This window comes from Sphingomonas sp. OK281 (genome assembly GCF_900115295.1).
Lineage (GTDB): Bacteria > Pseudomonadota > Alphaproteobacteria > Sphingomonadales > Sphingomonadaceae > Sphingomonas.
The window spans coordinates 1-57,671 of the sequence record NZ_FOVZ01000010.1; the positions used below are offsets into that span (position 1 = coordinate 1).

Consider the following 57,671-nt stretch of genomic DNA (forward strand, 5'->3'; position numbering starts at 1 on the left):
ACGACCATCAGCGGGTCATAGAGCACCGCAACGTCGAGGCCCGCTGCACGAAACAGGAAATCCGTATCCTCCGCGGACACGAAGGGCGCGCCGGCTCCGAACCGTTCGTCGAAGAATCCCGTCAACCGCAGGACATCAGCAGTGAACGCCAGATTTGCCCCCATGATGAACCCGCCAGGAAACCCGTGCGACGGTGCGACCATGGGAAAGTCTTCGAGCTTAATCGTGACGGGGAGATCGGCCGGGTTGCCGAGCAGGATGCGACCGCCGACGATAGCCGGCTCGCTGGCCCGTTCGAACGCGGCACGGACGGCGGCGAAATAGTCTTGATGCAGGACACAATCGTCGTCCGTCATCGCGATGATCCGCCCAGTGCAGTGCACAAGCCCGGTGTTGCGCGCGCGGGCAAGCCCGGGCTGCGGATCGTGGACGAGGTGGACCGGGAAAGTTTGCTGCGCGCGCCATTCCTCCAGTTGCTGCGGCGTGCTGTCGACCGAGCCATTGTCGACTAGGACGATTTCCACGGTAGTGTTCTCGACATACGCTGCCGCCCGCTCCACGGACTCTAGCGTTGCCGCCAGCGAGCTAGCGCGATTGCGCGTGCAGACGAGCAGGCTGACGTCGATGGTGGCAGTCACCGCGAGCCGACGCGCTGTTTGGCAAGAACCATGGCGCGTTCGATCGTCGAGGCTCTCGTCACGATCGCGTCCGGGGCGGGCCTAGCGTCGAGATATGCGGCGATCTTGCCGTAGTCGTTGTCGAGAACGACGTGCGGAATACGGAGCAGGTCGGCGAGGATGTGGCCGTGGAGCCGGTCCGTCACGACAACCCGGCCTTGTGCGAGCAACCGCAGCCCACGGTCGACGCGGGCGACGGCTTGAGCTTCGCGTGCCGTGGCGTCGACCCCGGTCGGTAGGTCGGCGTCATCCTCAAGCCAATCGACGACGGTCGCCAGATCGGCCGACGGAAGCGCATAGCCTTGCCGTTCGTCGTCGGTGCGCATCAGCATCAGTACGTCGCACTGGGCCGCGTCGCGCGACTGCTCGCCGAGCGCATACGCCGAGTCCGGGGCGAGGTGCGACGGGCAGGCCAGATGCTCGCGTGCGAAGTCGAGACTGCGGGTATCGCGAACGTACAGGACGAAGTCCGGATGGTCGGCGACGAGCGCGGCGAACCGATCGACCTCCGACGGTTCGCGAAAAAGGATCGACTGCGGTAGCTGCACGACCGGTCGATCGCGGACGCTTGCCAGGATGTCCTCGCGAAACCGCTGGTGATGTGGCCAGATGTCGCCAAGGTTTCCGCCGCCATGCAGAAACAGGATCCCGTCTGGGCAGGCGTCGCGAAACGCATCGAGATCGAAATCGTGCCAGGTCGAAACGTAACACGGATCGCGCCCCGTTATCTCCCGCAGCATGGCGAGTTCGCCGAGCCAGATCGCGCTGTCGCCGACGTTCGCATGATCCGGAAAGTCGACCAGCGCATAGCGCGAACCAGACGCGACATGCGTCCGGTATAATGCGGTAAGCAGTGCGCGTTGCTCTCCCAGATGGTCGCTGGTCATTATGCGCGCTGTCCTTGTTGGCAACCGACCACGTCACGGTAAAGGCCCTCGCACCGATCGAGCCATCGATCACGGGTGAAGGCCGTCTCGACTCGATCGCGTTGCGCGGCGCGGGGGCGTCGGATTGCTGCCGTGATCGCGTCGGCGAGTGCCGGAACATCTCCGGGCGGTGCGAAACACCCTGTCTCGCCGATGACTTCTCGCAGCGCGCCGCGGTCGAACGCCGCCACTGGCAGGCCGCACGCCATCGCCTCGACCGCGACCAAGCCGAAGGGTTCGTCCCAGCACGGCGTGAACACGAATACCGAAGCCCGGCCCATTTCCGATGCCAGCGCCGATGCGTTCAGATGCCCGCCATATCGAATGCTGCCGTTCAGCAGCGGCGCCACGTCGATGTCCCAATAGTCGCGATCCTCGATCGGTCCAAACAGCGTGAGCGGGACACCGGCCATCCGCGCCGCCTGCGCTGCGAGATGGGGTGCCTTGTCCGGCGTCATCCTTCCACACCAGACCGCGCTGCCATTGCCCTGGGCGACGAACGGCCATGCGACGAGATCGATGCCGTTGGGGAGGACCGAGGCTTCGCGTGGCGGGCCATCCGGCCACCACGCGGCAAGTTGGTGTGCCGAGGTGGCCGTCAGGCGGTGGGTCGGCGCGACACTGGCGTGTACGAACCAGCGCAGCGCGTCATAGGGCGGGACGTGCAGCGACGTGACGGTCGGGACCGCAGCGGTCCGCGCCGGCTCAAGCGGGAAGCGGTGCAGGCTGTTATTGTGCACCACGTCGAAGCCCCCGGCGGCGATCCGGTCGCAGGCAGCGACATAGCCGTCGTCGAGATGCGCGATCAGCGGCGCGAAGCCGCGGTGCTCGGCGCCTGGGAAGGTGCGTTCGTAATGCTCCGTGATCACGGCATCGATCGTGAACCGCGGATCGCTGTCCCCCGAGGCGAAGAGCACGACGTCGTGGCCGCGCGCCTGGAAACCCGCTGCCAGATGCCAGCATTGCGATTCCATCCCGCCAGCAAAGGGTTGGGCGATCGGCTGGCGGACATGGCAGAGGACCGCGATCCTCATTCGGCCGCCGCGGCTCTCTCGCTTTCGGCCAGCCGGTCTTCGAGCAGGCGAATGACGGTTGCGGTATTGGCATAGGGCTGATGGCTCTGCTGCCCGGTCAGAGCGAGATCGGCGGCGTCAGGGCGGCGCAGGATGCGGATCGGCCGACCCGGGGTGGGGTCGATCAGGCCCATCAGGCGAAAGGCCTGAAGCCAATGGCCCATCGTCCGATAGCCCCATTTGGTCTCGAACAGCTCGGCATTGCGCACGACGCTGTCCAAGTGATGCACCGGCGGCATGTGGTGCGGATGATATTGGTGATAGGCGAGACCGCCCTTGATCCAAGCGATCTGCACGCCGGCCTCGTCGAGCGCCTTGCCGAAATCGGTATCCTCGCCGCCATAGCCGACATAGCGCTCGTCGAAGCCGCCGAGATCAAGGAAAGTTGTCCTTCGCAACGCGAAGTTCAGCGACCAGAAACAGCGATAATCTGTGCAGATCTCGATACCCCGGGGCGGCGGACCGCGACGGTCCGAGTGCTTCACCGCGATCTCGGCGAACCGGTCATACTGCCAGTCGCCATCGGTCGCGCCGCCCGGCAGGTACAGGACCTCGCCCATCAGTAGCCCGTCGAACGTGTCGAGAAACCCGGCATAGTCGGCGACCAGCGTGGGCGTCGGGATACAGTCCATGTCGAGAAATACGACTACGTCGCCGGTCGCCGCGCGGGCCGCGACGTTACGTGCGGAGGCGAGCGGAAGGGCGTCGGCGACGACCTGCATCTGGCGGATGGGGAACGGCGCCTCGGGAAGGTCGTACAGGTCGTCCTGCATCACCGCGATGATCAGTTCGCTCGGCATCAGCGTCTGGCGCATCAGCCCACGGACGACATTGACGAGATGGTCTGGACGTCCCTTGCCCAGGGTGACGACAGAAACTTCGGTCATGGTGATGGCTCTGCTTAGGTTGGGAGATGCGAGGCCGCGGTGGCAGGTCGATCAGAGCGCGTGAAGCGGGTAGAATCGTTCCTCGGTGATCCGTTCGGTTCGTTCAATCTTGCCTCGGCACTGCCAAACTGGAAAACGAGTTGCGACTCATATTCCGCGGATGCAGCAATCCGCCGTGCCCGCATTTCGGGAGTAAGGTGTTCAACGACCGCGGGCGTCGTGGCCACGAGGTCTTTGCGATCGGCATAAGGCCAGTCTTCCCAGAGCAATACGGTATGATCAGCAGAGGACCACCGGATCGCCACCAGAACGACGTGAAGGTCGACATGGTTGCGCGAGGCACAGTGGCCCGAAGAAAATATCCGGCTGTTACGCCATGAGAAGCTCGGTTAGCGCTGCCGCAACATCGTCGACGATCCGTTCGTCGGGCAGACGTGCCGCAAACGACATTTTCGCTGATGTGTCGCCACGGTGCGACGCTTCCAGGAACGGCAAATGAGTCGGGCGCGCACCAATAAAATTTGTAGCAGAAAATCTGTCACGTCGAGATGATGAACGGGCGCCCGAAGTTAGGGAGCGGGAAAGGGCGCGCCAACGTCTGGCTGTGGGTCCTTGCCGTGGCGGCCATCGTCGAACTTCGGGCATCGTGGCATCTTTTAGCGAACGTCTGCTGCTGCCTACCGGGGAAGGCGATCAATCATTGCCGCCGGAGTTTTCCGGCGAGTGTGGATCGTGGCCGGTTCGGTATCGTTACCAGTCTGTGGCGAGCGTTCTCTCGCGCTAACTGAAAGGCCCGACGCCGATGAACGCTGCCGAAGTCTTTGCGACGCTCGATGTTGAACTGAAACCCGATCCGTCGCGCACCGTGATCAGGCCGTTCAGCTTCGGCTATCCTCAGGCTTTCGAGGCGGCCCACCCGCCACGCAGCCAGGTGGTCGTAGACCGCATTCTGGCGCTGGACGACACGATGCGGGCGAGCATGCTCGACTTGTTGCTGACGCCGATGCGCGAGCGTCATCGCAACGTCGAGCAGGTGCTGTTGCGGCGCTTCGACGAGATGCGACAGGATTTGGGCGATCGTGATTTCACCAACGGCGAGCGCCTCCTGATTGGCGCGTATTTCAGTCAGGAATATGCGTTCGAGTCCGCAGCGTTGTTCAATCCCAGCATCGTCTCTCTGACGGACGAAGAGCCGAGCGTGCCCGGTGCTGTCCGCTTCGTCATGTCGTTGCGCGGGATCGGCGAGGGGCATATCTCGTCGATCACGTTTCGCACCGGTGAATGGGGGCCGGGCGACCGCCTCGTGATCGATCCGCCAAGCGCCCACGGCGTGCCGCCGCGCATCGAACGCCAGGATGATGGTTGGGTCCGGCTGCTATGCGAGGACAGCCAGGACGCGTCCGAAACCGTCATCTTCCCCGTGCTGCCTAGCCAGCGCCAAGGCATCGAGGATCTTCGCCTCGTCAACTTCACCGATCATGACGGCGTTCGCAGCATCATCGGCACGTACACCGCGTTCGACGGCAAAGACGCGTGCCAGGAGATTTTGCGTGGGGTCGACCTGCGCCGTGTCGAGATGAGGCCGCTCACCGGAGCCATGACGGGCTATAAGGGTATGGCGCTCTTCCCGCGGCGGATCGGTAATCAGTTCGTGATGCTGGGGCGGCAGGACAGCGAGAACATCTGGTTGCTGCGATCGGACGATCTCTACACGTGGGAAACCGGAGCGCCGATCATGGCGCCGAAATATCCGTGGGAGTTCGTGCAACTGGGCAATTGCGGCTCGCCGATCGAGATAGACGAGGGTTGGCTCGTCTTTACGCACGGTGTCGGTATGGTGCGGGGATATTGCGTCGGCGCCTGCCTGCTCGACAAGGAGGATCCGTCAAAGGTGCTGGCACGCACCGCGTCGCCGTTGCTGTTCCCGAGCGCGGAGCAACGCGGGGGCTATGTGCCGAACGTGACCTATAGCCGCGGTGCGCTGATCCAGGACCGTCGCATCCTGCTTCCCTATGCGATCGGCGACGAGTTCTCCGCGTTCGCCGTCGGAGACGTGGATGACCTGCTGTCGGTCATGACCGCCTGTTGATTCGCCGTGTCGATGGCAGCGTTTTGCGGCGCTGCCATCGGCTGAGAGCCGGGCTGCCCAAGGAACCGAGACTAACTTGTCGGCATGACCGAGTGAAACACGCCCACGACCAGCAGAACGAAGACGAGGGATACGGCGCTAGACAGCGCGACGAGGATCGCGGCCGCCTTGCGGTTCGTGTCAAGGAGGGTCGCGAACAGGGTCACGTTGCTCGCGATCGGGAACAGCGCGACGAGCCCGACGATCACACGGTCGCGAGGGCTTAGCACGCCGACGAATGCCGCTTCGAGTGCCAGCGCCGCGCCGAGCAGTATCATCCCGGCGACCTGCCTGACCGCGAGGATGCGCGTCATCAGCTTTGGCCGCCAGTCCTCACGGCCGGTTTCGGCAAGGTTGAGGCCGATCACCGCCATGCCCAGGACCGACACCAGCGTGCCAGCGATCGAAACGATCGGCGCGGCCGCTTCGGGCATCCTCACACCGCTCCATTTCGCCAGGATCGAGCCGATGACGACATAGACGAGCGGCACCCGCAACGCCTTGGTTGCGGCGGTGCGCGTACCCTCCTTGGTACGGGCAATGAGGAAATACCCGATCGTGTTGCCGTACAGCGCGCTGCCGATATACGCGCAGATCACCGTCGATACGCCGACCTCGCCGAACAACGCCTGGCCGACGGGCACGCCGAAGAACGCAACGTTGAAGAACGAGAAGGACGCCGACAGCAGTTTGGGGTCGAAGTCGTCGCCGAGCCGCTTGGCCAACCGGTATGCGGGGATGCTCATCAGGGCCGAGACGACGAACATCAGCGGCGGGATCACCCACAGCTGTCGTGGTTCCGCGCCGAGCACCTTGTCGATGACGAGCAAGGGGATGAGGCCGAAGACGAGCACCTTTGAACACAGCTTCGCTGCCCAGGGCACGCGTGAGCCGATGGCCCAAGCCAGCAGGATCACGCCGTAGAGCGGCAGCAGCGCCGCGGCAATATTACCGAGCGCGCTCATTGCTGGCGCAGGATATCGTCGACCGCACGACCGGCGCATTCGACGTTGAACCAGACCGCGTTGGTGTCGCGCAACTCGCCGTTCAGCAATTGGCCGAGCGCGTACAACCGAGGTGCGTCGCGCGTGGCCGATATGATCCGACATGTCGCCCGGTGCGCGATGGCCCCGCCGACCGGATGCGGTTGCAGCCAGTCCTTCGCGAGCAGGTCCTTGATCAGCGTCTCATTCATCTCATCCAGCGCGGTGGCCTGGCCCGTGGCGTTGACGACGATCGGTGTGTCGAGCGTGTCGCCATTCTCGAACCGGACAGTGAAGCCCGTACCGCTCTCGTAGGCAACGGTCTCGTCGATCCGCCCGCGTACGTTGAGCAGTCCGCGCGTCATCGCATCCGCCAATCGCCGTGCGTTCGCCATCGGCGTGACGAAGCGCGCCGCGGCGAAATGCGGCGCCAGCCAGCGCCCGAATCGTTTCTGGTCGGCCGGTCGCAACAGATTCCAGATCGCCGTTGAATCATGCCGCGCGGCGGTGAGGATGCGCTGGAACGGTTCGTCTGCGGCTTCCGCTGCGGCAATGTCGTGCAGCAAGGCGGCCTCGGCGTCACCGTCGTAGCGGTCCTCCGCCTGCCAGTCGATCGCGCGTCCGGCAGCAGTCTCGGCGTCAAGACGAAAGAGGCGGAACAGGTCGACCACCGAGAAGGCGCTGCCCCGCTCGCGGATCAGCCGATGGACGTTTCCGAGTGTAAGGTGCTGACGGTCATAGCCTGTCTCGGGCGCCGGGATTTCGACGCGCGGAAGCATCCCCTCCTTCGATATCAGGTGGATGTGTCCGCGATGCCCATCGTCGAGCAGTGTCATCACTGCGTCGATCGCGCTGAGGCCGCTGCCGAGGATGACGACGGACTGATCTCGCTCGATCCCTTCGGTCATGCGGTGGGCGGGATAGGGCGAGTCGAAATAGCCGGACATACCGTTTAGATCGCCGAACCGATCCGGATCGGGCGTGCCGATCGTCAACAGGACGACGTCCGTCCCGATCGTCGACCCGTTGGCGAGCCGAACCGTCGCCGCGGCATGATCGCCCTCGATGGCGATAGCTTCTTCGCGGTGGACGTGGACATCGATCCCGGTGGTCCGTGCCTGAACAAGCGCACGGTCGAGAACCTCTTGCATGTAGACGCGGTATTCGCGGCGCTGCGGGTATTCGACGCAATCGGGATCGATCGGGGAGCCGGATGCCGCGCGCCGCGCTTCCAGCCAGGTTCGGAAATCGCCCGGCTCGCGGTCGTAGAGCCCCATGAGGCGGGATTCCGTGTTCAGGAGATGCCCGGGTTGCTCCGTGCCGAACGCCAATCCCCGCGCAAGCTCTTCGTCACGTTCGATCAGGTGGATCATCCAACCTTCGCCCGGATCGTAGCTAAGCCGCGTTACAGCTTCGGCGAATGCGGCAACACCGCAGGCGCCCATGCCGATAATAGTGAGTGTTTTCGGCATGATATCCCGTTCGCAGAGGAACGGCGACAACGCGCGGCAGCCTTTTCGTGCCACGGTAAACGTGAAGCTTTTGTCATTTTTATGTGCTTCAAGCAGTTCCCCGGCCATGGGACGTTGCGCCGAAGGCCGGTCGCTCGGTGCCTAATTAATTCGCTTGGTCGTCCGCCTCACGGATATCCTTGACTGTCAGGGGGTTACTTTATCGATCATAATCCGGGAGACATTATGAAAACGATTCTCGCAGCCGTCAGCCTTTTAAGCCTGACAAGCGGTGCCGTCGCACAGCAAACACCGGCAGTGGTAGGCCTGAAGGCGCAAGCAGAGCCTTATGCGACTGCGTCCGTGGTCAACCATCCCAAGACGATCGGCTGGCCCGAGGGACGTAAGCCAAAGGCGCCGCAAGGTTTTGAGGTCGTCAAATTCGCGGGCGGACTAGACTATCCTCGCCAGGCGCTGCTGCTACCCAATGGCGACGTGCTTGTCGCAGAGGCTCGTACGAAGCCGAAGCTGGACGCCGAGCCGGACGTTCAGCGGGGCCAAGCCCTGTCAAAAACGACGGGCTTAAGCGCCAACCGTATCACTTTGCTACGCGACGCGAACCGGAACGGCGTTGCCGAACAGCGTTTCGTACTGATGGAGGGGCTCAACCAGCCGTTCGGCATGCAGTACGCCAACGGTCGCCTGTATGTCGCCAATACCGACGGCGTCGTCAGCGTCCCGTTCACGCCCGGCCAGACGCGCGTAACCGCAACGTCGCAGCCGCTCGTGTCGCTGCCCGCGGGTGGCTACAATAACCACTGGACGCGCAACCTGTTGCTCAGTCCGGACGGGCGAACGTTGTACGTGTCGGTTGGCTCGGCGTCCAATGTCGGTGAGCATGGCATGGGCGAGGAAACACGCAGGGCGGCAATTCTCGCGGTCGATCTTCGTACCGGACGGGAGCGTCTTTATGCATCCGGGCTTCGCAACCCGGTCGGTATGGCGTGGGCGCCGGGATCGAACGTGCTGTGGGCGGCCGTCAACGAACGCGATCAGCTCGGCGACGATATTGCGCCGGATTATCTCGTCGGTGTGCGCGATGGTGGTTTCTACGGATGGCCCTACAGCTATTACGGCAAGCAGGATCCGCGTCATGCAAACGACAAACGCGAACTGCTGGCGACGACGTTGATGCCTGATGTTGCCGTTGGTCCCCATGCCGCGGCGCTGGGCGTGGCGTTCGCACAGGGAACTCCGGCCGCGCAACAGATTGCGTATGTCGCGAGGCATGGCTCGTGGAACAGGTCTGCGTTCATCGGGTATGACGTGCTCGCGGTACCATTTGCAAACGGAAGGCCGACGGCCGCGCCGCAGCCGTTTCTGACCGGGTTCGTTGCAGACGAGAAGACTAATGAAGTCTATGGTCGACCGGTGAGCGTGCAGACGCGCGACGACGGCGCGATCTTCGTTGTCGACGATGCCGGGGATACGGTGTGGATGGTGCGACGCACCTCGTGACCATACCAGCCTTGGCGTTTGTCGCAGCGACGTTCGCGTGCATCGCTGCCTCACTTGCGTCGGCGCAGACCGTGCCGTTCATCAACACCGAGGATGCGACGTTATCTGAGGTCGATGTCGGCGGTGGTAGCGTTCATCCGATCGTCTCGTTCGACGTCCGCAACGGCGATTACGCACGAGGTGCGTATGACGACGATGACGCCGGTCTCGACCGAGTTCCGGTCCATGTCTCAGTTGGTGGCGCTGCAATGCTGAAGCGCAGTGCGGACGGGCAGGGAACGCTGTTCTTGGTAGGGCAAAGCTCAAACGGCTTTCACGCGCCCCGCCCCGATGAAAGATCCCGACCGCGCGGTTGGTACGAAAGCAACACGATCGTCGGTCTGGCATGGCGACCGGTCGATGGGCTGTCGGCCGCCGCAGCCTATGCCATCAAGGCAAGTCCCAACGGCGTGGCGAGCACGACCCATGAAGCCAGCCTGACGTTCCTGTACACCGGCAAAGATGTAGTGGGATTCCTTGCGCCCCGCTTTGCCGCGACGACGCGGACGAAGGGGCAGGGGGGCTTCTACACGATCGTCGGTATAGCCCCCGCATTTCCGCTCACGCGCGCGGAGGACGGCCCGACGCTCACGGTACCGGTTTCGGTCGGTGCCGGTTGGCGCAGCTTCTATGCAGCGGATAGCGGAGACAGGGTTTATGGCAGCGGCGGGGTGAGCGTTGCCCAGCCGTTCACGATCGCTGGCGCGAAGGCGTCGTTGCAGGGCGAAATCCTTGCTCTCTTTCGTGACCGTCAGCTTAGACGGCTCGACGCTCCCGGCGGCACGACTGCGTCTATCGTGCCGTTGGCAACGATATCGATTGCAATGGCTTGGTAACGTAAAGCCTTGGCGAGAGGGGCAGGCTTTGTGGCAAGTTTGCGAAATGCTCGAAGAAAACGGTGGAGCAGCTGTACGTCTGCAGAGGTATTTTGCGTAACTGCGCACACATTAACGAACGTCCACAAGTGGGGGATGTGCAAAGTCGGCTAAGTGTCCGCAACTGGGCCGCCAGTACTAATTTGAGGAATATCAGCCCGCGTCAGCGTTCCAGACATTAAGTTTCCTCGTTCGATCGTCTCTTCTGCCAAGGCCAACGCCCGTCGATCTCGACTTCAAGGGAAAAGCTCAGGAAAGTCCTGATGAGGACGATGCCGGCGAGCACCAGAAGGCTCTCGATCGTTGGCTCGACCGCCACCGTGTTGATGATGTCAGCGGCCACCAGGAATTCCAGGCCAAGTAGGATCGACCGGCCGAGACCCGACCGGAAGTCGGCAACCAGCGTAGTCCGGTCTGCCGTGCCTTTAACCATCCCGATTAGGAAGGATCCCAGCGTTCCGAACGCCCCCACGACGATGATGGCCGTGCCTACGACCTCGACGGCGCTCGTCGCCATATGAATCCAGTAGGCTTCGTTCACGATCATGCGGCCTCATGGCTCGGGGGGAGCAAAGGGGCAAACTTGCTTACGAGTAGTTCGGCCAGTCGGACTGGTCGGAAGTCCCTGGCATCGACGCCCACGTCATACTGGCGGAGCATGGGTTTCAGCTTGCCGTGACTGTGGCCGTGCAGGTTGATCGTGCGGCGATTCTGGCCATTCCAGCTCCTGAACGGATAATGGCAGAGGATCAGTAAATGTTCGCCCTCCGTCAGTTCGGCATAATCGCCGACGCTGGCCCAACCTTCCGCCTCGCCGGTCGCAATGGGATCGTTGTTGCCACGGATCAGGTGCTTGGTGCCGTTGAGGCGAGAGAGCAATGCCGCCACGTCGCTCGGTCGCCGTGCTACGTCTCCTAGATGCCACACGACGTCTTCGGAGCCGATGACCGCGTTCCAACTCGTGACGAGCGCCTCGTCCATCTCGCCGACCGTTGCGAAAGGGCGGCGATGAATGTTGAGCGTCCGGTGATCGCCGAAATGGGTGTCGGCGGTGAAGAACAGGGCCATGTCGGTCACAGCATCTCGAGTGGGCGGCGGCTCCGCGGGGCGGGGAAGGCGGCGTCGAGCGCGGCGGTGTCGTCGTCGGACAGTATAAGGTCGACAGCAGCACGGTTTTCGCGGACGTGTGCGACGCTGCCCGCCTTGGGTATGGCAATCACGTTGCCCCGCCGTAGCGTCCAGGCGAGAGCGACCTGTGCGGGCGTAGCGCCGACCGTCTCAGCGATCCTACGAAGGGTCTGGTCGCCGAGAAGGCGGCCCTGTTCCACCGGGCTATACGCCATGGCCGGAATGCCGCGAGTTTCCAGCCACGGCAGCAGATCATGCTCGGGCCCGCGGCGGGAAAGATTATAGAGGATCTGGTTGGTCGCGCAGCCGTCACCGCCAGCCGCGAGCAGTTCCTCCATGTCGCTCGTATCGAGATTGCTGACGCCCCATTGCGGATCTTGCCGGCCGTTCGCAGCGCCTCCATCGCCTCGACCGTTTCGCCGAGCGGCACCGATCCGCGCCAGTGAAGCAGGTAGAGATCGAGCCTGTCGGTGCCGAGCCGCTTCAAGCTTGCCTCGCAGGCGGCATGCAGGCGAGCATGGGACGCGTTTTGGGGATAGGCCTTGCTGACGAGGAAGAGCTTGTCGCGAACGTCCCTCAACGCTTCGCCGACCAGCTCCTCCGCAGCGCCGTCACCATACATCTCTGCCGTGTCGATCAACGTCATGCCGAGATCGACGCCCAGACACAGCGCAGCGATCTCGTCCGACCGGCGATCGGATCGCTCCCCCATCATCCAAGTGCCTTGACCCAGTGAAGGTATTTGTTCGCCGCCCGGTAACGATACTGTTCGCATGCTTTGCCTCGGCTAACCCGTGAGACCCAACAAACGAACGAAGGTAAGGTCAGGTGCATGCTGGTCGGCTGATAAGGAGGTCGCTCGAACGATGAACAGGGGGCGACCCAAAGCCGGGCGGAACGACAGGCTGCCTTATCTAGTCACACAGTCGCGGATCATCGGCGATTGACGATGAACACGCGTCTGAAGTCGGAAAGCGGGGATCCGGGTACGAGTGGCCATGTATGGATTGCTAACGCCGGGTTGAGGCTCGCTCCGGTCGGCCTACAGTCAGGCCGAGGTGGTCTCGCTCCCCGCAGCAGGCGTACGCCGTGACAGTTTCCACTTTGGCCGGACGAAGTGACACGTGTATCCCTTGGGTCTGCGCTCGAGATAGTCCTGATGTTCCGGCTCGGCTTCCCAGAAGTCGCCTGCTGGGGACAGCTCGGTCACGACCTTGCCCGGCCAGAGCCCCGAGGCTTCGACGTCCGCGATAGTATCCTCAGCGACGGACTTCTGGACGTCGTCGGAGTAGAAGATCGCCGAGCGGTAGCTCGCGCCGCGGTCGTTGCCCTGCCGGTTCACCGTCGTCGGGTCGTGGATCTGAAAGAAGAATTCGAGCAGCGCGCGGAAGTCCGTGCGGGCGGGGTCGAAGACAATCTCGATCGCCTCCGCGTGGTTGCCGTGGTTGCGGTACGTTGGGTTCGGCAACTCGCCGCCCGAATAGCCAACGCGCGTCGAGACGACGCCCGGCAGCTTGCGGATCAGGTCCTGCATGCCCCAGAAGCAGCCGCCGGCCAGGACTGCACGCTGTATAGTCGCGGGTGGCTCCTCAACCTGCTCGAGATAGCCGCCATAGCCCTGAGCGGCCATGTCGGGACGTGCCACGAAGCGAAGCGCGGCCGAGTTGATGCAGTAGCGCAAGCCACCGCGGTCTCGCGGACCATCCTTGAAGACGTGGCCGAGATGGCTGTCGCCCCGCGCGGAGCGCACTTCCGTGCGCGGTAAGAGCATCGACCAGTCGCGCTTGGTGTTTACGCTGTCGGCATCGATGGGCTTGGTAAAGCTCGGCCATCCGCAGCCGGACTCATACTTATCGGTGCTGGCGAACAGCGGCTCGCCCGAAACGATGTCGACATAGATGCCCGCCTGCTTGTTCTTCAGCAGCGGGCCCGTGCCGGGACGCTCGGTTCCATTCTGTTGAGTGACGCGGAACTGCTCGGGTGTGAGGGCGGCGACGGCCTCGTCGGTCTTGGCATAGCTGGTCATGATCGACCGGATGTGGTGCGCCGTCCCTGTAGTGTCGAGGTGCCGGACGGCCGCAGCCTCGCGTCGACGCTAAGCAAGAAGTTGCAGGAGCTCGCGCTCAGCCGATCGCCCAATCTTAACACCATGCTCGTTCTTCGGGATGTTCGGCCGATACCTTCCGATCCTGAAACATGAACAACTAGCCGGTTTCAGCGAGGTGAAAGGATGCCCTAAGCATCGCCTTTTGCGTCGTGGGGGCAATAGGGCAGGGCGGCCCCCTTTGACCAAACCCGATGATGCCCGAAGCAGGATCCGTGTCGAGAAGGAATCTAGTTCAACGTTCCCGATAGGGAAGGTCAGAATTCAGGGTTTGGCATCCGTTTCTCGCGCGAACGGCCAGTCGAAAGATCCCATAACGAGCCGCCCAGTGGCCTTAGGCTCACCGCCATTCATACGCAGCACCAAGTCGGTTGAAAGGACGAAGTAGCTGTCCGGTGCCGAGGCATAGAGAGGTTCACTGACACCCTCCTTGAGTGAGATAGCCAAGCCCGTTCCGTTCGCGGTGATCGAAAAGGAGCCTAGATCGGAGACGGTGTAGGTTCCGATCAGACGAGCGCGGATGTCGGCCGGGATCGGCACGCTCGCGCGCTCGATGCTGTGGTAGCTCGGCCAGCCGTAGGCGGCGGCCACGCTGCGGGTAATTTCCGATCCAATCTCGCCTCCCCGGGCACCGTTAGTCATGACCGCCACCCCGTCGCCCGACCCCGTATAGGCGACCACGAAGTTCTCATATCCCTCGTTGCTGCCGCCATGCGCGAAGGCGCGATCGGAAGGGGTCGGGTGGACTTCAAGGCCGAGGCCCCACTCCCCCTTGCCGGGCGTCAGCATTGCTATTGCTAGCGATTGATCGAGAATGCTGCCCTTCTCACCGCGCGCACTGTCTCGCACGGCGATAGTGAAACGCAGCAAATCACTTGGCGTGCTCCACAGACCAGCGGCGGCCAATTCCGGATAAGTGTGTGGGCCGCGGGGTACGGGCTTGCCCGACCCGTCATGCGGCCATGCGGCGGTCGCCAGTGAAGCGGCGTCGAGCGGCTGGGCGAAGCTGCTCCGAGTCATGCCGGCGGCCTGAAGCACCTCGTCTTGGAGAACCTCGGCGAATGGTCTGCCCGTCACATCGCCGATCAGTTTTTGAATAACCGTGTAGCCACCGCCGGAGTAGCGCCACATCGTCCCGGGTTTTGTATCCACGATAACCGGTTTTGTGTTTGCGGGGGCATGGCCGGCAAGCACGTCGTCGACGCTCGGCACCGGGACCCCGGCAGCGTAGCCGGGGAAGCCATGCACCGTGGTTCCCGCCGTATGCGACAGCAATTCGCGCAGCGTGACCTGTTCACCGGGCCGCGTCGGCAGCTTCCATCCCTTGAGGTGCGCGTTCACATCTTCGTCCAGCGTCAAGCGGTGTTGCTGGACGAGGCGCAACGCAGCGAGCGCCGTGATCGGTTTGCTGATCGAGCCAGCCTGGAACAGCGTAGATGGCGTTACGGCTGAGCCACCTGCTCGCGTGATCCCGTATCCCTTAGACCATTCGACGGCGCCGCCATGCAGAACGGCAACGCTGACCCCAGGCACATTCAGACGTCGCATCTCCGCTTCGATCGTGCGGCGCGGTGCCGGTGCACCCGCCAGCACAACAGCCGACGTCAGCCCTTGCTCGACGACAGCGATTTTAGATGGCGTGGGAGCAGCCTCTTTGGCTGCTACGGGAATGGGCAGCAGGGCCATCATGTATGCCACTCGAACAAACTTGCTCATAGCCTCACCACCAAGTGTACTACATTGGCAATACACATGATGCTGTCCCGTAGCAATCGTCCGTCGAGTGTTTTGGTTTCTTTCGAATGGTTTCCTGCGCAGAGATTCATTCTGCCATACTCTTTGAGAAGGCTGGCATGGCAGTAGGCAGGGCCGACGCTTAGTACCTCCTACGCAGCCAACATGAATGAATGGCAGAAGGTCGTGGGCCGACAAGAGGCCGCGAATGACCGGGTTTGGGTCATTGAATCACGCCTAAACCTCGGTGCGTTCCGCAAGCTCCAAGGCGTCTTCGACGTCGACACCGAGATATCGAACGGTGCTCTCGATCTTCGCATGACCAAGCAGGATTTGGACGGCTCGCAGATTGCCCGTTGCCTTGTAAATGATCGAGGCTTTGGTGCGCCGGAGCGAATGCGTTCCGTATTCCTGAGGTTGAAGGCCGATGCCAGCGACCCATTCGTGGACCAACCGAGCATACTGCCGCGTGCTCATATGGCCGGTATAATCGTTACAGCTTGGAAAGACGTAGTCGTTGATTGATCCACCGCGGCGTTCCAGCCATGCACGCATCGTCTTCCTGGCAGCTTCCATCAGTTCAAACTGAACAGGTCGCTTAGTTTTTTGCTGAACGATGATCGCTCGATCCCGGATGCGCCCGCCAGATACTATGTCACCAATTCGAACCTTGACCACGTCGCAGCCACGCAACTTGCTATCGATCGCGAAGTCGAAGAGCGCGCGGTCACGCAACCGCTTATGTTGATCTAACCAGAAGCGAATGGCCCACACCTGTTGCTGCTTGAGCGCGCGTTTGGCGCCTAACAGGCGGCCCTCGTTCCAAGGCCGGCGTTCTTGGAAGGCAGGGTCAATTGAAGAGTGGCCCATGCTCACCTCCATTGAGTTGGCCGATTTACCGTGGGGATTACCAGAACAAAGTTGATCATTCGTTAGCGGCAAAGCACTTGTCGTGATTCGAAAGTGGTTGCCCTAAAGGCTTTCGTGCAAATCTTGCCATGTCAGATCGAACCTCTGAAGGTATTTCCTTAGCCTGTCGGCATCGTTGGAGGAGGTCCGCTTTGCCAGCGACGCGGCGAATAGCATCCGTCCTGCTTCCGACAGCGAGCGGCTGCGGCGGCAGGTATTGACGACATGAGCCAACTGCACACGATCGAAGGGATCAAGTTCGGCCATTCGCCCCGTCGGCACGATGCTCCCAAGCCCGTCGTCAACAGCGATATGGATCGACCATAGCCGTTTCAACCGGACGACTTCCGCCTCCACGCACGAGGCGTCTATCCGCCCGCTGGGGCTGAACGTCGCCATCCGGGTCACGCTGGACGCGAGATCGCGGAAGTTGCCGGTCCAGCGCGCGTCTGGGTGGATTGCGAACGCGAGGTAACGATCGCGCGCCTCCTTGTTGAAAGTAACCCGCGTTCCTTCGCGTTCGGCGAAACGGTCCAGTTCGTAGTCGAGGTTGGGCGCGATGTCTTCGCGCCGGTCGGCGAGGCCGGGTAGCGCGAACGTCCACAGGTTCAGCCGCGCGTACAGGTCGTCGCGAAAGCGTCCTTCGGCGACGGCTTGGCCCAGATCGCGGTTGGTGCCGGCGAGCAGTTGGAAATCGGATGCGGCCTCGCTGTCTGCTCCGACTGGCAGGAAGCGCTTGTCCTCGATCGCGCGCAGGATCATCGCCTGCTCGTCGAGACCTAATTCACCGATCTCGTCGAGGAACAGCATGCCCTTGTCGGCGGTACGCAGTAGCCCGGCGCGATCGGCTGCTGCCCCGGTAAAGGACCCTTTCTTGTGGCCGAACAATGCCGACATCGCGCTGTCGCCTTTCAGCGTGGCGCAGTTCACTTCGACGAACGCGCCCTTCACCTGATGCTTCAGTCGTTTGAGGTCGTAAATACGCCGTCCCAGTTGGCTTTTGCCCGCGCCGGTCGGACCCATTAGCAGCACTGGCGCGCGCGAGCGGGTCGCCACCTGCTCGATCTCGTCGATCATCGCGTTGAAGGTGGGGTTTCGCGTCTCGATCCCCGACTTCAGGAACGATGTGCTTTCCGCGCTCGCGACGCTGAAGCGGGTGGCGATGCTGTCGTAGCGCGACAGGTCGAGGTCGATCGCGTTCCAGATACCGACGGGTTCGGCCGTGCCTCGCCGCGGCTGCGTCTGGAGCAGGCGACCCGGAAGGTAACGCGCCTCTGTCAGCAGAAACAGGCAGATCTGCGCCACGTGCGTGCCGGTGGTGATATGAACGAGATAGTCCTCCGCCTCCGGATCGAACGACGACGCACGGACGAAATCGAGGAGCTTGCCGTAAACCTCCTCAAAGTCCCAGGCATCCGCGAAGTCGATCAAATAGGGCTCAACCCGTGTTTCGGGCGACACGGACCGGATGTCCTCCGCGACGAACTCCGCCAGGCGGCGGTGCGGCGTACCATGCAGGAGCACGAAGCGATCGACCCGCAGGTCCTCGTGCATCACGAGGCTCACGGAAGGGCGCCACTTGTTCCAGCGGGACGCATCCAGCTTGCTGCCGTCCAGCGTCGACCCAAGAAATCCGATTACGACCAAAGGTTTCATGATTATCTCATAAGATAAGAACCGATCCTAGTCGATCGGATATCGACGGCTGTTCGCAGAAGGGCAAAAAGAAGACAAAAGAGAATGCTGAAATATATCAGCGGGATAGGTGGATATCTCGAAGCGGGAGCGCAGTTGGCACGGGGTCTGCTACGTGATTGGTGTCGGGTCGACTGGTATCGAACAGCCCGACGAAGCGGCCGGGGTGGCGGGAATAGGCCAGCCACCCCAATCCGCGACGTAATAGAGTCCCGGAGGCGACCATGACCACCAACTATGACTTACAAACCGTTGAGGGCGGCGTACCGATCAAGATGTGGACGCGCGGCGTGCCGGTCGACGACAAGGCGCGAGCTCAGCTGGCCAGCGCCGCGCGGATGCCGTTCGTCTTCAAGCACGTTGCAGTAATGCCGGACGTGCATGTCGGTATCGGCGCCACCATCGGCTCGGTCATTGCGACCAAGGGCGCGGTGATCCCCGCAGCGGTTGGCGTCGATATCGGCTGCGGCATGATGGCGGCGCGGACATCGCTGACCGCCAGCGACCTGCCCGACAATCTGGAGGGGGTCCGCGCCGCGATCGAACGCGCGGTGCCGGTCGGCCGCGACGTCAAGATGGGCAAGCGTGATCCGGGATCGTGGGGGGATCCGCCTGCCGCGATCGTCGAGGCGTGGGCGACGCTTGCCGGGCGTTTCGGGCAGATCGTCGCCAAGTATCCGAAGCTGGGCAAGGCCAACAATTTGGTCCACCTTGGTACGCTCGGCACCGGCAACCACTTCATCGAAGTCTGCCTGGATACCGAACAGCGGGTTTGGGTGATGCTTCACTCGGGCTCGCGCGGCGTTGGCAATGCGATCGGCACGTTCTTCATCGAGCTGGCGAAGCAGGACATGCGCAAGTGGTTCCTGAACCTGCCTGACGAGGATCTGGCCTACTTTCCCGAGGGCACCGACCATTTCGACGATTATGTCGAGGCGGTCGGCTGGGCGCAGGACTATGCAGCGCTCAATCGGCGGATGATGATGACGAATGTGATCCGGGCGATGCGCGGCGTCATCGCCAAACCGTTCGATGCGGAGCTGGAAGCGATCAACTGCCATCACAACTATGTCGGGCGGGAGAACCATTTCGGCCAGAACGTGCTCGTGACCCGCAAGGGTGCGGTGCGCGCTGCGACCGGCGTCATGGGGATCATCCCCGGCTCGATGGGCGCCAAGTCGTTCATCGTTCGCGGGCTTGGCAACAAGGAGTCGTTCGACAGCTGCTCGCATGGCGCCGGGCGAGTGATGAGCCGAACCCAGGCCAAACGCGAGGTGACGGTGGCGGAGCACGTCGCCGCGACCGAGGGCGTCGCATGCCGCAAGGATGAGGGCGTGATCGACGAAAGCCCGCGCGCGTACAAGCCGATCGAGGCGGTGATGGCGGCGCAGGCCGATCTCGTCGAGATCGTGCATACGCTCAAGCAGGTAGTGTGCGTCAAAGGCTGACGCGCACCACCGTCCGAACTGGAAAGAACGACCATGATCGAGATCGACGGCTCCGAAGGCGAGGGCGGGGGGCAGGTGGTGCGCAACGCCTGCGCACTGTCGCTCGTCACCGGCACGCCTTTCCGGATTACTAACGTGCGCGGCGGACGAGAGAAGCCCGGGTTGATGCGCCAGCACGTCACCGCGATCGAGGCTGCCTGCACCGTCGGCAGTGCGACGTGCGACGGACTGACCGTAGGATCGTCCGAGATCATTTTTCGTCCCGGGCAAGTCGTTGCGGGGGAATATAACTTCTCCGTTGGCACTGCGGGATCGACCGGTCTGGTGTTGCAGACGGTATTGATGCCGCTCGTTTTCGCGGACCGGCCATCGCGGCTCGTGCTGGAGGGCGGTACGCACAACATGCTCGCGCCACCGTTCGACTTCATTGCAAAGAGCTTCCTGCCCATCATCGATCGGATGGGGCCGACCGTCACCGCGCGACTTGTAAGGCCTGGCTTCTATCCGCGTGGCGGCGGCCGGATCGAGGTGGACATCACCCCCGCGCCGCTCCGTGCGATCGACTGCCTGGAGCGGGGCGCTTTGGTCGATCGTTCGGCGTTGGCCATGTTCGCGGGGATCCCGCCGGCGGTCGCCGACCGCGAAATCGTCACCGCTCGCAAGCTGCTCGACTGGCCGGACGAAGCGTTCGCCGTCAGGGAACTCCCCGAGAGTCAGGGACCGGGCAATATCCTACTCCTGGAAGCGGCGTTCGAGCATGTGACCGAGGTGGTCAGCGGCTTCGGCAAGCTGGGCGTGTCGGCGGAAAGGGTGGCGCAGACCGCCGTGAGCCGCATGGCTGGCTACCTCGCGTCGGACGCGTTCGCTGGCCCATATCTAGCTGACCAGCTGCTCCTGCCATTTGCGTTGGCGGGCGGTGGCACGTTCACGACCGTGAAGCCGAGCCAGCACAGCTATACGGCTGCAGCAGTAATCGAACGCTTCCTTGATCGCCGATGCGGTTTCACTCAGCTGCCCTCTGGAGCCCACCGTCTGGACGTGAGGTAAGCGCGAACTGCTGCGCAAGCGACCCTGGTCAGCAGCTGTCGTGGTGTCGACTGCGGCAGCGGTCTCGGTTACCTGCATCGGCATGCTTGCGAGATCCGATCGACCCGCCGATTTTAACCTCGACCGGGACGGGGCAGAACTCTTCGCGCAGGCGCTGGACGAACCTGCGCTTGTTCGCCTCGAGGCTGCTTTGACCGCGCTTCCGATCGACACGCCCGGCGTGCGGATCGGGGAGGAGCCGTTGCTCAAGCCGTTGCTTGAGATTTCCGGACCAATCGGTGCCATAGCTGCGACCGCGATCGGGTCCGATGCTCGCCCGGTGCGTGCGATCCTGTTCGACAAGACGGCGGGGCGGAACTGGGCGCTCGGCTGGCATCAGGACCGCACGATCGTCGTCAGGGAGCGGATCGAAGCCCCCGGTTTCGGACCGTGGACGGTCAAGTCAGGGCTCGTCCAGGTCGAGCCGCCGTTCGAGATCCTCGAACGGATGGTGACAGTGCGCGTGCACCTAGACCAAGTGGACGCGAGTAACGCACCGTTGCGTATCGTGGCCGGCTCACACCGGCTCGGACGCTTGCCTGAGGGTGAAGTTCGGCGCGTGGCGGCGATTTCTGGTGAGCAGCTCTGCTTGGCCGAGCGCGGCGACGTGTGGCTCTATGCTACGTCGATCGTCCACGCATCGCTCCCTGCCCACCCGCCGCGGCGACGCCGGGTCCTCCAGGTCGACTATTCCGCTGACGTCGCGCCATACCCACTCGCCTGGCGCGGTTTATAGGTGCCGGATTGAGTCGCCTACGCCTCCGAACGGTCCTGTTCGTGTGTAGCCAAAACAAGCTGCGAAGCCCAACGGCCGAGCAGGTGTTTTCGTGGCGAGAAGACCTAGAGGTAGACTCTGCCGGGACGAACCATGATGCAGAAAACCCACTCACGGCTGAACTGGTCAAATGGGCCGATCTGATTTTCGTCATGGAGAAGGCGCATCGGAGCAAGCTGCAGCGACGCTTCCGAGAGGCTCTGGCAGGCACGCGCGTGATCTGCCTCGACATACCGGATGATTATGCTTTCCTGCAGCCAGAACTGGTTAGCCTTCTCGAGATCAAGGTGAGCAGGCACCTGCCCGCGCCCCTTACGGCAGCGCCGAAGAGGCGAGCTTGAGCGCGAGATCGGAACATGAATGAACGTCTGCTTCCGGGAAGGCCCTAAGCGGGTGTAAGCGTCCGACTATGGGTCTCTTGTGTCGCGCCAGAAAAGCACGGTCGAATGGAGAGCCGCCGTCCGCTTTGGGCTCTCCAACGGCATAAGTCGCCGTTTGTTCATGTTCCGCGAAAGGCAGATACGCGCCCCAATCTCCGCTGTTCGACGGGCTGAAAGCTAACTCAAAGCCGTTCGTTCGTGGTGTCGTGCGCAACGAACCTGCGATGACGAGGGACCTAGCCCTATGTCGCCGACCTGAAAAACCTACACCTTAGAAAAGCGCGTCGCTACTGGCCATACATCGCTGACGAAGGCCCTGACGCCACGCGGAGGGATAAGGGAGATCACAGATGCAAAGCGATCGCGCCAAAACCGATGTTCCCAGCGAAGTGCGGACCAACGTCCCGGTCGAGACGGCCAAAAGCGCCATATGGCGGCCGGGATCGGCCGTGGTGGCGTTTCTCTCAACGGTCGGGACGGCCACACTGATCAGCCTGCTCCTCGGACTCTTCTACTATTACACCCATCATTACCGCGAGGCATATCTTGGCCGCCTCGGCTTGGATCCCGAGGCTTTACCAATCACGACGCAGGAGGCGATCGTCGAGGGGTTCGACGGTATCGTGACAACGATCCTCTGGAAACTCGCGTTGGTGACCCTCTTCATCCCGGTCTACCTCGCCATCGTCTGGATTGGCGGCGTCCTTTTGGAGGGGTTCGCCACCAGGTTCGGCATCACTTCCGGAAGGCGAACGCCTCACCCGCTGCTGATTGCACTAGGCCGTAGCGCGGGTTTTAGGGCGTCGGTCATAGTGTCTGCCATTGCGATCGGGGTGACCATCTTCAGCAGTCTTGTCGTCATCCTGATCGGAATCCCGGCCCAGGACGCTGGCGTCGCAGCAGCAAATGATCTGCTGAGTCGGGTTCAATCGACCACCCCAGAATGTGCACGTTATGAGATGAAGGGCGGGAGCGGGATCGTTGGCTGGCCGGTCGGCAGTACACCCGACCGTCAATTCGTTTTGGGCAATGATCATGCCGCGCACGTAGTCAATTTCGACGATCTACAGCGATTGAAGGAAACGGGCGTCACGTGTCGGACGCCTTCGGCCGGCACCCCTTCGAGACACCCCGAGCGGGATCGCTCGAAGTAAGGCAGGCTCGCCTAGGCGAATGTCCGATCAAACCCAATGTTGATCCCGATCAAGCAGCCTAGCAGTCCGCCTAAAGGTCTAGAACAAAACGATGAACGAGCGACTGAACTTGGGAGGAGGGAAGGGTGCCCTGAGCGTCTGCTTGTGGGTCATGCAGGCGCCGCCGTAACGTGTGCTGCGAGAAAACGGTAAAGGCGCGCAGTAGCGCTTTGAACTGAGCGTTCCGGTCACCGCCGCTGAGCATGTCACCCTGTATGCTCGTCATCGGCTTCGATATCCCACCAGATCGAGCGTTTGCAAATTCTCTGGCTAGCCGGGGTCAAACAGCTGCCGTTTTTACCCAAGATCGACCCGGCCATCGCCAGGACTGAGCATGGATCTTCATAACCTCAAAGTGCGATAAAGCGCGGCGCTCCTATCGTTAAAGGTCGGCGGCCAGGCGATCCGTTATGCCGGGCATCAGGGCACCTCCCTGATAGAGCCTGTGAATACGGTTGCCGAGTATATCGCCGGGTCCCTGCGCGTAACGCATGGCGCCAAAGCGCGCGACCACCTCTGCCTGCGCCGCAAGGGCGGATCGGTCCTGCTTCACCACCGGCATAAGGAAAGCCTTGAGGCCCCATTGTTTGACGACGGCTGGGAGGATGCCGCGGGGAGTGGTGAAGCACGCGAACGGCCTGAAACTGTGTTTCCCGACAGGCGTGAAGAAGGCCGTCACGCAAAGCGTAAGGCCGTGCCGGCTCTCCCACACGGCCTGCACCGCGGCCGGGGCGTCGTACCGCGTTCGGCTTCGGGTGCGTTCGCCTTCCAGCAGGCGCGACATTATACCCGAGTCAGGCCGCGATTGATCGATCGTCATTTCGATGCCCCGCTCGAAATTCTCGACGGTCAGCGTCACCGGCTGTCGTCGGTCACGTCGGCGAATCAACCCGTGATGCAGCTCGCTGGTATGGAACGGGTCCATCACGTTCTCGATCGCATCGAAGGCGGTTCCGCGCCATTCGCCTTGATCCCACCAGAAATGGTCGAACCCATCGCTGCCAAACGGCGCGCGCAGCGTCGGGGCGGCGGGCACGTCCGGTGTATCCGCCAGCCGCACGAACACCGCGCCATGCGCTTCGTAAACGGCGACAGGCTTGGCGGACAGCCTGCGGCCTTCGGCTTCGCCCAGGGTGCAACCGGGGACCGCGACGCACGTGCCGTCGGCGGCGAACCGCCACCCGTGGTAGGGGCAAGTCAGCCCGTTCTCGGCCACGCGACCTTGCGACAACGGAAAATTGCGGTGCGGGCAGCGGTCGACCAGCGCGCCGATACGACCATTGCTCCGAAACAGCGCGACCGGGACGCCGGCGACGACCCGCTGCACCGGACGGCGTCGCACGTCGCGGGACAGGGCCGCCATCTGCCACCCCAGATGCATCGGATCGACGAGGCTCACGCGCGGTCTCCATTCCATTCGATGTCTCGGGTCGTGGCTCCGGTCAGCGAGATGCGGTGCCGCACCGACGAAACCGCAAACCCGATCGTATCGGCAACCGCTCCAAGCAGCGGCATCCGGTCGCCCGGCGCGCCGATCACGTCGCGACCGGTCAACCTCGGACGACGCCCCCGCCGTAGCTGGTCCATCACACCCCAGCTGAGCATCATCGGCAACAGGTGTCGATCATCCTTGCCGGGCGTCGACCGTGAAACGCAGCCCAGCATTGCGCGCGCCAAATGCCCGACGCCTGCCATGAGGTGAACACCGCTTGTGGCGCGCGGATTGCATTCGATCAGCCAGCTTCGCGTGCCGTCGTCGATCGCGTCGAGCGCAAGTTGACCGGTCATGCCGAGATGCCCGGCCACCGCGCGGGATGCGCCGAGCAGCCGATCGCGAACGCCGTCGGGCGCCGGACGAAAAGCATAGCCTGCCCCACCACTCAGACTCAGCGTCGATCGATAGGCGGAAAACGCCGTGATCCTACCCCCGACCACGACGGCGTAGGAACTGTGTTCGACGCCGTCGACGCGGGCCTGCAGGACCCAGGGCAGGGCCCTGGTCGGACGAATCGCCGCGGCTGCGGCCCGGCTGGGTGCAATCATGGCCGCCAGCCCGAAGCGCGAGTAACACGCCTTCAGCACATGGCCGTCCAACGCGGGGCCCGTCTCGGCGAGCGGCGAGGTGATCAGCGTCGTGACGGGCGCGTCCAGGCCGAGCGAGAGCGCCAGCGCATTGAAGCTGTCCTTCGCGTGAAGACGATCGAGCGTCGCCAGATCCGGCGCGAACAGCGGCCCCACCTCGATCCCGTCCTCACGCGCGGCGGCAAGGTGGAAAATCTCCTCGCATGTCGGCACCACGATGGCTGGCCGCAGTCGCGCGACCAGAGCCGCGATGTCCTGGCGGAAGCGATCGCGATTCTGCACCGGTGACGCGTGGCGGTGCACGGCCGCAGGAGTATGCGACCAGCGTGCGATCCGGGCCGGACTGCTGTCGGCCATGTGGACCACCAGTCCCGCAGCCGTCAGGTCGCGGGCGAGATCGAGGGCCGCCGGCGAGCGGGCGCCGGTGATCAGGGCGGTCTGCGTCATGCGTCCGGCCGCCAGGTCACGCGCCGACGCTTTGGTGCGCAGGGGAGGTCGCGCATGATCCGGACGTCGATGTGCGCGTCGGCGTTGAGCGACCGGGCGGCGGTCCGCAGCCGTTCACCGTCGCGAGGCTCCAGTGCTTTGATCGTCACCATCGATGGACCACCCTGGACTTCCCACCGTGCCGCAGGCCCGACAGCCTCCTCGAAACGACGATCGATGGCTTCGGGCAGGTGCAAGCCGGTACCCGTCGTCCAGATGTCCTGCACGCGTCCACCGACCGGCGCGATGACGCGGCCGGCAAAGCCGCATCGGCATGCCCGCTGATCCAGCCGTACGATGTCGTCCAGGCGTACGCGCACGATCGGCTGCACGTGCCGGCGTAGATCGGTCACGATCGGACGATAGGCATCCACCAGCGGCACCGGCTCGAGTTCGATTTCGAGTGAGTCGTCGTTAAGGTGCAGGGTGCCGAACCGGCAGGCCGCGGCGATGAAGCCCTCGGTGGCCTGGTAGATCGGGTCGGGTCGGCATCCCAGTCGATCGGCGATCCAGGCGCGTTCCAGAACGCCCATCGGCTCCGCGCCCCAAAAGATCCGGGCGAGAGTCGGCAAGCGGGGGGCTACGCCGGCGATCATCGACAATTCGCGCGGTGGTGCGATCAGAATGGTCGGACGGAAGCGTTCGAGCGCCTCGCTCATCGCGTGGGAATCCAGGTCGATCGCCAAATGAAGGAACGCGAACCGTCCGTTTGCAACATCGCGGTACAGCGCGCTTTCGGCGCGGAGGACCAGGGCTATCCTTGCCCCGACGACCGGGGCGGACACAGGCAGAAGTCGGGCGATGCTTTGCCCGATGTAGCGCGCGCGTTCGGCCGCGGACGCGAGAAACATTCCCCGCACGTCGCTCGTGCCTGTGGACAACCCTACCGCGATGCCATCGCGTACGATCCCAGCCCCGCCGCGCTCCGCCTCTTCGGCCGCAGCCATGGCGGCATGGTGGTCGATCCCGGCTGAATTCCATTGCGCGAACGCGGTGCGGATCGCCGCCGCATCCACGATCGGGACGTTTTGCAACGAACGACCTGCATACCCGGACAGGGCCGGCGTCTTCGCTAATATCGGGGCCATTTCCGCCCAGAGCCGCGCCCGCCGTCGCGCCAGCGCCGTCTTGCTCAGCCGCATCGCCCACCGGGTGTCGGCCCAGGCAGCCAGCAGCCCGTGACGCGGAATCATGCCTGCAATCCAGCCTGCCGCGCGGCGATCGAGCAATGTGACGGGAGCAGAAGCGTGTCGGGCCGGCCGCCATGCAGGCGGTGGAGCGCGGCGAGGGTCGATCGTTGTACGGCGGCATCGCCCAGCAGACGTGCGACCAGCCCCGGCGGCGGCATGTTGCGCTCTATCGCTGTCAGCGACCAGGCGGCGTCCCCCACCAGCAGCGTGTAGCGATCGTCCTCGAGTCTGAGAGCCAGGCCCCAATGTCCAGGACAATGGCCGGGCAGTTCGACAGCCAGCAACGACGCATCGCCCAGCAGGTCCGCGCCGCGATCAAACGGTTGAAACGCGGCTGGGAGCGCGACCGGCGTCGCATCCTCGAAGAAGGCCGCTTGGTCGATGCGATCGGGCACGAGGGCGGGAAGAAGCCCGCGGCGCGCGCTGCCGAACCGACTCCGCGCGCGCAGGTCGCGCAGTCCTGCACAGGCGCAGTGCAATGTCGCATGTGGGAAGTTGTGAAGACCCGCGACATGGTCGCCGTGGAAGTGCGACAGGATGATATGTCGCACCGCGTCAGCCGGGATGCCGCGTGTGGCGAGCTGGTCGACGATGCTTTCGCCGGGGGCAAGGGTGACCGGCGTCGCCAACCGATACAGACGTTCCGGCAGCGCGCGTGTGGCGTCCATGAAGGCGGCGTCATACCCCGTGTCGTACAGGATGACGCCCTCCTGCGCGTGATGGATCACGCCGACCAGCGCCGGGAAGTCGACGCCCCGCCAGGTGGCGCCGCGCCGCGTCATGGCTTCGGCATGGCGACAATGGCCGCACTCGACGATTTCCAGGCTGGATCGCTTCATCAGCACCGTTTGGCCTTCCCTAACAAGGTCGCAAGGCCGTCATGCGTCGGTTGCCATTGCAGGATCCGCCGCGCGAGATCGAGATCGAAGGTTTGCGAATAGCTCAGCGTGGCGAGCGAATACCGCGTCAATCGCGGCTCGCCCAGACCCGGCAGCGCACCGTGGACGAACTCCGTCGTCCGGGCGATGGCGCGCGCGATCGGCATCGGCACGTGCATGCGGCGCCCATCCAGGTTTAGCGCCTTAGCAAGGCTGGATGCGACATCGCGGACACTGACCGGCCGTCCGCCCGAGATGTTGATCGCCAAGCCATGCGCTGCGTCGGCATGACGCTCGGCCAGCAGCAACGCGGTGACGACATCGGCGACATCGGTGAATTCGACCAGTGCGCGCCCTCCGCGCGGCAGCGGTACGGCACGGCGACGCACGAGCTCGATCAGCCGTGGCAGCAACACCGTATCGTCGGGTCCAACGATCGCGCGAGGCCGGATGATCACCGTCCGCATTGATCCGTCCGCCGCCAGGACCAGCCGTTCCGCCAACAGCTTCGTCCGAGCATAATGGTTAAGCGGGCGTCGGGCCGGCGGATCACGGTCCGTGATCCCGACCCGATCCTGCATCTGGGTGTAGATCGATGGCGACGACACGAAGACGAAGGTGCGTACGCTGGCGCGTGCGGCATGTCCCAGCAGGTGACGCGTCGCCGCGACATTGGCCTGCTCGAAGCCATGCCGAGGGCCCCATGGGCTCGACAAGGCCGCGGCATGGAAAATGGTTTCCACGCCGTCGCACAGCGCCGCACCCGCGGCCGGGTCCGTCAGATCGGCTCGGATATAGCGGACCCCCGTTGCCCGAAGCCTGGGATCGGAGCCCGCGCGGCGGCCGATCGCCGTGACCGAGCGCCCGGCACGCGTCAGCGCCTCCACCAGCGACAGCCCGAGGCCGCCGCTGGCACCGGTCACCAAGACCTTGCCGGTCATAGCCTGAGCACCATCGCGCCCGCACTGACGCCCGCCGCCGTACCGAGCAGCAGCACGTCTGTTCCGGGCGTCGCACGACCCGTCGCGATGGCGTGCGCCAACGCAGTCGGGATCGACGCGGCGATCTGGTTGCCATGCGTCGGGAAGATGTCGACGACCTTGCGCGCGCCATCGGGAAACAGCCGCATGACATGCGCGACGGCCGGCGCGCTGGCCTGATGACACAGGACGAGGCCGATGCTGGCGCGGTCGTGACCGGCGTCCGCCAGCGCGCCGTCGATCACCGCGGGCAGCGCGCGGGCGGCCGCCTTGAAGATGCCGAACGCATCCATGCGGAATCGCGACCCCTCAACCAACGCATCATAGCCCTCCTCGACCCGCACCCGCGTGCCCCCAGCGCGCAGAGTCGCAAGGTGGGTGCCATCGCCGAACGTCTGGAATCGTCGTGAGCGGAGCCCTCCCGGTCCCTGGGCCTCGATGCACACCGCTGCCGCCCCGTCGCCGAAGATGCAGGCGGTCTTGGCGCAGGTGTCGTCCAGTCCGGCCGACGCGATATCGCTCGAGAACAGCAGCGCGCGACGCCAGCGACCGGTCTCGAACCCCATCGCCGCGATGTCGAGCGCCAGCAGGAACGACAGGCAGGTCTGATTGACGTCGAACGACGGGATGCCGCTTCTGCCCAGTCCGAGTTCGCGCTGCACCATCACCGCGGTCGAGGGGATCGGCTGTTCCATGACGCCGCAGCCACCGATGATGACATCGAAGTCGCCGTTCTTCCACCCGGCCGCCTCCAGTGCCGTACGGGCTGCGGCCGCACCCATCCGGGACGTCGTTTCCTCGGCATCGGCCACCCGTCGCTCGGCGATACCGAACTCCCGCTTTACCGCGCCTGCCGCTCGGCCGAGCCGCGCGTCGAGCGCCGTCGAAGGGACGATGTTTCGCGGCAGATAGCTGGCGATCCCGCGTATCGTCAGCGGGGTCATGAGGCAATTTTCCGGGCCGCCAGCGGCATGGTCATTTTGCAGATTCCGTTCCTGGCGCATGAACGGGGGCGGCCACCATCGCGCCGAGGGTCACATAATCGATCTTGCCCGTCCCCAGTACCGGCAGCGCGTCGACGATCCGCAGGTCGCGCGGCATCGAGAGTTCCGCGATCCCGCTGGCGCGCGCCCAAGCCTGCAATGCGGAGGCGGTAGCTGCGCGTTCGGTCGTGAACAGCACCAGTTGCTCTCCCTTGCGCGCATCGGGGCGGGTCACGACGGCATGCTCCGCGGCAGGCCAGAGCTTCGCCGCATATCCCTCGACCGCGGGCAGGGAGACCATCTCACCGCCGATCTTGGCGAAGCGCTTGGCGCGGCCGCGAATGACCACGAAGCCGCTGGCGTCGAGTGTCACGATATCACCTGTGTCGTGCCAGCCATCCGCCGGCGGCTGGAGTATGCCGGGTGCGTCGGCCTTGAGATAGCCAGCCATGATGTTGGGTCCGCGTACCGACAGTCGTCCGCCCTCGTCGATGCCCGGAACGGGGGCGAGCCGTGCCTCGATCCCCGGCATCAGCCGGCCGACGCTGCCCGCCTGAAAGTGCATCGGCGTATTGACCGCGATGACCGGGGCCGCCTCCGTGGCGCCGTAGCCTTCGAGGATGCGCAGGCCGAACTTGTCGGCATAGGTCCGGCGCGTCTCGTCGCGCACCCGTTCGGCGCCAGCGAAGATGTAGCGCAGCGAGTAAAAGTCATAGCCGTGCGCCATCCGCGCATAGCCGGAGAGGAAGGTATCCGTGCCGAACAGGATCGTGGCATTCGCGTCGTAGGCGAGCGCAGGAACGATCCGATAGTGTAACGGACTTGGGTAGAGCAGCGTGCGTACGCCCGAAAGGATCGGCAACAGCGTGCCGCCGGTCAGTCCAAAACTGTGGAACACGGGAAGGGCGTTCAGCACGACGTCGCTCGAGTTGAAGTCGATGCGTGCCGACAATTGGCGGCAATTGGCCAGGAGGTTGCGGTGCGTCAGCACGACCCCCTTGGGCAAACCTTCCGAGCCGCTGGTGAACAGGATCACGGCGGGCATATCGGGCGTAATGCGGAGGCGGCGATGGCTGTGGCCTGCCCAGCGCGTCGCGATCAGCGCGCGCACCTTGTCGACGGCGCCGACAGTCGCGCCGATATCCTCCAGGTAGCGTACGCCAATCCCTGCGGCTTCCAGGCCCTTGACGATATCGCCCAGTTTCGCCTGATGTACGAAGGCGCGCGCGGTCAGGATCGTGCGGATTTGCGCCGCGGTGCAGGCGGCCTGCAGATTAGCGAGCCCTGCGGTGTAGTTGAGCATCGCCGGCACACGGCCGTTCGCCTGCAGCGCGAAGAAGGTGACGACGACCGCGCTGACGTTGGGCAACATCACGCCGATGGCTTCGCCGGGCCGAGTGTACGTGGCGATCGGCCTGGCCAACGCGAGGCTTGCGGTGACGAGGCGGCCATAGGTCATCGGCGCGCGCTTCACATCCTCGACGATCGGGGTGTTGGCGCCGTGAATGTCCTTCGCCTCGAGCAGCGCCTCGTAGAGCGTCATGTTGATGTGCGACGTCGCGAAGATCATCTCGCTCATCACGTCGTACAGCTTGCGGCCGGCCATCGCCCGGCGCTCACGTGCGCTGCCCGACTCAGGCAGGGCAAATCGGCGCGGCGGCAGGATCGTCAGGCTGACCCGCGGAAACATGCGTGTTCGAACCTTGCCCTTCAGCCGCGAGAACGGCGTGAATTGCGCGCCGTCGATACGCACCGGCACGATCGGTGCATCGGCCTTGTCGGCGACCATGCCGGGTCCGTCGAACACCTTCATCAGCGCGCCGGTGACCGTGATGCGACCTTCGGGGAAGATGACCAGCGTGCGCCCCTCGCGCACGGCCTTGACCATCGCCTTCGCCGCCATCGGGTTCATCGGATCGACCGGGAAGGCATCGAACATGCCCAGGAACGGTCGCACCCACCACGCCTTCGCGATCCGGCTGTGGATGGCGAAGGTCGGCTTGCCGGGCAGGAAGGCGGCAAGCAGCAGGCCGTCGAGGAAGGACACGTGGTTGACCACGATCACCGCACTGTCGCCCGGTCGGGGCATGTTTTCGTGCCCGTCGACCTCGACGCGGTAGAGCAGGACAAGCAAGCCGCGGATGAGCGCCTTGAACACCGTCTCGGGCAGCAGCCAGCACGAGATCAGCGCGATCGCCAGCGTTGCGAACCCCAGCGCGCCGATGACACCGGGGACGCTTGCGCCGGTGGCGAGCAGGATCGTAACGACGAGGACGAGCACGACCGTGACGGTGGCGTTGACGATATTGTTGGCGGCGATGATCTGCGAGCGCTGCTCGGGGGCGCTTTGCGTCTGCAGGATAGCGTAGAGGGGCACGATGAAGATGCCGCCGGCGAAGGCGATCCCGGCCAGCGCGAACAGGATGTGCCAGCTTCCAGGCATGCCGACGAACGCACCGACATCCGAAACGGCGGCCGCCGGTACGTACGCGCGCGTTGCGATCCACAGGTCGATAAGGAACGCCGCCAGCGCAAGGGCGGAGGCGGGAACGTAGCGTGCAGAGACCTCGCCGCGCAGCAGCTTGTTCACCGCCACCGAACCGATCGAGACGCTGATCGAGAATACGAGCAGGAACAGCGTGACCACGCTGGCATCGCCGTGCAGCGTGCCGCTGACCAACGGGGCGAACTCCGACAACAGGATCGCGCCGACCGAGAAGAACCAGCTGATGCCGAGGATCGAGAGCCACACGCCGCGACCGCCTTGCGCCGCCGCGAGGATCCGCAACGTGCCCTTGACCAGGTTGCGTTCGATCCTGAGGCCTGGCGATGCGGCCGGAGCCGAGGGAACCGCCAGGCTGATGACGAGGCCTATTATTGCCGCGCCGGTCGCGACCAGCCCCGCTTCCCATGGCGGGACGAGTCCACCGAGCAACTGACCCGAGAGGATCGCCAGGAAGGTCCCGGCCTCGATCAGCCCGGTGCCGCCCATCAGTTCGCTGGGCGCCAGATGCTGCGGCAGGATCGAGTATTTGACGGGGCCGAAGATCGTCGAGTGAACGCCCATCAGGAACAGGCAGGCGAGCAGCACCGGGATCGACTGGATCCAGAAACCGCCAAGCGCGAGCAGCATGATGCCGACTTCGGCGGCCTTGATCGCGCGGATCAGTACCGCCTTGTCGAACTTGTCGGCCAATTGCCCGGCGAGCGCCGACAGCAGGAAATACGGCAGGATGAAAAGCCCGGTCGCGATGGTCGCCAGCAACTCCGCCTTTGCGGGCGCAGCGGCGTAAATACCGAAATTCGCGAGGAACAGCAGTCCGAACTTGAGGACGTTGTCGTTGAAGGCGCCGAGGAACTGAACGGCGAACAGGGGCGCGAAGCGGCGCTTGGCAAGCAGCGACAGATCAGGTGCGGACATGAATGTAACTCCCCGTGCGCCAGCGTACCGGCCAAATGCCAAAGCGATGTTAATTCCCGAGCGGCGTGCCGCCCACCAACGTTCGTATGCCTAAATTGAGCGCTGTACAATTAAATAATTAGACGGCGCTCAATTTCTTGGCTAGCGATCCTTTGAGATGGGACGTCGGTCAGATCATACCCGCGAGGAGCTTCACGCGCTGATCTTGAGCGCCGGGCACGAGGTGATGGCGCAAGACGGCTTTGCGCGGTTTTCCGCCAGGGAGGTCGCCAAGCGGATCGGCTATTCGGTCGGCACGGTCTACAACGTCTTCGGCAGCAACGACGCGCTGATCCTAGCGATCAACACCCGTACTTTCGCGCTCTGGGCGCAGCATCTGCGTGCCGTTCTGGAGGACCCCGGTAGCGATCGCATCGGTGCGCTGGTGACGGGCTATTTCGTGTTCGCCCAGCGCAACCCGAACCTCTGGATGGCGATCTACGATCATCGGCTGCCTGCATCGATGACGGTGCCCGACGACGATGCGAGAGTCCGGGGCACCCTGACCGGCATCGTCCGGGCCGAGATCGTTGCCGCGTTGGGGCGTGAGGACGACGATGCCATGGCGGCGCTGACACGGTCGCTGATCGCCGTGGTGCACGGCCACTGTGCGTTTGCGCTCACCGGAAGCTTTGCCCTGATGGGCGAACAAGACCCGATCCCGGCAGCGATCGCGCGCGTCCGCGATAGCCTGAACGCGGCCCAACTGCCCCTGATTCCGGACTGTATCTCGCCTTGAGTATGTCGGTGTCAGGCAGGCGAAAGGCGAAAGACGCAGCGCCTGTGGCAATCCACTATGCCCGCCAGCCATAACCGAACGCGTCAGGCGATCACCCAAGTGCCGTCCGGCTCTTTTTGGACCAGCGTCTTCCACACATAGCTTTCTCCGCTGTCTTCGGCAGTGAAGACGATGTCGAACTCGGATTCATTGGAGGCGATCCGGCGCCAGTTCTGGATACGCGTAACGCCGAAAAAGGCCATATTCGAAAGCTGAACGAACGGCAGAAGTTGGGACGCGCCGATCGCGGTGCGAATGGCCGGAAGTGGGTCTTCGCGCGGATCAGTAGCGCTGGCGGACGAATAGGTGCAGCAAGTCACCCTCGGATACGTCCTTCACCTCTTTCACTTGGTCAATGCAGCGTCGACGCCGCGCGGGGCTTAGAAGTTTCCCCGTGCCGCCTCCTGCAGGATCAGCTTGTCCAGCGTCAGGTCGGAGATCGCACGCCGCAGCCGCAGGTTCTCCTTCTCCAAATCCTTCATCCGCCGCGCCTGATCCGTCTTCAGGCCACCATATCCTTGCGCCAACGGTAGTAGGTTTGCTCGCTGACCGCGATCCGCCGACACGCCTCGGCGGTCGTCCCGCCCTGGCCCAACACGATTTCAACTTTACGCCGCTTCCCGATGATCTCTTCGGGCTTGTGCTTTTTCGCAGGCATTCGTCGTCCCTTCGTTGATCCAGACTCTCGTAGTCGATGGACCGCTCAGAAGGGGGCTGCTCACACCTAGCGGGGCTAGATTAGATACTTCTACAAGCCGTTACTACCATCGCATCATTTTTCAGGCGCACTTCAGAGCCAAGAACGTGCCAGCTAAGGGTAGAATCCCTCGCTCAGGTCAAGTTCAGCGCCCACGTCCGGGCCGGTATCGGACGCGAGCGTCCATCGATCTCCTACCCGCGTTGCCGCCTGCTCGGCGGTACGGGTGCGGTTCAGTTCCTTCACCAAGAAAGGGAACGCTGCCCGGACGTCTGCACGACTCGTCCACGACGGTGTCTGTACAATCCGGTAGTCGTATCGGCCGACCTCAGTCGGCTTGGAGGGGCCCGTCTCCGAGCCACCGTCTTGCCTACCGGTACGCACAGCGACCACATGTTTCCGACCGTAGCACAGCATAGGTTCAGGTTCGCTGGCCGGATCGAGCCGACGGAACCATATATCGTGCATGCCGGCTGATGTAGGTTCAATGCGCACTCGGGGGCGATCGCCTCCCGCGTCGGAGCGGTCGAGAAGCACTCGCCGTACAAGGCCAGCGGCCACCAAAGCGTCTACGCGTGGCCCGGCGAGAGCTTCGGCGCTAAACTCGATGGGAGATGTGCCAGACAATAGCGGTGCGCACTGACGCTGCCCTTCCACCTGCTCGCGTATCTGCTGTATCGCATCGTCGGGTTTCGACTGCGGCTTCGCTGCGTTTAGATGACAACCGGCCAGCACCGCGAGCGAGCAGGCCGCGACTATGCACGAAACGCGCATTTTCACGCTCTCAGGCCTAGCGGTGCCAAGGGCTGCGTCACGTTCGACAGCCAGGAAAGTACTTGCTCCGCAGCCGCGACCTCCTTCACCCGTGCCTGGTTGGCGTCGCTCTTCCCGAATAGCCCCCCCGCCTCATAGAAAGCTTTGCCGCGTAATTGCTTGTTCAGCGTGTCGATCCGGTCCTCGACGTTACCGCCTGGTCGCGTGACCCCGACCCACTGTACCGGTCCTCGACTCCGATCGACGTTTCCTCGTGGATAGTCCTTGTCGCTTGGCATTTTTTGTATCGGTGCGCTGCTATAACGGCCGTCGCCATATGGTCCCGCGGGGCTGACCTCAGTCACGAGTTCATCGGAATCCAAAAGCCAGATCATATAGAAGCCGAGCTCGATCTTTGGCGCTAAGCGTGCAGGATCGAGTTTTCCGATCGGCCTGTTTGCAATCGGTGCCGATCGCAACTGCGCATATGCTTGTTCCTTGGCTCCGGCGCTCATCGTCCGGCTCTCTTCGACGGCGGCGGCGGCATCGTAGGCAAGCAGCTTGTGATTGATGAGCCAGGAATTAAGTTGCTTGTCCCGGTTCATGGGATCGGTCGCAAGGAGGTCCTGACTGTTGGACATCGCCTTCACGACCGCATCTTTTATTTTCTTCCCGGCCTCGTCCTTCACGATATCCAGCGTCTTTCCGATCGCGAACGTCGCCGTGGCATTCGCTCCTACCGCGTTGTAGACGGCCAAAGTACGGGTCGCGCTGCGGGAGGCGAGCAGACGTAGCGCCGCCCGGTTGGCAACCACACGGAGCGACGCCGTGGCCGCGCTCGCCATTAGAATGGATCCTGGAATTAGGGCGGCGATGGAAACGAAAAGCTCCGCGTTCGCTTTATCGTTCTCCTTTTGCTTATTAAAACTATCTTGATAGCTCCGATAGGCAGTATTGTACGCGATGATGTACGGATTGCATACGTTTGCTTGCCATGCATCCACGGAGTCACCAACCTGATTGCGATAGGCTTGAAGTCTATCCGGCATATACCCTCCAATTACCACGTTAGTGGCGGTTCTGGTCTAAACCAATGTTTCAGTTGGGCGGCACGCTACGATAAAAAATGTGCTCAAGGCAAGCTTGGGTCCACTGGCGAAACCCATCAGCCTATTGCGAAACAGGATCTTCGCGATGGGCATTATAGCTGCACTATGTGTCGTCGGAACGGTTCGAGCGGTCGTGAAGAAGGCGCCGGTTTTGCATTATAGAGATTCTCATGTACCTTTCACCGAAATTTTGGACGGCTGTCCATATGTTTGGCGTATCCGGCATGATCATGGTGGTGGCCGTTTCGCCTGCGCGTTGTAGGCTTCCCGGAATTCCTTGGCGAACACGTCCATGAACGCCTCATCGGAACCGTGCGCGACGCCGCCGAACTCTCGTTCGTACGCCTGCCATAGCGCCGCGTCGCGGGCTCCGGGTAGTATCCGCTCGAGCAGTCCTTTCGACTCGGCTCGCGCGCGGATCGCGGTCGGGGAGAAACGGTCAAGCGTCGCCCGCAAGGCGCCCTGCATGGCGCGGATCGTCGCCATCTGGTGGGATTGCAGATCGACATACGCGTCTTCGATGGCGTTTTCAGCGTCCATGAAGCCGCGTTGGGGCGGATTGAGCAGCATCGCCATCGCTTCTTCGGGCGAGCGCGCGAACTTGATCGGGTTGTTGCCCTCGGGCGTGAAAGCGGTCATCTCCGCGCCTAACTGCGCCTTCGCACGAGCGCGGGCCTCGACCATGACGACCAGCCCAGCGACGAGCCGACGCAGCAGGCGGCCGCTTCGTGCCAGTACAATGCCGGGCTCGTCGGTCACCTGATTCTCACTCAAGCCAGTCTGGGTCAGGAAGGCGACGATGTTTTCTCGCGGCTGAAATGCAGGCGGCGCAGACGGTGCGGAAGTGGCAGGGGCGGGGCTCGACGACGGTGCGTCCCATCCCGATGGGATCATTTGGGGCGCCGCGACAGGGAGCGCATCGCGTGCCGCGGGACGCGCCAGGCCGAGTGGGTCGGACGTTGACTCGACCGGCTGGCCGAACCCGCCTCTCGCCCAATCGACCACATTGCCTTCCGCGATCCGACCCCAGACGTCGTCTGGCGAGGGGGCGGCGGGGCGGTCAGGGGCTGCACTCGACCAGTCCGATGCCGGGTCGGGTGCGGGAACGTGCGCGGTCCAGGCCGAGGCGACCGGCGCGCCGGGCGCGGCCTGCATCGCGTGCCAGCCACCACCCGTGGCGTGAGGCGACGCAAGCGGTGTCGGCGACTTATGCGGTTCCTGCCGTGCGAGGCCAGGACCGATCTGCGGCTGCCACCGTCCGCTCGATACGGCCGCCGCCGGTGCCGGCGTGCTGTCCCAATGCTGTGCGGCACCGTATCCCGACGCGCCATAGGGATCGGGCGCGGGCCCAGCCTCGGGTGCCTGGGCGAACCCGTCGTCCCAGCCACGCCATTCAGCCGACTTTGGCAGCGCGGCAGCCTCCGCCGCGGTCGAGGCGCCGTCGCCCGTGAGCCGTGCGGCAATCTCGTAATGGCCGATCTGCACCACGTCGCCGTGCGCAAGCCGGTGTGGTGCGGGCAGGCGCGTGGATGCGCCGTTCAGATACGTGCCATTAGTGCTGACATCGGTCAGGATATAGCCGCTGCCGTCGAAGATGATCTCGAAATGACGCGACGAGATGTGGTTGCGCGGATCGGGCAGGCTCCAGTCGCACGATGCGGCGCGACCGACGACCGCGCCACGACGACTGAGCACGAACTCGGTCGGCATGCCATTGTCGAGCCGTGCGACATTACCGATCGTCAAGGTCAGCGTCATGGTCTTGCCAGCGCCTCGACCCCGCGTTCAGCAACCTGTTCGGCGAGGACGAGTGCCTCGGCCAATGCGGTACCGGGCGTGCCGCTGCGATAGGCTGAGGCCTTCACCGCGCCGGCCGCATAGCGCAGGCAGGCCTCTGACGGCGCAAGGACGGGGGCGGCCTGGATCGGCGCGATTGAGCCGCCCGAATAGAACACCGCCATCCCCAGCATGCGTTCCGGGCTGCGGTGTCGGGCGGCTTCCGCCGCGGCATGGGTTGCGCGACGATTGGCATCGCTCGGCTCGTCGATCCAGCGCATCGCATAATCCAGCGCGAGCTGATCGTGGATCGGCAGGCTGTGATCGCGGGCATGATCGTGCAGGCATCGTGCTGCCCAGGCGACCGCCTCCAGACGCGGTAGCGCGTGCGCGATATAGTCGAGCGCATCGGCCGGGGCGTCGCTGCCACGCAGCGCGTCATAGCCAGCATGGAGATCGTCCGCGGCGGGCGGAAGGTCATCCTCGTCGACGTCCATCAGCACGAACACCTGGCGCGCCTGGGTCAGTTTCACGATCGGCCAGCGGGTCATGGATTAATGAGCGTCTGTGCGCCCTTAAGGATCAGATTGGCCCCGGCCTTCACCAGCGTATCCATGCCGCGGAAGATGGCGTTCACCTTGCCGTGGATTGACACGGTGTCGGCGGTCATGCTGATTCCCGTCGGCGTGATGAAGACGTGCGACTGGCCGACCTTCAGCAGGATGCTGTCGGTCGCGCTGATCTCCAGAGTCTTGCCTACGATCAGCTTGTCGTGATCGCCGATCGTGGTCTTGCGGTTGTGGACGACCCTGACCGTCTCGTCGTTGCCGACCTCGGCAGTGCGATCGTACCCGACGACTTCGCCCTGGTTGTGGCCGACGTGATGCGTTTCGTCGAACCGCACGCGCGTGTTCATGTCGCGCTCGGCGTGGACGAAGATTTCCTCCTGGCCGCCCTTGTCCTCGAACCGCATCTCGTTGGCGCCCGGCGCGCCGGTGTCGAGCGGCCGAGCATTGGGATACGCCCCTGCCTGGCCATAGCGGAGCGTCCGCCACAGTACGCGCGTCTTGTTCGCGGGCAGCGCATAGACCGGCATGTTCGATCTGTTGAACACGCGTCCGACCACGAGGGGGCGGTCGGGGTCGCCGTTGAGGAAATCGACAAGCACTTCGTGGCCGACGCGCGGCAAGATCAGATTGCCGAGCCCGCCGGTCTGCGACACGCGGATCCAGCAGGTCGACTTCTCGCCCGGCGTATCCTTGCGGTCCCAATGGAAGCGGACCTTCACCCGGCCATATTCGTCGGTGTAGATCGTCTCGCCGGAAGGCCCCGTAACCACCGCGGATTCGAGTCCTTGGACCACCGGACGCGGGGTCGACTGGATCGCCTGATAGGTCGTGTCCGCGGGGATCGCGTCGAAGCGGACGTTGAACGACAGTTCGTCGCCCTGCTTGCCAGATCGATAGGTCTCCGCGGCGATGCTGTGATAGGTCGACGTGACCATGTACGCGGCGTTCATCCTCGCCGCCGGATGCTTGGTGACGTTTACAAGTGTACCGCAGGCCAGCCCCGCCGCCTGCGACGTGCCGGTAAACACGCGACGCCCGGCGCGCAGTCCGTCCAGGACGGTCTGGCTGCGTTCCTGGCCGGTCTTTTGTTGATCCTCGCGGCCGGTCTTCTCGCGCGTGTAGCGGCCGGGATAGTGGAACACCTCGCGGTCGTCGCGCGGGTGTGAACCCTCGGCATCGTGGACTGCAGCGAGCGGCTGATCGGGCGATTCAAAGTCGAAGTCGCGGTAGGTGACGCGCGATTCTGCACCGGTCGAGACGCGCTCGGTCCAGGTCTGGAGGTGCGACGCGGGTTTCGCGAAGCGCTCTTTCGATTCGGAGGCGAACACCGACACCGCGTTCTGGTTGAATTCGAGCGCCGCAGGGTCGCCGGCGAGGTGGCATTTCGGCCCTTCGCACAGGATCATCACATGGCGCTCGGCGTCGTGACGGAAGAAGTAGTAGATCCCTTCCTCTTCCATCAGGCGCGAGATGAACGCAAAGTCGCTTTCCCTATACTGCACGCAATAGGCGCGCGGAATTCGGGTCCGCGAGAGGCGAGAATACTCGATGTCGGAGATGCCCGCGGCTTCGGTGACCTGCTTGATTATCTGGATCACGGTCAGATCCTGGAAGATCGCCATGTCGCGGTTCTGCGCCAGAAAATAAGTCCAGGGCTGCAGCGTCAGCCGATAATGATGTCCGCTCGTGCTCTCGCGGTCATAGGCGGCCGACGTTATCAGCCCGTGGAAACGACGCACGACCTGGTTGTCTTCCAGCACTGCCAGCGCGGTCGGCTTGCCGAGATGAGGCTGCAGGTCGATCTCGAGCGGCGAAATGATATCCGCCGTAATCGAGAACGGTCGACTGAGCGTCTCGACGCTGTCGATGCGCTCGAGCACGACCTGTTCGTCGCCCACGTCTATAGACATCTGGGTTAAACGGGATGGAGCGCCCGAAGCCATCGGTCTTCCTCGCCTTTCGAACGGCCCGTTGCAGGCGGAGCACGAATAGATACCTACATCGCCGAATGGATCAATCCCAAGATTTCCGAATGCGGACTGAGCGCCCCCGGGCTTCGGACGTACATCAGTATCGTCGGGACTCTGGGTCACAAGCAATCTGAGGCGGCCTGATTTTGGAGGGAACGTTCCTCAGCTTGGATAGCGGCAGTTTCGAACTACTTCGGATGACGTTACGCGAGGGAAACGCACCACAGGTTGTCGCACGAGATCGCTATCAATGCGGTCACGAAACTCCAGACACCGGCAGCTTTCCCCCGCGGGCCATCAACAAGCCTGGTCAGTCCGGAGTACCCTTGATCTGGCATACAAGCTTGGCATTGCCGCCGCCTCTGTCGTCCAGATAGAGTTGCGTAGTGGGGGCGCTGGCAACCTCTCTGCCGTAGTGGCGGATCTTGTACTTCCTGTAGGATTGGAGATCCATCTTCAGACGGGCGGCCTTGACGACATCGTCCACGGTGACACCGTCGTCGAAGACGGTAACGTACATCGCGTTCGCGTCGCCGATCATGCCGTTGAGTTCCAACGACCGGACAGGCAGGCCGAGAACGTTCAGGCCGGAGGGTGCCGGGATTTTACCCCCGACGCTCATCAAATCACCGTCGCGCGCCTCCCGAGTAAAGCCTAGCGCCTTGAGCAGCGTCACGTCGTGCGCTCGCTCGGCCCGGCCCGCCGCCGTCGTGTGATAGGTCTGCACGGCAGCGATGGGGTTCTGGTCGAAGTTGCACGACAGAGCTTTCACGTATTTCGCCGGCAGACTGCTGCTGGCCGTACCAGACGTTTGGAGCGTGTCATCGCTCGGTCGCGGACTCGCCGCATCAGGGCGTACCGCGTTGTTGGGAAGGTCTACGTCGGAGCGGTCATCAGTTGAGCCGCACGCTGTCAGCGCGATCAAGCACAGCAGGAAGGTCTTCATCGCCGGTGCGTCCTTCATCGCGAAAAGTTCACGTCGACACCAAATTTGGTGCTTTGCGACAACCGATTGACCAGCCTTCTTACTTCGATCGCGGTCGGCCACAAATGTCGTGGCAAAAGGTTGCTGTTTGGGTTCGTACTCATCTCCGTCCTGAGGTCCAGATTGCGGCGGCCTGAAGTGACACCGCCTTGCCGGTTGGCGGGGATGAAGGCGTCCGGCCGCTGGAGCAACAGGCCCTCGCGCCCGTCCGGCTTGAAATAGCCGACACCGGGGCTGCTGTATTCGTCGGGCAGTCCGATGCAGTGACCGAATTCATGACTAAACGTCCACGCCGGCTCGGTCGCCGCGATGTGCATCTCGATCCTGTGCGATTGGGTGAAGGCGCCGGACATGACGAACGGCGGCCGGTCGGTCCTACCTGGGACCATGGGAACATCGTTCTGCGTCGGGTACACGCACAGGACGTAATCGGCGCTCGCCATCGACCGGGTCCATCTGATCCGAAACTCTACATCCAGGCTGCGGGACACGCCGGTAGGCCGTCCTCGCTCGTCCAGCGCGAACAATGTCAGTCTCAACCTGCGCTGGTTCCACAGCGACCGGACCTGATCGACCAGCGTATCCTTGCCTCGCTGCATCTCGCCCGCAGTCGGGGTAAAGCCGTAGCCGGACAAGGCAAAGAAGTTCAGGGTGACCAGAACCTTTCTTCTGGACGAAGCCATGATGCTCAGACTGGCCTTATAACCAGGAGCTCGCTCGCTGATCCTGTTCGCGCCGGCCGTATCCGAGTAATTTTTATAATATACGCCAGCGCTGTTGCTGGTGTTTATCCGACCCAGCGCATCCGGCCAGTGTTGGTCACTCATGCCGCTTTCCCAAATCCATGCCGCGTTGGCCTCTCGCCGACGTAGTTCAACCTACGTGACGCCGCATCGAAGTCCAGCGCCACGCGAGGATCGCTTCGTTTCATGAGCATTGAACCATTGCGGCGATGACGATGAAAGAGGGCAGGCGCCCGATAAGAGTTGTCGTGGCAGCCGACAAATCTCGTCTCGGACTGTTAACCATCGCGCCTTGCGATGCGTCAGCATTGTTCGTACACCGACGCCTGAATTGACGCAGACACATCCGGACGCGACTTCTCGGGAGAGTTAGGCATGCGGTTTCACAGAGCCAGCGTAATGGCAGCCAGCATCATGGCGGCTGCGACTCCATTGGCGGCGCAGAACGCGGCGAAGCCCGCTCCCAGCGTTGAAGGCTACCTCTGCACGTTTGCCGGAAAGTGTGAGGCAAGCACCGAGGATACGGTCGCGGAAACGCGAGATGCACCGGCGACGCGGGGCTTCCGGTTGGCACGTCCGGCGGGTGAAGCTGTGACAGCAAGCAAACCGTCATCCGCCCGGGTCTCCACTTCGTCCTATGTGCGTCCGTCGACGGTCAAGGCGCCCCGCCCAGGCCGTCGTCCGGCTTGGCGCGCGCCGTCTGGGTCGGAGGTCGCGGGATCGCGTGCCGCCGGCGTCACCGCTACCGCGGCGGCGAACATCGAATCCCTTGGGCAGCGCCGCGCCGACCTGATGATCGGCTTCGACCTCAATTCCGCAAAGATCAGCCGTCAGGGTCTCGCGTCGGCGCGGGTCTTCGCCCAGTCGCTTGTCCGCCCGGAACTCATCGGAATGCGTTTCCGGATCGAAGGTCACACGGACTCGCGAGGCAGCCAGGCGCTCAACACGTCGCTTTCGGCGCAACGTGCTCAAGCCGTTGCGGACTTCCTGGCATCGCAGGGCGTCGATCGCTCGCGTCTGGTGACGCGCGGGTTCGGCGCCAGTGTGCCGCTCCCGGGCCACGCTCCGGCCGATCCCGCCAACCGTCGCGTGGAAGCCGAGCTGGTTCGGTAACGCGCAGGCTGCGATCTGTCCCCATCGAACAAGCACGTGTAACGTAGCATGCTGGCACGGAGCCCTGAATGACGGTCGAAGATCTTCTCGAACCCGTCTCCGATGACGCGCCCGCCGGGGCCGACCTTTCCTATGACGCCGAGCGTCAACGGATCGAGGAAGCCTTCGAAGTCGCTTCCGTGGCGGACGACGTCTCCGAGACGGTGGACTGGCGTGACACAGTAGGACTGATCGAAGCCCAGAGCCGGCGCACGAAGGACGTATGGCTCGCGGTCTATCTTGCACGTGCGGGCACGAAGACGGGATCGCTGGAGACCGTGGAGACCGGGTGTGCGATGCTCGCGGGACTCTTCGATCGCTACTGGGACAGCGTGCACCCTACGTTGGACGAGTACGGGATCCAGGGACGGAAGGGGCCGTGCGAGTCGCTGACGCGGATCGCGGAATTCCTAGGACCACTCCAGCGAACCGTCCTAGTGACGCACCCTCGCCTGGGGAGCTATTCCGGCGAGGACTTCGCACGGTTCGCACGGGATGGAGATTCGGCAGAGGGCTACGGTCTGTTCCGGGCAGCGCTCAACGACACCCCGCTCGACGTCCTGGAAGCGGTCCTCGGACGCCTCGACGGCATCGAGGCCTCGATCCGGCGGGCGGATTCCGTCCTGACCCGCGAGGCGGCGGCGGTCGACCAGACCGGCACGAACTTCACCCCGACGTTCGAGGCGCTGGCGGCCATTCGACGTGCGGTCGCTCCCCACGCCGGCGTTGACGAACCGATCGTCGCCGATGCGGCCGAGATCGCGACCGACGACGTGGGTGCACCGTCGACGAAAGGCGGCGGTGCGGGTCGTGTCGAGAGCCGAGAGGACGTGATGCGGGCATTGGATGCGATAAGCGACTACTACCAGCGTCGCGAACCCTCCAGCCCGATACCGGTCGCACTGCGGCGGGTCCGTGGCTGGATCGGAATGGATTTCATGGCCATTATCAAGGACATCGCGCCGAACAGCGTCGCGGATGCCGGTACAGTGCTACTTGCACGCGTGGATGAAGGCGGCGCGTCGAGTTGGTAAAGACGTATAAACTATAAAAACGACACTCCTTTTCGTTCGACATGGAGCGAAATAGAGGGTTCAAAGCTTTAAAGCTGCAAGTCTGAAGCAAGAAGGACGGGGAATGGCGATCAAGAGCGGGCAGCGTTTCATTCGTGAGAACAGGGCGCCTCGCGTCCATATCGAGTATGAGGTCGAGACCTACGGAGCGCGGCAGAAAGTCGAGCTACCGTTCGTGATGGGCGTGATGTCCGATCTGTCGGGCAAGAGCCATGTCGAGCGCAAGGCGACCGACCAGCGCGACTTCGTCGATTTCGACATGGACAATTTCGACCAGCGGATGGAGGCGATCGCGCCGCGCGCTGCGTTCGCGGTCGACAACTCGCTGAGCGGCGACGGCAAGCTCGCGGTCGACCTAACGTTCCGCAGCATGGAGGATTTCTCGCCGGGCCAGGTCGCGCGCAACGTCGAGCCGCTCGCCAAGCTGCTCGAGGCGCGGACTCAGCTCGAGGATCTGCTGTCGTACATGGACGGTAAGAACGGCGCGCAGGAACTGCTCGACAAGGTGCTGAAGGATCCCGACCTTCTCGCCGCACTGTCCGCAGCCAAGCAGGCGAAGGCGCGCGAGGCGGCCGACGTCACGCCGGATGCGCCGACCGACGGCGCCGGATAAGCGCAAACCCCGCATACGCATAAACTCAAAGCGGATTGGAACGAGGATATGGCGCAAGAAGCGCTTCAGCAGACCCCATCTCAGCCGCACGGCGAAGAGGTCGCGCTAGACGAATTTTCGGCGCTTCTGCAAAAGGAGTTCAAGCCAGCCGATGCCGCGCGGCAGACGCGGATCGAGCAGGCCGTCCAGACGCTGGCGCAGCAGGCGCTGTCGAATGCGGCGATCATCGGCGGCGACGTGTTCGCCACGGTCGATGCGATGCGTGCGGCGATCGACGCCAAGCTCAGCGAACAGATCAATGCGATCATCCACGACCCCGAATTCCAGAAGCTGGAATCGGCGTGGCGCGGTCTTCACTATCTCGTCATGAACACGTCGACGGGCAAGGACATGAAGATCCGTGTGATGAACATGTCGAAGGAGGAATGTCGCAAGATGTTCCGCCAGTTCCGCGACGCCGCGTGGGACCAGAGCCCGCTGTTCAAGAAGATCTACGAGTCCGAATTCGGCCAGCTCGGAGGTCAGCCCTACGGCGCGTTCGTGTGCGACTACACGTTCGACCATAGTGCGCCGGATCTCGAGGTGATGAAGGGGCTCGCACGGATCGGATCGGCGGCACATTCGCCGTTCATCGCCGCGGCGGCACCGTCGCTGCTCGGCATGGAGAGCTGGACCGAACTGTCGAACCCACGAGATCTCGGCAAGCTGTTCGACGCGACCGACTATGCCGCCTGGCGGTCCTTCCGAGCTTCGGAGGACAGTCGCTACATGGCGCTGGCGATGCCACGCTTCCTCGGCCGGCCGCTATATGGCGCAAAGACCGAGCCGGTGGACGAGTTCGATTTCGAGGAAAGCTCGACCGGGTCGCACGACAAGCATCTCTGGCTGAACGCCGCCTATGCGATGGGAACGCGGATCACCGAGGCATTCACCACCTATGGCTGGTGCACGCGGATCCGCGGCGTCGAATCGGGGGGGACGGTGCAGGATCTGCCGACCGCGACCTTCCCGACCGACGATGGCGGCATCGACCTGAAATGCCCGACCGAGATCGCGATCTCGGACCGCCGCGAGGCCGAGCTGTCGAGCGCGGGGCTGATGGCGCTGATCCACCGCAAGAACACCGACCAGGCGACGTTCATCGGCGCGCAGACGCTGCACCGGCCGAAGAACTACGAACTGGCCGATGCGACCGCCAACGCCAATCTGTCGGCGCGGTTGCCGTATATCTTCGCCAGCTGCCGCTTTGCGCATTACCTGAAATGCATGGTGCGCGACTGGGTTGGCGGCACGCGCGAAGCGGATCAGCTCAAGCGCGACCTGAACAACTGGGTCCTGCAATATGTCGACGGCTCACCATCGACGTCGAGCGAAGAGACGAAGGCGCGGCTGCCGCTCAAGAACGCCGCGATCGACGTGATCCCGGACGAAAGCAATCCGGGCTATTATCTTGGGAAGTTCATGTTCGTGCCGCACTATCAGCTGGAAGGCATGGACATCGCACTCAGCATGGTTTCCAGGCTTCCCAAGACTTCCGGCTGAGCCAAATCTGGCCATCGTCGCAAGGTGTGGCGATGGCGGTTTTCATGATGTGGGAGAAGTATCATGGCAGTAGATCTGTTCTTGAAGATTGACGGCGTAAACGGCGAATCGCGCAAGAAGAACCACCAGGACGAGATCGACATCATCTCGTTCGACTTCGGTGCGGTCCAGCAGGGCTCTTTCCACACCGGCGGCGCCGGCGGCGGCTCGGGCAAGGCAGAGATCTCTGACATCCGCATTCAGAAGCAGGTCGACAAGTCGTCGCCGATGCTTTTCAAGGCGTGCGCGTCGGGCAAGCACATCAAGGAAGCCGTCATCTATTCGCAGAAGGCAGGCGATGGCTCCAATCCGCTGACCTATTACAAGATCAAGCTCGAAGACATCATCGTCTCCGACATCCATAATTCGGGCTCGTCGGGCGGCGATTCGATCATGGAATCGGTGACGTTCAACTGTGCGAAGGTCACGTTCGACTATCAGGCGCAGAACGCGCAGGGCGGCAAGGACGGCGGCGTTGTCACGGCCTATTACGACATCCGGCAGAACGAAGCCGGTTGAGCTTGAAGATCGAGGAGACGTCCGTGGAGCGGATGATGCGCGATGCGGACCACCTCCTGAAATCGGGCGACCTCGACGGTGCGCGACGCGCGCTCGTCGAGGTCGTTCGGTCGTCCCCCGGCGATGCGTCGGCGCGGATGTTCCTGTTCCAGCTGCTGGCGCTGGCCGGCGAGTGGGACAAGGCAAGAATTCAACTCGACGCGCTGGCCAAGATATCGCCCGAGGCACAGATGCTGTCGGTCGTGTATGGGCAGGCGATCGCCGCGGAGCGCGAGCGCGCCGACGTGTTCGCCGGTCGAATGCTCGCGACCCAGCATGTAGCGTCCGGCTGGGTGCAGGGCGTGATCGAGGCACTCCAGCATTTCGGCCAAGGGCGCATCGCGGATGGTGAAGCGGCGCGAGACGCTGCGTTCGATGTCGCGCCGGACACCGCCGGGACGCTCGACGGAGTAGCGTTCGATTGGATCTCCGATACCGACGGCCGTTTCGGGCCCTGTTTCGAGGCGATCATCGGCGGACGATACGGGTTGCAGGCGTTCGATCGGATCGAGCGGATCGTGAGCGAAGGCCCCCAGGATCTTCGCGACCTGATCTGGTATCCGGTACAGATCACGTTCCGGACCGGCCAGTCGGTTGCCGCGCTGTTGCCGGCGCGCTATCCGGGCACCGAGTTGATCGGTGATCCTGACGAATGGCTTGGACGGTCGACCACTTGGCAGGACGACGCGTCGGGATCGGTCGGCGTCGGGCAGCATCTCTGGTCGCTGTCGAACGGCGACGAGCGCGGCCTGTTGTCGCTGCGCGCGCTCGTCTTCGCCTGATCCGTCATGGCCGTAACACAGCGCCTGACGCCGACCCTGTTCGACAAGCTGGTTGCCGATCTAGAGATATCGGGGATGCGCGACATGAGCGACGACGCCCCCGATATCGCCCGTGAGAAATTCCGGCATTATTCGGTGCCCAAGCTCGAACGCTTCAACGAAACCGCTTTACGCGCGACGATCCGCCGCGATCTCGCCTGGCTGCTGAACACGACGAACCTCGAATCGCTGGTCGACCTCGAAGCGTATCCGCATGTCCGCGCCTCGGTGCTGAACTACGGGCTGACCGATCTCGCGGGGCGGACGCTCAACCGTCGCGCGGTGCTGGCCCGCGCGCGGGAGACGCGGAAGGCGATCCGCGTGTTCGAGCCGCGGATCCGCCACGACAGCCTGACGGTCGAGCCGGTCGAGGATCCGGATCAGCCGCACGCGCTGACGTTCGTGATCCAGGGCGACATCACGTCCGCGGCACAGTTGATGCCGGTCAAGTTCCGTACCGAGGTCGAGGCGGAGACGACGGCGGTGAACGTCCGTGAATAATCTCCAGGTGCGGCGCGGATGAGCGGCGGGATCGATCCGCGGCTGCTGCGATTTTACAATGACGAACTCGCGTATCTGCGCGAGGAGGCGGTGGCGTTTGGACAGGAGCACGAGGCGGTCGCAGGGCGCCTCGGGCTCAAGACGCCGACCGATCCCGATCCCTATGTGGAGCGATTGCTCGAGGGCGTTGCGTTCCTCGGCGCGCGCGTCCAGCTGAAGCTGGCGGATCAGTACCCCGAATTCACCCATCATCTGCTTCACGCGATCCAGCCGCATTATCTCGCGCCGATGCCGTCGATCTGCATCGCCGGGTTCGAGCCGCGCGACGGCGATCCGATCCTGCTCGACGGCTACAAGGTGCCACGCGGAACAGAGATGACCGCGACCGCCGCGGACCACGCCAACGCGCCGGTGCAGTTCCGCACCGGCCACGACGTGACGATGTGGCCGTTGAAGATCACGCAGGTCGAATATCTCTCGAGCCGCGCAGCGGTGGCGCCGTTCGTTTCGGCGACGGGCGTGCGCGCCGAAGCCGGGTTGCGGTTGCGGTTCGAGGCGACCGGTGGCTTCGACCTGCCGACCGTGCTGCCCGCGTCGTTGCCGATCTATCTTGCCGGATCGGAAGCGGTGCCCGCTGAACTGTACCGCCAGATCATCGGCGAGACCTTGGCGGTGATCGGCCGGTCGGCAGACGCGGCGGCGGGGCCTGAGGGCTGGGTGCGACTGCCCAAGCCCGAGCAGGTCGGGTTCGGCGACAGCGAATCCTTGCTGCCGTCCGAGCAGCGATCTTTCCGCGGCTACCGGTTGCTCGCTGAGTATTTCGCCTGTCCCGAACGCTTCCTGTTCGTCGACCTGAAGGATCTCGCGCGCGCGTTCAAACAGTCGCCGCGCGCGTGCGACATCGTGATCCTGTTCGGGCGTTCGTCACCGGTGCTGAACAACGCGCTCGAACCCGCCAACTTCAAACTGTTCGCGACACCTGCGATCAACCTGTTCGAGAAGCAGCTCGGCCGCGTCCAGGTGTCGCGCTTCGATCATGAGCATCACGTCGTCCCGGATCGGACGCGGCCGCTCGATTTCGAGGTGTTCCGGATCCTCGACGTCAAAGCCTATGCGCGCGACAAGGTGGATTCGCGGACCGTCGCGCCGCTCTATGCGTTCGGCGCGCTGCTCTACGACTGGCAGGAGGCGTTGTTCTACACGACGCAGCTGCGCCCGCGCCGGCTGTCGACGCGCGAACAGCGGTTGCGGCGACGGCATGAATATACCGGCACCGAAACCTGGGTCAGCCTGACCGCGCCGGGCGATGCGACGCGGCTCGACGAGGTCCATGAACTCGGCGTTCGCGCGCTGGTCACCAACCGCGAGCTTCCCGAGTTGCTGACATTCCGCGGCGATTCGAACTTCGTCGTGTCGGGGGTGCCGGCGCGTGCGGTCACGGTGTTGCGGGCGCCGACCCGGCCGCGACCACCGCTTGGGCTCGGCGATGCGGCTTGGCGCGTGATCGGGCATCTGACCCCCAATTACATGACGCTGGCGCCCGAGGATGGCGACGATCCGCACGTGTTGCGCGATCACCTCGCGCTGTACGGCTGGCAGGACGATGCCGGGTTGCGTCGCCAGATCGACGGCGTGCTCGGGATCCATTCGACCAAGGTCGCGCGACGGGTGCCGGGGCTCGACCGGATGGCGATCGCGCGCGGTCACCGGATCACCGTAAGGCTCGACGATTCGGCGTTCGACAAGGGCCGGATGTTCCTATTCGGCGCGGTGCTCGAACGCTTCCTGGCCGAATTTGCGAGCATCAATGCGTTTACCGAGACTCAATTCACCAGTGCCACCGAGGGGGAGTTCGCCAAATGGCCGCCGAGGATAGGCCGCCAACACACCATCTGAGTTTCCTTCGGGACGCGGCAGCCGATGCACGCCGGTTCGGGTTGTTCCCGATCGCGCGCGGGGCGGAGGCGCGCGCGCCGCATCTGCCGCGGATCGGCCATGCGCGGCGCCCGTCGCAGAGCATCGCCGATCTGGCACAGGTGCCGACGCTGGCGTTTCCCGATGCGACTCTGGATTCGGTCGATGTCACCGGCGACCGTGCGCGCGTGTCCGGCTTCTGGCTCGGGCTGACCGGGCCGATGGGGCCGCTCCCTGCGCATCTGACGGAGTTCGCGGTGTTCGAAAGCCGCTATGCCAAGACGCGGCCGTTCGGGCGGTGGCTCGATCTGCTCGCCAACCGGATGTTGCAGCTCTTCTACCGGGTCTGGGCGGATTCGCAGCCGACGGCGCAGGCGGATCGTCCGCTCGACGATCGGTTCGCGCGCTATCTCGCGCAGTTGACCGGGGCGGGCGAGGGCGTGGCGAAGAATGCCGCGTTCCCGGCACGCGCGCGGCTGCATTACGCCGGGCTGTTCGCGTCGCGGCGCAGTGCGGTCGGGATTGAGGATGCGCTCAGCCATCTGTTGCGCCAGCGCGTCACCGTGCTCGAATATCAGCCGCGTTGGCGCGACGTCGAGCGCGACGACCAGAGCCGGCTCGGGCGCGGCTTCAGTGGGCTCGGCACCGACATGATGATCGGTCAGCGGGTGCGGGTCGCGTCGGATGCGTTCCGCGTCGTGGTGCGTGCCAATTCGCTGCGCGAGTTCGAGGCGTTGCTGCCGGGTGGCGAGCGATTTCGGATCGCCTCGGAGGCGCTCGATGCGTTCGCGCCGAGCCATCTCGAATGGGATATTATGATCGAGATGGAGGAGCGCCACGCGCGGCCCGCTCGTCTTGACGGACGCGCGCGGCTCGGCTGGACCGGCTGGCTGGCGCCGGGGCAGGGCGACCGGGTGCGCGGCGACGCTCGGCTTACGCGCCGCGCGGGATCACGCAGACAAACTGCGCAATCGACTACGGGGGAAATGTAATGACCGAGATCAGCCGCACCGCGTTGTTCGGCCGCCTCGACACCGCGACGCGGAAGGCGATCGAGACCGCGACCAGCTTCTGCAAGATGCGCGGCAATCCGTATGTCGAGCTGGTCCACTGGGTGCATGTGCTGTTGCAGGATCCGCGTAACGACGTCGCCGCGATCCGCGCCGCGTTCGCGATCGACGATGCGCGCCTTGCCGCCGACGTCACCGCGGCGCTGGACTCGCTACCGCGCGGCGCGAGCGCGATCTCCGACTTCGCGCCGCAGATCGAGGAAGCGATCGAGCGTGGCTGGGTCTATGCGTCGTTGCAGTTCGGCGCCGGGCGCGTGCGCAGCGGGCATCTGCTGTATGCGATGGTGCGCACGCCGACGCTGCGCAACGCGCTGTTCGCGATCAGCGGCGAATGGCGCAAGGTGCAAGCCGACCGACTGGGTGAGGATTTCGCGACGATCGTCGGCGCCTCGGCGGAGACTGACGAGGCGCCGGTGTCTGGCGAGGACGGCGCAGGCTCTCCTCCTACGAGCGGCAAGGTCGGCGAAGCGCTCGCCGCTTATTCGATCGACCTGACCGCACGCGCACGGAACGGCGAGATCGATGCGATCGTCGGACGTGACGCCGAAATCCGTCAGGTCGTCGACGTGCTGTTGCGGCGGCGGCAGAACAATCCGATCCTGGTCGGCGAGGCAGGGGTCGGCAAGACCGCAGTGGTCGAGGGCTTTGCGCGGCGGATCGTCGACGGCGACGTGCCGCCGGCGTTGCAGGGCGTGACGCTGCGCTCGCTCGACATCGCATTGATGCAGGCGGGTGCCGGCGTGAAGGGCGAGTTCGAGAAGCGCCTGCGCGCGGTGATCGACGAGGTCGAGACGTCCGAGACGCCGGTCATCCTGTTCATCGACGAAGCGCACAGCCTGATCGGCGCGGGCGGGCAGGCGGGCACCGGCGATGCCGCGAACCTTCTAAAGCCAGCGCTCGCGCGGGGGCGGCTGCGGACGATCGCGGCGACGACCTATGCCGAATATCGCCAGTATTTCGAGAAGGACCCGGCGCTCACCCGGCGCTTCCAGACGGTCGATGTCGGCGAACCCGAGATCGATACCGCGATCGCGATGCTGCGTTCGGTCGCGCCGATGATGGAGGCGCATCACGAGGTCGTGGTGCTCGACGAGGCGGTCGCGGCGGCGGTGACGCTGTCGCAGCGCTATGTTCCCGCGCGGCAGTTGCCCGACAAGGCGGTAAGCCTGCTCGACACCGCCTGCGCGCGCGTGGCGGTGTCACAGCACGCGACGCCGGCGCCGGTCGAGGATCGCCGGCGGCGGCTCGAACTGCTCGAGGTCGAGCGCGGTGTGGTGGAGCGCGAGGCGACCGGCCGCTACCGCGAGGACGATCGGCTGGGCGAACTCGACGAGGCGATCGTCGCGGCGTGCGTCGAGGTCGAGACGGTCGAGGCGAAATGGGCGGCGGAGAAGGATGCGCTCGACGCCGTGCGCGCGGCCCGCGACGCGCTGACCGATGAGTCGCCCTCGGATCCGCTCGATGCGGCGCTGGCGGCTATGCGCGCGGTGCAGGGCGATGCGCCGATGGTGTTCGGCGTGGTCGATGGCGACGCGATCGCCGCGGTGGTCGGCGACTGGACCGGCATTCCGATCGGGCGGATGGTCAAGGACGAGATCGCCAGCGTGCTGACCGTCGCCGACAAGCTGAAGGCGCGCGTGGTCGGTCAGGATCACGCGATGGAGGCGATCGCCAAGCGCATCCAGACCAGCCGCGCCAAGCTCGACAACCCGTCCAAGCCGGTCGGCGTCTTCATGCTCTGCGGCCCGTCGGGGGTCGGCAAGACCGAGACCGCGCACGCATTGTCCGAACTGCTGTTCTCCGGTGACGAATCGATGATCGTCATCAACATGAGCGAGTTCCAGGAGGCGCATACCGTCTCGACGCTGAAGGGCGCGCCGGCGGGGTATGTCGGTTACGGCCAGGGTGGCGTGCTGACCGAGGCGGTGCGGCGGCGACCCTATTCGGTCGTACTGCTCGACGAGGTCGAGAAGGCGCACCCCGACGTCCACGAGATGTTCTTCCAGGTGTTCGACAAAGGCTTCATGAACGACAGCGAGGGGCGGCATATCGATTTCCGCAACACGGTGATCCTGCTGACCTCGAACGTCGGAACCGACCTGATCATGAGCCTGACCGAGGACGAGGAGATGGCGCCCGAGGCCGAGGGCCTCGCGACCGCGCTGCGGCCCGAATTGCTCAAGGTGTTTCCGCCTGCGCTGCTCGGCCGGTTGCTGGTGCTGCCCTATTATCCGCTAAGCCCGGCGATGCTGACGGGGATCGTCGGCCTGCAGCTCGACCGGATCGTCCGGCGGGTGCGCGACAATCACGATATCGCGCTCGACTATGATCAGGCGGTGGTGGATCACATAGTCGCGCGCTGTACCGAAGTGGCGTCGGGCGGGCGGATGATCGATGCGATCCTGACCAACACAATGCTGCCGGCGATGTCGGTGGCGCTGCTCGAGCGGCAGATGCGCGGCGAGCGGGTGGCGGCGATCACGATGCGGGTCGCGGACGGCGACTTCCTCTACGATTTTCGCGCCCGCGAGCCTGTGAAACGCGCGATCACGGGCGCCAGAGCCAGCGGCGCGGCGGTGGAGGCGGCATGACGCGGGTGCGGCTCCTGTCGGGGATTGTCGCTGCGGCGATCTTCGCCACGGGGTGCAGCGCGCACCCACGCGCGGCGGCGGGAATGCCCGCCGACGTTCGCGCATTCGTTGCCAAGCGGACGCAGTGCGACCATTTCAGGGGCGAGGAGCCCTATGATGCGGCGCGCGCGGCCGAGCTCGATCGGCGGATGCGCGCGACGTGCGCGGGCACCGATGCGGCGCTCGCCCGGCTAAAGCGGATTCATCACCGCGACCGGTCGGCGCTGCGAGCGCTCGCCGGCTTCGATGCGCGGATCGAATAGACCATGGCCAGGGAACCCGCCGCGACGCCCGCCCAGACCGCCGAACTCCAGCGGCTGCTCAACCTGCGCGCGAGCACGCTGGCGATGACGCCGCTCAGGACCGATGGCGTGTTCGACGGTGCGACCAGCCGCGCGATGCGGACCTATGCGTCGCGGGTGATGGGGCGCAGCGCGAGCCGCGGCGATCTGGCGACCGCGCTCGCGCAGCAATCGCCCTCGGACCTGCTGCGCGAACAGGCGCGCGCGCGGGAAGCGGCGGCCAAGCTGAGCGGGGCGGACTGGTTTCGCCGCAACCAGGCGCGGTTTCCCAACAGCGACCGGGTCGCCGATCTCGCGCCGGCCTTCGCCGCGCAGGTAACTCGGTTCCTGACTGCGCTGGCGAACGCTGGGACGATCGTGCGGATATCCTCGACGCGGCGCAACCGCATCCGTGCGTGGCTGATGCACTATGCGTGGCAGGTTGCGCACGGCGCGGTCGCGCCCGCCGATGTTCCCGACGAGCCCGAGGCGGGCATTATCTGGGATCACGGCGACGACACCCGCTCGATCGCCGCGGCGGCCGAGATGGTCGCGCTGTTCGCGATCCGCTTCAAGCCGTCGCTGACCTCGAACCATATCGCCGGGCTGGCGATCGACATGACGATAACGTGGTCGGGTCCGATCGAGATCGTCGACGCGGCCGGCGCGACACAGCCGATCGACCAGCCACGCAACGGCAACGATAACGCGACGCTGCACACGGTCGGCACAAGCTACGGCGTGAGGAAACTGCTGTCGGATCCGCCGCATTGGTCGGTCGACGGGCGGTGATCCGCAATATGCGACCGTGACCGGGTGATCCGGTTGGATGTCTCGACGGTCTTGCGGCGTCGCTATGCGATGCGAAAACTACGAAGCATGGCGTGAAAGACAGGTTCGACAGCGCTGAAATCGGCCTTGCCCGCTGTTCCAGTCGCGATCATGACCGTCCCGTTGTCAATCTGATTGTACCCAATCCACTGGGTCAGTGGAATGCCATCTGCGGTCCAGTCGACCCGCAGTTCGGGCAAGCCTGACGCTTCCGCCGCTTGCCGCCGCGCAACGCTCACCGGGCTGGGCAAGGTCGTTCGCATCTGCGCGATCTGCCGCTCGACGAAGGCGTCGAGCGCGTCTTCGGCGAGGGCGCGTAGATCTTCCGGCATGGGTTCGCGCGTTACGACGAAGTTCGGCGAAACGCCGCTCGCTCCAGGCCTCGTGGCCGAGAGTACCAGCATCGATTTATCGAGCCAGCCGTCGGGGCAGGCCATCGTCATACCCTGCACCTGCGTCATCGTGCCGCCTCCAACGGTGGCCACTTACCGTCTTTCTCGAGCGCTAGTATCTGCTCGCTATTTGGCGGCGGGAAAGGATAACCGCGCGCCTTGAGCTTTTCGATCACACGCAACCGAGCCTTGTCTTCATTCGATCCGGGTAGAATACGGCTCGTAACCGCCATCTGTGCCATCGTGGTTCCGAACTGGTCATGCGCCCATATGTTGGCGCCATGGTCGACAAGGATTTCAACCACGGGCCATTGGTCGCTGCCGGAGGCCATGATCATCGGCGTGGCTTGGTTCGCGGGATAGCGTTCGTCCAGACCAATTCCCTGCTTGGCCAGTCGCAACACCTCCTCCGTCTCGGAATGCATAACGGCTCCGAGCATCGGCATTATCGCGGCTTTGTTCACGGAGGCGTCCTCTTTGGAGCAGGCGGCCAGAAGGGCGAACCCGATCAGCGTAGTACAGGAGAGCAATCGAATCATGAGCACCCATTCGTAGACAACGCACGCTCGGTTTCAGCTCGCTTTTGGGCGATAGCGGCGTCGACCGCCGTCATCATGTGCAGCAGAAGATTACGTATCGCCAATCCTCCACCGACCGCAAGCGGACCAAGCGGTATGAGTGCCAAGACTGCTAGTTGATGAGCACGATCGGCGGGCTCCAATGGCCAATCCTTAGTCGCGGCAGAGTCGGGGGAAAATGGCAGCGATTGAATACCGCGCACCGGCTCGCCTTTGACATAAACCGCATCGATGTTCGTGGCGACCGGGTGCGGCACCGTCTTCGCGTTAAGACCGGCAGCATTGAACGTGGTGGCGGGTAGCCCGGACGCGGTTGCGCCAGCGGACGCCATACCGCCGCCCAGAGAATGGCCAGTCAGCCGCGCACCCGCCCCAGAGGGCGACGTTGCAACCTGCCGTGCGATAAATTGGGCATGATTGTAGTAGAATGTCTCGTCGCCGAGGCCCTGTTCGGCATTCACCGTCCAATCCGCTCCACTGGTCATAGTTGTGCCTTTGTAGGCCACGAGCGGTGAGCCGGTCTTCTGGTCTATGAACACAGCCGCACGAAATTCCGATTGCTCGCCTGTTTTCGGATCAATTGGATGTTCTAGCATTTTCGCGGTCAAGCGGAGGCGACCTAAATCTGCCTCCGTTGCGTTTCGATATCCCTCCGGCGGCGTCCTTGTCTCGGGTGGCTCGTACGCGGCGCTCGCGGCCTGCGCATCGATCCGAAAACGTTCGAGCTTGACCTGTTCTGCGCGAAGCGAAACGCAGATCGGCAACAGTCTCGATCCGCCGATGTAAACGTTGGACGAGCCGCTGCGGATCACCGCGCCACAGTCCATCGTTTCCGATACGCGCGCCGCAGGTTTTCCGTTGATGAAGACCGTGGCGGACCCGGTCGCCACCCTATGCGCAGTTCCCCCGTCCTGCGAGCAAAAGCCGGTGGCCTGTTCGACCATCGCCGCGGGCAAGGCGTTGATGAAGACGTTGGCCGAGCCAGTCTGAAGCTGCCCAGTCACCGGGCCGTCCAACGTCTTGCCGATTGCCGCTCCTGCCATCCGGCCGGCGCCGATGGTCACGAGCGCAGCACCAACGGCGATCGCCGTCAGACCACCGGTTGCAATGATGCCGACGGCAAGCAATGCGCCGATGACGACCCCGGTATCGATGCCGGCCAGCGTCGCGTCATGGCCAAAGACGTCGGTGACGCGCGCCGCAGGATGAAGGCTCATCTACAATCCCC

At 63.9% G+C, this 57,671-nt stretch carries 50 protein-coding genes and 3 pseudogenes; 21 read left to right on the forward strand and 32 right to left on the reverse strand.

The window, feature by feature from the left end; all coding sequences use genetic code 11:
- The 4 genes from BM244_RS21265 to BM244_RS21280 all read right to left on the reverse strand — a co-directional run.
- Nucleotides 1-638: glycosyltransferase family 2 protein (locus BM244_RS21265; protein WP_254784735.1), on the reverse strand; the 638-nt coding region annotated here is incomplete at its 3' end.
- A complete protein-coding gene (locus BM244_RS21270) occupies nt 635-1,564 on the reverse strand; it encodes a polysaccharide pyruvyl transferase family protein (protein WP_093400924.1) in 930 nt (309 codons plus the stop codon). The genes BM244_RS21270 and BM244_RS21265, both read right to left, overlap by 4 nt.
- Complete coding sequence (locus BM244_RS21275) at nt 1,564-2,637, reverse strand: glycosyltransferase (RefSeq protein WP_093400925.1); 1,074 nt, start codon at nt 2,635-2,637, stop codon at nt 1,564-1,566. Before BM244_RS21275 ends, BM244_RS21270 begins: the two co-directional genes overlap by 1 nt.
- Complete coding sequence (locus BM244_RS21280; protein WP_093400926.1) at nt 2,634-3,563, reverse strand: galactosyltransferase-related protein; 930 nt, start codon at nt 3,561-3,563, stop codon at nt 2,634-2,636. The genes BM244_RS21275 and BM244_RS21280 overlap by 4 nt, the downstream gene beginning before the upstream one ends.
- Before the next feature lie 802 nt (nt 3,564-4,365).
- Here BM244_RS21280 and BM244_RS21285 point away from each other — a divergent pair.
- Nucleotides 4,366-5,652: a glycoside hydrolase family 130 protein gene (locus BM244_RS21285; protein ID WP_093400927.1), complete on the forward strand. Its 1,287-nt coding sequence runs from the start codon at nt 4,366-4,368 to the stop codon at nt 5,650-5,652.
- A gap of 71 nt (nt 5,653-5,723) precedes the next feature.
- Here BM244_RS21285 and BM244_RS21290 read toward each other — a convergent pair whose 3' ends face one another.
- Both BM244_RS21290 and BM244_RS21295 read right to left on the reverse strand, forming a co-directional pair.
- On the reverse strand, nt 5,724-6,656 hold the full coding sequence (locus BM244_RS21290; protein WP_093400928.1) for an AEC family transporter: 933 nt from the start codon (nt 6,654-6,656) through the stop codon (nt 5,724-5,726).
- On the reverse strand, nt 6,653-8,146 hold the full coding sequence (locus tag BM244_RS21295) for an FAD/NAD(P)-binding protein (RefSeq protein WP_175518356.1): 1,494 nt from the start codon (nt 8,144-8,146) through the stop codon (nt 6,653-6,655). The genes BM244_RS21290 and BM244_RS21295 overlap by 4 nt, the downstream gene beginning before the upstream one ends.
- A 225-nt stretch (nt 8,147-8,371) precedes the next feature.
- On the opposite strand from BM244_RS21295, the gene BM244_RS21300 reads away from it, so the two are divergent.
- Nucleotides 8,372-9,643: a PQQ-dependent sugar dehydrogenase gene (locus tag BM244_RS21300; protein ID WP_093400930.1), complete on the forward strand. Its 1,272-nt coding sequence runs from the start codon at nt 8,372-8,374 to the stop codon at nt 9,641-9,643.
- Nucleotides 9,644-9,654: 11 nt separating this feature from the next.
- Nucleotides 9,655-10,518: a hypothetical protein gene (locus tag BM244_RS21305; protein WP_175518357.1), complete on the forward strand. Its 864-nt coding sequence runs from the start codon at nt 9,655-9,657 to the stop codon at nt 10,516-10,518.
- A gap of 217 nt (nt 10,519-10,735) precedes the next feature.
- On the opposite strand, the gene BM244_RS21310 is transcribed toward BM244_RS21305, so the two are convergent.
- The 7 genes and pseudogenes from BM244_RS21310 to rtcR all read right to left on the reverse strand — a co-directional run bounded on the left by BM244_RS21310 (nt 10,736) and on the right by rtcR (nt 18,088).
- Nucleotides 10,736-11,104, reverse strand: a complete 369-nt coding sequence (locus BM244_RS21310) for a DUF1622 domain-containing protein (protein WP_093400932.1) — start codon at nt 11,102-11,104, stop codon at nt 10,736-10,738.
- Nucleotides 11,101-11,625 (reverse strand): metallophosphoesterase family protein, encoded by a 525-nt coding sequence (locus tag BM244_RS21315; RefSeq protein WP_093400983.1) that lies wholly within the window; start codon nt 11,623-11,625, stop codon nt 11,101-11,103. Before BM244_RS21315 ends, BM244_RS21310 begins: the two co-directional genes overlap by 4 nt.
- Before the next feature lie 5 nt (nt 11,626-11,630).
- Nucleotides 11,631-12,460: pseudogene (locus BM244_RS21320) on the reverse strand (aldo/keto reductase).
- A gap of 273 nt (nt 12,461-12,733) precedes the next feature.
- A complete protein-coding gene (locus BM244_RS21325; protein WP_093400933.1) occupies nt 12,734-13,711 on the reverse strand; it encodes a bifunctional methionine sulfoxide reductase B/A protein in 978 nt (325 codons plus the stop codon).
- Nucleotides 13,712-14,053: 342 nt separating this feature from the next.
- Entirely contained in the window at nt 14,054-15,505 is a 1,452-nt protein-coding gene (locus BM244_RS21330; RefSeq protein ID WP_093400934.1) for a serine hydrolase domain-containing protein, read from the reverse strand.
- 255 nt (nt 15,506-15,760) lie between these two features.
- On the reverse strand, nt 15,761-16,393 hold the full coding sequence (locus BM244_RS21335; protein ID WP_093400984.1) for a tyrosine-type recombinase/integrase: 633 nt from the start codon (nt 16,391-16,393) through the stop codon (nt 15,761-15,763).
- Between the two features lie 102 nt (nt 16,394-16,495).
- On the reverse strand, nt 16,496-18,088 hold the full coding sequence (gene rtcR, locus BM244_RS21340) for an RNA repair transcriptional activator RtcR (protein ID WP_093400935.1): 1,593 nt from the start codon (nt 18,086-18,088) through the stop codon (nt 16,496-16,498).
- A 263-nt stretch (nt 18,089-18,351) separates the two neighbouring features.
- Here rtcR and BM244_RS21345 point away from each other — a divergent pair, with 263 nt between their 5' ends.
- The 4 genes and pseudogenes from BM244_RS21345 to BM244_RS23925 all read left to right on the forward strand — a co-directional run.
- Nucleotides 18,352-19,575, forward strand: a complete 1,224-nt coding sequence (locus BM244_RS21345) for an RtcB family protein (RefSeq protein WP_093400936.1) — start codon at nt 18,352-18,354, stop codon at nt 19,573-19,575.
- 33 nt (nt 19,576-19,608) lie between these two features.
- Nucleotides 19,609-20,622 (forward strand): RNA 3'-terminal phosphate cyclase, encoded by a 1,014-nt coding sequence (rtcA, locus tag BM244_RS21350; RefSeq protein ID WP_093400937.1) that lies wholly within the window; start codon nt 19,609-19,611, stop codon nt 20,620-20,622.
- 82 nt (nt 20,623-20,704) lie between these two features.
- On the forward strand, nt 20,705-21,397 hold the full coding sequence (locus BM244_RS21355) for a phytanoyl-CoA dioxygenase family protein (protein WP_093400938.1): 693 nt from the start codon (nt 20,705-20,707) through the stop codon (nt 21,395-21,397).
- Between the two features lie 41 nt (nt 21,398-21,438).
- Nucleotides 21,439-21,483, forward strand: a pseudogene (locus BM244_RS23925) (hypothetical protein); the annotation flags it as partial.
- A gap of 18 nt (nt 21,484-21,501) precedes the next feature.
- On the opposite strand, the gene BM244_RS23930 reads toward BM244_RS23925, so the two are convergent.
- Entirely contained in the window at nt 21,502-21,735 is a 234-nt protein-coding gene (locus tag BM244_RS23930; RefSeq protein WP_368086100.1) for a hypothetical protein, read from the reverse strand.
- A gap of 431 nt (nt 21,736-22,166) precedes the next feature.
- On the opposite strand from BM244_RS23930, the gene BM244_RS21365 reads away from it, so the two are divergent.
- Nucleotides 22,167-22,970 carry a hypothetical protein gene (locus tag BM244_RS21365; RefSeq protein ID WP_093400940.1) on the forward strand — a complete coding sequence of 268 codons (804 nt, stop codon included), beginning with the start codon at nt 22,167-22,169 and terminating at the stop codon, nt 22,968-22,970.
- Nucleotides 22,971-23,391: 421 nt separating this feature from the next.
- Here the strand turns inward: BM244_RS21365 and BM244_RS21375 are convergent, their stop codons facing one another.
- The 7 genes from BM244_RS21375 to BM244_RS21405 are packed head-to-tail and all read right to left on the reverse strand — an operon-like array spanning nt 23,392 to nt 33,029.
- Nucleotides 23,392-24,408: a Rieske 2Fe-2S domain-containing protein gene (locus tag BM244_RS21375; protein WP_217649191.1), complete on the reverse strand. Its 1,017-nt coding sequence runs from the start codon at nt 24,406-24,408 to the stop codon at nt 23,392-23,394.
- Complete coding sequence (locus BM244_RS21380) at nt 24,405-25,538, reverse strand: ATP-grasp domain-containing protein (RefSeq protein ID WP_093400942.1); 1,134 nt, start codon at nt 25,536-25,538, stop codon at nt 24,405-24,407. The genes BM244_RS21375 and BM244_RS21380 overlap by 4 nt, the downstream gene beginning before the upstream one ends.
- On the reverse strand, nt 25,535-26,770 hold the full coding sequence (locus tag BM244_RS21385; protein ID WP_093400943.1) for a hypothetical protein: 1,236 nt from the start codon (nt 26,768-26,770) through the stop codon (nt 25,535-25,537). The genes BM244_RS21380 and BM244_RS21385 overlap by 4 nt, the downstream gene beginning before the upstream one ends.
- Nucleotides 26,767-27,606, reverse strand: coding sequence for an MBL fold metallo-hydrolase (locus tag BM244_RS21390; RefSeq protein ID WP_093400944.1), 840 nt, complete (start codon nt 27,604-27,606; stop codon nt 26,767-26,769). The genes BM244_RS21385 and BM244_RS21390 overlap by 4 nt, the downstream gene beginning before the upstream one ends.
- Nucleotides 27,606-28,586 carry an NAD-dependent epimerase/dehydratase family protein gene (locus BM244_RS21395; protein WP_093400945.1) on the reverse strand — a complete coding sequence of 327 codons (981 nt, stop codon included), beginning with the start codon at nt 28,584-28,586 and terminating at the stop codon, nt 27,606-27,608. The genes BM244_RS21390 and BM244_RS21395 overlap by 1 nt, the downstream gene beginning before the upstream one ends.
- Nucleotides 28,583-29,569, reverse strand: coding sequence for a 3-oxoacyl-[acyl-carrier-protein] synthase III C-terminal domain-containing protein (locus BM244_RS21400; protein ID WP_093400946.1), 987 nt, complete (start codon nt 29,567-29,569; stop codon nt 28,583-28,585). The genes BM244_RS21395 and BM244_RS21400 overlap by 4 nt, the downstream gene beginning before the upstream one ends.
- Nucleotides 29,570-29,600: 31 nt before the next feature.
- Nucleotides 29,601-33,029, reverse strand: coding sequence for an acyl-[ACP]--phospholipid O-acyltransferase (locus BM244_RS21405; RefSeq protein WP_175518358.1), 3,429 nt, complete (start codon nt 33,027-33,029; stop codon nt 29,601-29,603).
- A gap of 157 nt (nt 33,030-33,186) precedes the next feature.
- On the opposite strand from BM244_RS21405, the gene BM244_RS21410 reads away from it, so the two are divergent.
- Nucleotides 33,187-33,807, forward strand: a complete 621-nt coding sequence (locus tag BM244_RS21410; protein WP_093400947.1) for a TetR/AcrR family transcriptional regulator — start codon at nt 33,187-33,189, stop codon at nt 33,805-33,807.
- A gap of 83 nt (nt 33,808-33,890) precedes the next feature.
- On the opposite strand, the gene BM244_RS22910 is transcribed toward BM244_RS21410, so the two are convergent.
- From BM244_RS22910 to BM244_RS21450, 8 genes and pseudogenes are all read right to left on the reverse strand, one after another.
- Nucleotides 33,891-34,166, reverse strand: a complete 276-nt coding sequence (locus BM244_RS22910; RefSeq protein WP_139227060.1) for a hypothetical protein — start codon at nt 34,164-34,166, stop codon at nt 33,891-33,893.
- 19 nt (nt 34,167-34,185) lie between these two features.
- Nucleotides 34,186-34,504 (reverse strand): annotated as a pseudogene (locus BM244_RS21415) (transposase); the annotation flags it as partial.
- 815 nt (nt 34,505-35,319) lie between these two features.
- Nucleotides 35,320-36,345: a hypothetical protein gene (locus BM244_RS21425; protein WP_139227062.1), complete on the reverse strand. Its 1,026-nt coding sequence runs from the start codon at nt 36,343-36,345 to the stop codon at nt 35,320-35,322.
- Nucleotides 36,346-36,633: 288 nt separating this feature from the next.
- Complete coding sequence (gene tagH / locus BM244_RS21430; protein ID WP_093400950.1) at nt 36,634-38,163, reverse strand: type VI secretion system-associated FHA domain protein TagH; 1,530 nt, start codon at nt 38,161-38,163, stop codon at nt 36,634-36,636.
- Entirely contained in the window at nt 38,160-38,732 is a 573-nt protein-coding gene (locus BM244_RS21435) for a DUF6931 family protein (RefSeq protein WP_093400951.1), read from the reverse strand. The genes tagH and BM244_RS21435 overlap by 4 nt, the downstream gene beginning before the upstream one ends.
- Nucleotides 38,729-40,660 carry a type VI secretion system Vgr family protein gene (locus BM244_RS21440; RefSeq protein WP_175518359.1) on the reverse strand — a complete coding sequence of 644 codons (1,932 nt, stop codon included), beginning with the start codon at nt 40,658-40,660 and terminating at the stop codon, nt 38,729-38,731. Before BM244_RS21440 ends, BM244_RS21435 begins: the two co-directional genes overlap by 4 nt.
- Before the next feature lie 370 nt (nt 40,661-41,030).
- Nucleotides 41,031-41,684: a hypothetical protein gene (locus tag BM244_RS21445; protein ID WP_093400953.1), complete on the reverse strand. Its 654-nt coding sequence runs from the start codon at nt 41,682-41,684 to the stop codon at nt 41,031-41,033.
- Nucleotides 41,681-42,532 carry a hypothetical protein gene (locus BM244_RS21450; RefSeq protein ID WP_093400954.1) on the reverse strand — a complete coding sequence of 284 codons (852 nt, stop codon included), beginning with the start codon at nt 42,530-42,532 and terminating at the stop codon, nt 41,681-41,683. Before BM244_RS21450 ends, BM244_RS21445 begins: the two co-directional genes overlap by 4 nt.
- Nucleotides 42,533-42,823: 291 nt before the next feature.
- Here BM244_RS21450 and BM244_RS23705 point away from each other — a divergent pair, with 291 nt between their 5' ends.
- The 12 genes from BM244_RS23705 (at nt 42,824) to BM244_RS21510 (ending at nt 55,434) form a co-directional block, all read left to right on the forward strand.
- The gene (locus BM244_RS23705) at nt 42,824-43,561 is read left to right on the forward strand and encodes an OmpA family protein (protein ID WP_254784738.1); all 738 of its coding nucleotides are present in this window, start codon (nt 42,824-42,826) and stop codon (nt 43,559-43,561) included.
- 68 nt (nt 43,562-43,629) lie between these two features.
- Nucleotides 43,630-44,634: a type VI secretion system protein TssA gene (gene tssA / locus BM244_RS21460; protein WP_093400955.1), complete on the forward strand. Its 1,005-nt coding sequence runs from the start codon at nt 43,630-43,632 to the stop codon at nt 44,632-44,634.
- A gap of 103 nt (nt 44,635-44,737) precedes the next feature.
- Complete coding sequence (tssB, locus tag BM244_RS21465) at nt 44,738-45,286, forward strand: type VI secretion system contractile sheath small subunit (RefSeq protein WP_093400956.1); 549 nt, start codon at nt 44,738-44,740, stop codon at nt 45,284-45,286.
- A 48-nt stretch (nt 45,287-45,334) separates the two neighbouring features.
- Entirely contained in the window at nt 45,335-46,828 is a 1,494-nt protein-coding gene (tssC, locus tag BM244_RS21470; RefSeq protein ID WP_093400957.1) for a type VI secretion system contractile sheath large subunit, read from the forward strand.
- Between the two features lie 63 nt (nt 46,829-46,891).
- Nucleotides 46,892-47,386, forward strand: coding sequence for an Hcp family type VI secretion system effector (locus BM244_RS21475; RefSeq protein WP_060525594.1), 495 nt, complete (start codon nt 46,892-46,894; stop codon nt 47,384-47,386).
- Nucleotides 47,383-48,207, forward strand: coding sequence for a type VI secretion system accessory protein TagJ (locus BM244_RS21480; protein ID WP_254784740.1), 825 nt, complete (start codon nt 47,383-47,385; stop codon nt 48,205-48,207). The genes BM244_RS21475 and BM244_RS21480 overlap by 4 nt, the downstream gene beginning before the upstream one ends.
- Nucleotides 48,208-48,213: 6 nt before the next feature.
- Entirely contained in the window at nt 48,214-48,747 is a 534-nt protein-coding gene (gene tssE / locus BM244_RS21485; RefSeq protein WP_093400958.1) for a type VI secretion system baseplate subunit TssE, read from the forward strand.
- A gap of 18 nt (nt 48,748-48,765) precedes the next feature.
- Nucleotides 48,766-50,643, forward strand: coding sequence for a type VI secretion system baseplate subunit TssF (gene tssF, locus BM244_RS21490; protein ID WP_093400959.1), 1,878 nt, complete (start codon nt 48,766-48,768; stop codon nt 50,641-50,643).
- A complete protein-coding gene (tssG, locus tag BM244_RS21495; protein ID WP_093400989.1) occupies nt 50,607-51,653 on the forward strand; it encodes a type VI secretion system baseplate subunit TssG in 1,047 nt (348 codons plus the stop codon). The genes tssF and tssG overlap by 37 nt, the downstream gene beginning before the upstream one ends.
- Nucleotides 51,653-54,322 carry a type VI secretion system ATPase TssH gene (gene tssH, locus BM244_RS21500; protein ID WP_093400960.1) on the forward strand — a complete coding sequence of 890 codons (2,670 nt, stop codon included), beginning with the start codon at nt 51,653-51,655 and terminating at the stop codon, nt 54,320-54,322. Before tssG ends, tssH begins: the two co-directional genes overlap by 1 nt.
- On the forward strand, nt 54,319-54,624 hold the full coding sequence (locus BM244_RS21505) for a hypothetical protein (protein ID WP_093400961.1): 306 nt from the start codon (nt 54,319-54,321) through the stop codon (nt 54,622-54,624). Before tssH ends, BM244_RS21505 begins: the two co-directional genes overlap by 4 nt.
- A gap of 3 nt (nt 54,625-54,627) precedes the next feature.
- Nucleotides 54,628-55,434, forward strand: coding sequence for a hypothetical protein (locus BM244_RS21510; RefSeq protein ID WP_093400962.1), 807 nt, complete (start codon nt 54,628-54,630; stop codon nt 55,432-55,434).
- A 62-nt stretch (nt 55,435-55,496) separates the two neighbouring features.
- Here BM244_RS21510 and BM244_RS21515 read toward each other — a convergent pair whose 3' ends face one another.
- From BM244_RS21515 to BM244_RS21525, 3 genes are read right to left on the reverse strand one after another with little or no spacing between them, the layout of a single operon-like run.
- Nucleotides 55,497-55,934 carry a DcrB-related protein gene (locus tag BM244_RS21515; RefSeq protein ID WP_093400963.1) on the reverse strand — a complete coding sequence of 146 codons (438 nt, stop codon included), beginning with the start codon at nt 55,932-55,934 and terminating at the stop codon, nt 55,497-55,499.
- Nucleotides 55,931-56,404: a hypothetical protein gene (locus tag BM244_RS21520; protein ID WP_093400964.1), complete on the reverse strand. Its 474-nt coding sequence runs from the start codon at nt 56,402-56,404 to the stop codon at nt 55,931-55,933. Before BM244_RS21520 ends, BM244_RS21515 begins: the two co-directional genes overlap by 4 nt.
- Nucleotides 56,401-57,660, reverse strand: a complete 1,260-nt coding sequence (locus BM244_RS21525; protein WP_093400965.1) for a PAAR domain-containing protein — start codon at nt 57,658-57,660, stop codon at nt 56,401-56,403. Before BM244_RS21525 ends, BM244_RS21520 begins: the two co-directional genes overlap by 4 nt.
- Nucleotides 57,661-57,671: the final 11 nt, after the last annotated feature.

Coding starts and splice junctions, on each gene's coding strand:
- BM244_RS21525 (WP_093400965.1), bottom strand. CDS start 57,660: ATGAGCCTTCATCCTGCGGCGCGCGTCACCGACGTCTTTGGCCATGAC.
- BM244_RS21435 (WP_093400951.1), bottom strand. CDS start 38,732: ATGACCCGCTGGCCGATCGTGAAACTGACCCAGGCGCGCCAGGTGTTC.
- BM244_RS21425 (WP_139227062.1), bottom strand. CDS start 36,345: ATGCCGGATAGACTTCAAGCCTATCGCAATCAGGTTGGTGACTCCGTG.
- tagH (WP_093400950.1), bottom strand. CDS start 38,163: ATGACGCTGACCTTGACGATCGGTAATGTCGCACGGCTCGACAATGGC.
- BM244_RS21390 (WP_093400944.1), bottom strand. CDS start 27,606: ATGAAGCGATCCAGCCTGGAAATCGTCGAGTGCGGCCATTGTCGCCAT.
- BM244_RS21445 (WP_093400953.1), bottom strand. CDS start 41,684: ATGAAGGACGCACCGGCGATGAAGACCTTCCTGCTGTGCTTGATCGCG.
- tssE (WP_093400958.1), top strand. CDS start 48,214: ATGGCCGTAACACAGCGCCTGACGCCGACCCTGTTCGACAAGCTGGTT.
- BM244_RS21330 (WP_093400934.1), bottom strand. CDS start 15,505: ATGAGCAAGTTTGTTCGAGTGGCATACATGATGGCCCTGCTGCCCATT.
- BM244_RS21440 (WP_175518359.1), bottom strand. CDS start 40,660: ATGTCTATAGACGTGGGCGACGAACAGGTCGTGCTCGAGCGCATCGAC.
- BM244_RS21505 (WP_093400961.1), top strand. CDS start 54,319: ATGACGCGGGTGCGGCTCCTGTCGGGGATTGTCGCTGCGGCGATCTTC.
- rtcR (WP_093400935.1), bottom strand. CDS start 18,088: ATGAAACCTTTGGTCGTAATCGGATTTCTTGGGTCGACGCTGGACGGC.
- BM244_RS21280 (WP_093400926.1), bottom strand. CDS start 3,563: ATGACCGAAGTTTCTGTCGTCACCCTGGGCAAGGGACGTCCAGACCAT.
- BM244_RS21290 (WP_093400928.1), bottom strand. CDS start 6,656: ATGAGCGCGCTCGGTAATATTGCCGCGGCGCTGCTGCCGCTCTACGGC.
- BM244_RS21315 (WP_093400983.1), bottom strand. CDS start 11,625: ATGGCCCTGTTCTTCACCGCCGACACCCATTTCGGCGATCACCGGACG.
- BM244_RS21325 (WP_093400933.1), bottom strand. CDS start 13,711: ATGACCAGCTATGCCAAGACCGACGAGGCCGTCGCCGCCCTCACACCC.
- BM244_RS21310 (WP_093400932.1), bottom strand. CDS start 11,104: ATGATCGTGAACGAAGCCTACTGGATTCATATGGCGACGAGCGCCGTC.
- BM244_RS21365 (WP_093400940.1), top strand. CDS start 22,167: ATGCAAAGCGATCGCGCCAAAACCGATGTTCCCAGCGAAGTGCGGACC.
- BM244_RS21300 (WP_093400930.1), top strand. CDS start 8,372: ATGAAAACGATTCTCGCAGCCGTCAGCCTTTTAAGCCTGACAAGCGGT.
- BM244_RS23705 (WP_254784738.1), top strand. CDS start 42,824: ATGCGGTTTCACAGAGCCAGCGTAATGGCAGCCAGCATCATGGCGGCT.
- BM244_RS21515 (WP_093400963.1), bottom strand. CDS start 55,934: ATGACGCAGGTGCAGGGTATGACGATGGCCTGCCCCGACGGCTGGCTC.
- BM244_RS21270 (WP_093400924.1), bottom strand. CDS start 1,564: ATGACCAGCGACCATCTGGGAGAGCAACGCGCACTGCTTACCGCATTA.
- BM244_RS21335 (WP_093400984.1), bottom strand. CDS start 16,393: ATGGGCCACTCTTCAATTGACCCTGCCTTCCAAGAACGCCGGCCTTGG.
- BM244_RS21395 (WP_093400945.1), bottom strand. CDS start 28,586: ATGACCGGCAAGGTCTTGGTGACCGGTGCCAGCGGCGGCCTCGGGCTG.
- tssH (WP_093400960.1), top strand. CDS start 51,653: ATGACCGAGATCAGCCGCACCGCGTTGTTCGGCCGCCTCGACACCGCG.
- BM244_RS21400 (WP_093400946.1), bottom strand. CDS start 29,569: ATGACCCCGCTGACGATACGCGGGATCGCCAGCTATCTGCCGCGAAAC.
- tssF (WP_093400959.1), top strand. CDS start 48,766: ATGAGCGGCGGGATCGATCCGCGGCTGCTGCGATTTTACAATGACGAA.
- BM244_RS21285 (WP_093400927.1), top strand. CDS start 4,366: ATGAACGCTGCCGAAGTCTTTGCGACGCTCGATGTTGAACTGAAACCC.
- BM244_RS21520 (WP_093400964.1), bottom strand. CDS start 56,404: ATGATTCGATTGCTCTCCTGTACTACGCTGATCGGGTTCGCCCTTCTG.
- tssA (WP_093400955.1), top strand. CDS start 43,630: ATGACGGTCGAAGATCTTCTCGAACCCGTCTCCGATGACGCGCCCGCC.
- BM244_RS21380 (WP_093400942.1), bottom strand. CDS start 25,538: ATGACGCAGACCGCCCTGATCACCGGCGCCCGCTCGCCGGCGGCCCTC.
- BM244_RS21295 (WP_175518356.1), bottom strand. CDS start 8,146: ATGCCGAAAACACTCACTATTATCGGCATGGGCGCCTGCGGTGTTGCC.
- BM244_RS21405 (WP_175518358.1), bottom strand. CDS start 33,029: ATGTCCGCACCTGATCTGTCGCTGCTTGCCAAGCGCCGCTTCGCGCCC.
- BM244_RS21275 (WP_093400925.1), bottom strand. CDS start 2,637: ATGAGGATCGCGGTCCTCTGCCATGTCCGCCAGCCGATCGCCCAACCC.
- BM244_RS21385 (WP_093400943.1), bottom strand. CDS start 26,770: ATGATTCCGCGTCACGGGCTGCTGGCTGCCTGGGCCGACACCCGGTGG.
- tssG (WP_093400989.1), top strand. CDS start 50,607: ATGGCCGCCGAGGATAGGCCGCCAACACACCATCTGAGTTTCCTTCGG.
- BM244_RS21475 (WP_060525594.1), top strand. CDS start 46,892: ATGGCAGTAGATCTGTTCTTGAAGATTGACGGCGTAAACGGCGAATCG.
- BM244_RS21410 (WP_093400947.1), top strand. CDS start 33,187: ATGGGACGTCGGTCAGATCATACCCGCGAGGAGCTTCACGCGCTGATC.
- BM244_RS21355 (WP_093400938.1), top strand. CDS start 20,705: ATGCTTGCGAGATCCGATCGACCCGCCGATTTTAACCTCGACCGGGAC.
- BM244_RS21345 (WP_093400936.1), top strand. CDS start 18,352: ATGACCACCAACTATGACTTACAAACCGTTGAGGGCGGCGTACCGATC.
- tssC (WP_093400957.1), top strand. CDS start 45,335: ATGGCGCAAGAAGCGCTTCAGCAGACCCCATCTCAGCCGCACGGCGAA.
- BM244_RS21510 (WP_093400962.1), top strand. CDS start 54,628: ATGGCCAGGGAACCCGCCGCGACGCCCGCCCAGACCGCCGAACTCCAG.
- BM244_RS21450 (WP_093400954.1), bottom strand. CDS start 42,532: ATGAGTGACCAACACTGGCCGGATGCGCTGGGTCGGATAAACACCAGC.
- tssB (WP_093400956.1), top strand. CDS start 44,738: ATGGCGATCAAGAGCGGGCAGCGTTTCATTCGTGAGAACAGGGCGCCT.
- rtcA (WP_093400937.1), top strand. CDS start 19,609: ATGATCGAGATCGACGGCTCCGAAGGCGAGGGCGGGGGGCAGGTGGTG.